Annotated in this window: 72 protein-coding genes, 1 tRNA gene and 2 other annotated features (1 of these 75 cut by a window edge); of the genes, 4 read left to right on the forward strand and 69 right to left on the reverse strand. The window is 43.0% G+C overall.

Annotation, left to right across the window (positions count from 1 at the left end; translation table 11 throughout):
* Positions 1-154: 154 nt before the first annotated feature.
* The 3 genes from rsmA to GT589_RS01545 all read right to left on the reverse strand — a co-directional run bounded on the left by rsmA (position 155) and on the right by GT589_RS01545 (position 2,686).
* Positions 155-1,033 carry a 16S rRNA (adenine(1518)-N(6)/adenine(1519)-N(6))-dimethyltransferase RsmA gene (rsmA, locus tag GT589_RS01535; protein ID WP_293394928.1) on the reverse strand — a complete coding sequence of 293 codons (879 nt, stop codon included), beginning with the start codon at positions 1,031-1,033 and terminating at the stop codon, positions 155-157.
* Between the two features lies 1 nt (position 1,034).
* On the reverse strand, positions 1,035-1,574 hold the full coding sequence (rnmV, locus tag GT589_RS01540) for a ribonuclease M5 (protein ID WP_293394931.1): 540 nt from the start codon (positions 1,572-1,574) through the stop codon (positions 1,035-1,037).
* 98 nt (positions 1,575-1,672) lie between these two features.
* Positions 1,673-2,686 carry a 3D domain-containing protein gene (locus GT589_RS01545; protein WP_293394934.1) on the reverse strand — a complete coding sequence of 338 codons (1,014 nt, stop codon included), beginning with the start codon at positions 2,684-2,686 and terminating at the stop codon, positions 1,673-1,675.
* A gap of 134 nt (positions 2,687-2,820) precedes the next feature.
* Here GT589_RS01545 and GT589_RS01550 point away from each other — a divergent pair, with 134 nt between their 5' ends.
* Both GT589_RS01550 and GT589_RS01555 read left to right on the forward strand, forming a co-directional pair.
* A complete protein-coding gene (locus GT589_RS01550; RefSeq protein WP_293394937.1) occupies positions 2,821-3,291 on the forward strand; it encodes a hypothetical protein in 471 nt (156 codons plus the stop codon).
* A gap of 143 nt (positions 3,292-3,434) precedes the next feature.
* Positions 3,435-3,911, forward strand: coding sequence for a hypothetical protein (locus tag GT589_RS01555; RefSeq protein ID WP_293394940.1), 477 nt, complete (start codon positions 3,435-3,437; stop codon positions 3,909-3,911).
* Between the two features lie 101 nt (positions 3,912-4,012).
* On the opposite strand, the gene GT589_RS01560 is transcribed toward GT589_RS01555, so the two are convergent.
* The 3 genes from GT589_RS01560 to GT589_RS01570 all read right to left on the reverse strand — a co-directional run bounded on the left by GT589_RS01560 (position 4,013) and on the right by GT589_RS01570 (position 7,749).
* Positions 4,013-4,783: a TatD family hydrolase gene (locus tag GT589_RS01560; protein ID WP_293394943.1), complete on the reverse strand. Its 771-nt coding sequence runs from the start codon at positions 4,781-4,783 to the stop codon at positions 4,013-4,015.
* Positions 4,784-6,730 carry a methionine--tRNA ligase gene (metG, locus tag GT589_RS01565; protein ID WP_293394946.1) on the reverse strand — a complete coding sequence of 649 codons (1,947 nt, stop codon included), beginning with the start codon at positions 6,728-6,730 and terminating at the stop codon, positions 4,784-4,786.
* A 104-nt stretch (positions 6,731-6,834) separates the two neighbouring features.
* Positions 6,835-7,053: a binding site (T-box leader), on the reverse strand.
* Between the two features lie 24 nt (positions 7,054-7,077).
* Positions 7,078-7,749, reverse strand: coding sequence for an MtnX-like HAD-IB family phosphatase (locus GT589_RS01570; RefSeq protein ID WP_293394949.1), 672 nt, complete (start codon positions 7,747-7,749; stop codon positions 7,078-7,080).
* Between the two features lie 229 nt (positions 7,750-7,978).
* Here GT589_RS01570 and GT589_RS01575 point away from each other — a divergent pair, with 229 nt between their 5' ends.
* Together GT589_RS01575 and GT589_RS01580 are read left to right on the forward strand one after the other, a co-directional pair.
* A complete protein-coding gene (locus GT589_RS01575; protein ID WP_293394952.1) occupies positions 7,979-9,409 on the forward strand; it encodes a nicotinate phosphoribosyltransferase in 1,431 nt (476 codons plus the stop codon).
* 135 nt (positions 9,410-9,544) lie between these two features.
* Entirely contained in the window at positions 9,545-9,787 is a 243-nt protein-coding gene (locus GT589_RS01580) for an AbrB/MazE/SpoVT family DNA-binding domain-containing protein (RefSeq protein WP_025434576.1), read from the forward strand.
* A gap of 102 nt (positions 9,788-9,889) precedes the next feature.
* Here GT589_RS01580 and rsmI read toward each other — a convergent pair whose 3' ends face one another.
* The 63 genes from rsmI to GT589_RS01895 form a co-directional block, all read right to left on the reverse strand.
* Positions 9,890-10,729 (reverse strand): 16S rRNA (cytidine(1402)-2'-O)-methyltransferase, encoded by an 840-nt coding sequence (gene rsmI, locus GT589_RS01585; protein WP_293394960.1) that lies wholly within the window; start codon positions 10,727-10,729, stop codon positions 9,890-9,892.
* 2 nt (positions 10,730-10,731) lie between these two features.
* Positions 10,732-11,484 carry a tRNA1(Val) (adenine(37)-N6)-methyltransferase gene (locus GT589_RS01590; protein WP_293394963.1) on the reverse strand — a complete coding sequence of 251 codons (753 nt, stop codon included), beginning with the start codon at positions 11,482-11,484 and terminating at the stop codon, positions 10,732-10,734.
* Between the two features lie 127 nt (positions 11,485-11,611).
* Positions 11,612-12,496: a PSP1 domain-containing protein gene (locus GT589_RS01595; RefSeq protein ID WP_293394965.1), complete on the reverse strand. Its 885-nt coding sequence runs from the start codon at positions 12,494-12,496 to the stop codon at positions 11,612-11,614.
* Positions 12,490-13,431 (reverse strand): DNA polymerase III subunit, encoded by a 942-nt coding sequence (locus tag GT589_RS01600; RefSeq protein ID WP_293394968.1) that lies wholly within the window; start codon positions 13,429-13,431, stop codon positions 12,490-12,492. Before GT589_RS01600 ends, GT589_RS01595 begins: the two co-directional genes overlap by 7 nt.
* Positions 13,432-13,518: 87 nt before the next feature.
* Positions 13,519-14,205 carry a dTMP kinase gene (locus GT589_RS01605; protein ID WP_293394971.1) on the reverse strand — a complete coding sequence of 229 codons (687 nt, stop codon included), beginning with the start codon at positions 14,203-14,205 and terminating at the stop codon, positions 13,519-13,521.
* Positions 14,206-14,470: 265 nt separating this feature from the next.
* The gene (rpsI, locus tag GT589_RS01610) at positions 14,471-14,863 is read right to left on the reverse strand and encodes a 30S ribosomal protein S9 (protein ID WP_293394973.1); all 393 of its coding nucleotides are present in this window, start codon (positions 14,861-14,863) and stop codon (positions 14,471-14,473) included.
* Positions 14,864-14,898: 35 nt separating this feature from the next.
* A complete protein-coding gene (gene rplM, locus GT589_RS01615; RefSeq protein WP_293394976.1) occupies positions 14,899-15,327 on the reverse strand; it encodes a 50S ribosomal protein L13 in 429 nt (142 codons plus the stop codon).
* 135 nt (positions 15,328-15,462) lie between these two features.
* Entirely contained in the window at positions 15,463-16,197 is a 735-nt protein-coding gene (gene truA / locus GT589_RS01620) for a tRNA pseudouridine(38-40) synthase TruA (protein ID WP_293394979.1), read from the reverse strand.
* A 6-nt stretch (positions 16,198-16,203) separates the two neighbouring features.
* A complete protein-coding gene (locus tag GT589_RS01625) occupies positions 16,204-17,004 on the reverse strand; it encodes an energy-coupling factor transporter transmembrane component T family protein (protein ID WP_293394982.1) in 801 nt (266 codons plus the stop codon).
* Positions 17,001-17,864: an energy-coupling factor transporter ATPase gene (locus tag GT589_RS01630; RefSeq protein WP_293394985.1), complete on the reverse strand. Its 864-nt coding sequence runs from the start codon at positions 17,862-17,864 to the stop codon at positions 17,001-17,003. The genes GT589_RS01625 and GT589_RS01630 overlap by 4 nt, the downstream gene beginning before the upstream one ends.
* Complete coding sequence (locus GT589_RS01635; protein ID WP_293394988.1) at positions 17,855-18,685, reverse strand: energy-coupling factor transporter ATPase; 831 nt, start codon at positions 18,683-18,685, stop codon at positions 17,855-17,857. The genes GT589_RS01630 and GT589_RS01635 overlap by 10 nt, the downstream gene beginning before the upstream one ends.
* Positions 18,686-18,863: 178 nt before the next feature.
* The gene (rplQ, locus tag GT589_RS01640) at positions 18,864-19,205 is read right to left on the reverse strand and encodes a 50S ribosomal protein L17 (protein WP_025434564.1); all 342 of its coding nucleotides are present in this window, start codon (positions 19,203-19,205) and stop codon (positions 18,864-18,866) included.
* Positions 19,206-19,222: 17 nt separating this feature from the next.
* Positions 19,223-20,170: a DNA-directed RNA polymerase subunit alpha gene (locus GT589_RS01645; RefSeq protein WP_293394993.1), complete on the reverse strand. Its 948-nt coding sequence runs from the start codon at positions 20,168-20,170 to the stop codon at positions 19,223-19,225.
* 57 nt (positions 20,171-20,227) lie between these two features.
* Positions 20,228-20,848, reverse strand: coding sequence for a 30S ribosomal protein S4 (rpsD, locus tag GT589_RS01650; RefSeq protein WP_293394996.1), 621 nt, complete (start codon positions 20,846-20,848; stop codon positions 20,228-20,230).
* Positions 20,849-20,870: 22 nt separating this feature from the next.
* Positions 20,871-21,266 (reverse strand): 30S ribosomal protein S11, encoded by a 396-nt coding sequence (gene rpsK, locus GT589_RS01655; protein WP_293394999.1) that lies wholly within the window; start codon positions 21,264-21,266, stop codon positions 20,871-20,873.
* A 22-nt stretch (positions 21,267-21,288) separates the two neighbouring features.
* Positions 21,289-21,660: a 30S ribosomal protein S13 gene (rpsM, locus tag GT589_RS01660; protein ID WP_293395002.1), complete on the reverse strand. Its 372-nt coding sequence runs from the start codon at positions 21,658-21,660 to the stop codon at positions 21,289-21,291.
* Between the two features lie 125 nt (positions 21,661-21,785).
* Positions 21,786-21,899, reverse strand: coding sequence for a 50S ribosomal protein L36 (rpmJ, locus tag GT589_RS01665; protein ID WP_025434559.1), 114 nt, complete (start codon positions 21,897-21,899; stop codon positions 21,786-21,788).
* Between the two features lie 17 nt (positions 21,900-21,916).
* Positions 21,917-22,135, reverse strand: coding sequence for a translation initiation factor IF-1 (gene infA, locus GT589_RS01670; protein WP_293395044.1), 219 nt, complete (start codon positions 22,133-22,135; stop codon positions 21,917-21,919).
* Between the two features lie 24 nt (positions 22,136-22,159).
* Positions 22,160-22,438, reverse strand: coding sequence for a KOW domain-containing RNA-binding protein (locus GT589_RS01675; protein WP_293395208.1), 279 nt, complete (start codon positions 22,436-22,438; stop codon positions 22,160-22,162).
* Positions 22,439-22,466: 28 nt separating this feature from the next.
* Entirely contained in the window at positions 22,467-23,219 is a 753-nt protein-coding gene (gene map, locus GT589_RS01680) for a type I methionyl aminopeptidase (protein ID WP_293395048.1), read from the reverse strand.
* A complete protein-coding gene (locus GT589_RS01685; protein ID WP_293395050.1) occupies positions 23,219-23,869 on the reverse strand; it encodes an adenylate kinase in 651 nt (216 codons plus the stop codon). The genes map and GT589_RS01685 overlap by 1 nt, the downstream gene beginning before the upstream one ends.
* 117 nt (positions 23,870-23,986) lie before the next feature.
* Positions 23,987-25,255: a preprotein translocase subunit SecY gene (gene secY, locus GT589_RS01690; protein WP_293395052.1), complete on the reverse strand. Its 1,269-nt coding sequence runs from the start codon at positions 25,253-25,255 to the stop codon at positions 23,987-23,989.
* Positions 25,256-25,702 carry a 50S ribosomal protein L15 gene (gene rplO, locus GT589_RS01695; RefSeq protein WP_293395055.1) on the reverse strand — a complete coding sequence of 149 codons (447 nt, stop codon included), beginning with the start codon at positions 25,700-25,702 and terminating at the stop codon, positions 25,256-25,258.
* A gap of 22 nt (positions 25,703-25,724) precedes the next feature.
* A complete protein-coding gene (gene rpmD, locus GT589_RS01700) occupies positions 25,725-25,904 on the reverse strand; it encodes a 50S ribosomal protein L30 (RefSeq protein ID WP_293395058.1) in 180 nt (59 codons plus the stop codon).
* A gap of 11 nt (positions 25,905-25,915) precedes the next feature.
* Entirely contained in the window at positions 25,916-26,422 is a 507-nt protein-coding gene (gene rpsE, locus GT589_RS01705; RefSeq protein WP_293395061.1) for a 30S ribosomal protein S5, read from the reverse strand.
* 18 nt (positions 26,423-26,440) lie between these two features.
* A complete protein-coding gene (gene rplR, locus GT589_RS01710; RefSeq protein ID WP_293395064.1) occupies positions 26,441-26,809 on the reverse strand; it encodes a 50S ribosomal protein L18 in 369 nt (122 codons plus the stop codon).
* An 18-nt stretch (positions 26,810-26,827) separates the two neighbouring features.
* Positions 26,828-27,367: a 50S ribosomal protein L6 gene (gene rplF, locus GT589_RS01715; RefSeq protein ID WP_293395067.1), complete on the reverse strand. Its 540-nt coding sequence runs from the start codon at positions 27,365-27,367 to the stop codon at positions 26,828-26,830.
* Between the two features lie 25 nt (positions 27,368-27,392).
* Positions 27,393-27,791, reverse strand: coding sequence for a 30S ribosomal protein S8 (gene rpsH, locus GT589_RS01720; RefSeq protein ID WP_293395070.1), 399 nt, complete (start codon positions 27,789-27,791; stop codon positions 27,393-27,395).
* 33 nt (positions 27,792-27,824) lie between these two features.
* Positions 27,825-28,010: a type Z 30S ribosomal protein S14 gene (locus GT589_RS01725; protein ID WP_293395073.1), complete on the reverse strand. Its 186-nt coding sequence runs from the start codon at positions 28,008-28,010 to the stop codon at positions 27,825-27,827.
* 19 nt (positions 28,011-28,029) lie between these two features.
* Positions 28,030-28,572: a 50S ribosomal protein L5 gene (rplE, locus tag GT589_RS01730; RefSeq protein ID WP_293395076.1), complete on the reverse strand. Its 543-nt coding sequence runs from the start codon at positions 28,570-28,572 to the stop codon at positions 28,030-28,032.
* Positions 28,573-28,595: 23 nt separating this feature from the next.
* Positions 28,596-28,907, reverse strand: a complete 312-nt coding sequence (gene rplX, locus GT589_RS01735; protein WP_293395079.1) for a 50S ribosomal protein L24 — start codon at positions 28,905-28,907, stop codon at positions 28,596-28,598.
* Positions 28,908-28,921: 14 nt separating this feature from the next.
* Positions 28,922-29,290 carry a 50S ribosomal protein L14 gene (gene rplN, locus GT589_RS01740; RefSeq protein ID WP_293395082.1) on the reverse strand — a complete coding sequence of 123 codons (369 nt, stop codon included), beginning with the start codon at positions 29,288-29,290 and terminating at the stop codon, positions 28,922-28,924.
* 31 nt (positions 29,291-29,321) lie between these two features.
* Positions 29,322-29,576 carry a 30S ribosomal protein S17 gene (rpsQ, locus tag GT589_RS01745; protein ID WP_293395085.1) on the reverse strand — a complete coding sequence of 85 codons (255 nt, stop codon included), beginning with the start codon at positions 29,574-29,576 and terminating at the stop codon, positions 29,322-29,324.
* 23 nt (positions 29,577-29,599) lie between these two features.
* Entirely contained in the window at positions 29,600-29,803 is a 204-nt protein-coding gene (gene rpmC, locus GT589_RS01750) for a 50S ribosomal protein L29 (RefSeq protein ID WP_293395087.1), read from the reverse strand.
* Positions 29,793-30,236, reverse strand: coding sequence for a 50S ribosomal protein L16 (gene rplP / locus GT589_RS01755; protein ID WP_293395090.1), 444 nt, complete (start codon positions 30,234-30,236; stop codon positions 29,793-29,795). The genes rpmC and rplP overlap by 11 nt, the downstream gene beginning before the upstream one ends.
* 32 nt (positions 30,237-30,268) lie before the next feature.
* Positions 30,269-31,036 (reverse strand): 30S ribosomal protein S3, encoded by a 768-nt coding sequence (gene rpsC, locus GT589_RS01760; protein ID WP_293395093.1) that lies wholly within the window; start codon positions 31,034-31,036, stop codon positions 30,269-30,271.
* A 17-nt stretch (positions 31,037-31,053) separates the two neighbouring features.
* On the reverse strand, positions 31,054-31,386 hold the full coding sequence (gene rplV / locus GT589_RS01765; protein WP_293395095.1) for a 50S ribosomal protein L22: 333 nt from the start codon (positions 31,384-31,386) through the stop codon (positions 31,054-31,056).
* A gap of 31 nt (positions 31,387-31,417) precedes the next feature.
* Positions 31,418-31,699, reverse strand: coding sequence for a 30S ribosomal protein S19 (gene rpsS, locus GT589_RS01770; protein WP_025434538.1), 282 nt, complete (start codon positions 31,697-31,699; stop codon positions 31,418-31,420).
* Positions 31,700-31,741: 42 nt separating this feature from the next.
* Positions 31,742-32,572, reverse strand: a complete 831-nt coding sequence (gene rplB / locus GT589_RS01775) for a 50S ribosomal protein L2 (protein ID WP_293395099.1) — start codon at positions 32,570-32,572, stop codon at positions 31,742-31,744.
* Positions 32,573-32,603: 31 nt separating this feature from the next.
* Complete coding sequence (rplW, locus tag GT589_RS01780) at positions 32,604-32,894, reverse strand: 50S ribosomal protein L23 (RefSeq protein WP_330582836.1); 291 nt, start codon at positions 32,892-32,894, stop codon at positions 32,604-32,606.
* Positions 32,894-33,517 carry a 50S ribosomal protein L4 gene (gene rplD / locus GT589_RS01785; protein ID WP_293395101.1) on the reverse strand — a complete coding sequence of 208 codons (624 nt, stop codon included), beginning with the start codon at positions 33,515-33,517 and terminating at the stop codon, positions 32,894-32,896. Before rplD ends, rplW begins: the two co-directional genes overlap by 1 nt.
* A 28-nt stretch (positions 33,518-33,545) precedes the next feature.
* Positions 33,546-34,178: a 50S ribosomal protein L3 gene (rplC, locus tag GT589_RS01790; RefSeq protein WP_293395103.1), complete on the reverse strand. Its 633-nt coding sequence runs from the start codon at positions 34,176-34,178 to the stop codon at positions 33,546-33,548.
* A 97-nt stretch (positions 34,179-34,275) separates the two neighbouring features.
* The gene (gene rpsJ / locus GT589_RS01795; RefSeq protein ID WP_293395105.1) at positions 34,276-34,584 is read right to left on the reverse strand and encodes a 30S ribosomal protein S10; all 309 of its coding nucleotides are present in this window, start codon (positions 34,582-34,584) and stop codon (positions 34,276-34,278) included.
* Positions 34,585-34,965: 381 nt separating this feature from the next.
* Entirely contained in the window at positions 34,966-36,159 is a 1,194-nt protein-coding gene (tuf, locus tag GT589_RS01800; protein ID WP_293395108.1) for an elongation factor Tu, read from the reverse strand.
* A gap of 82 nt (positions 36,160-36,241) precedes the next feature.
* On the reverse strand, positions 36,242-38,311 hold the full coding sequence (gene fusA / locus GT589_RS01805) for an elongation factor G (RefSeq protein WP_293395111.1): 2,070 nt from the start codon (positions 38,309-38,311) through the stop codon (positions 36,242-36,244).
* An 85-nt stretch (positions 38,312-38,396) separates the two neighbouring features.
* The gene (rpsG, locus tag GT589_RS01810) at positions 38,397-38,867 is read right to left on the reverse strand and encodes a 30S ribosomal protein S7 (protein ID WP_293395114.1); all 471 of its coding nucleotides are present in this window, start codon (positions 38,865-38,867) and stop codon (positions 38,397-38,399) included.
* 104 nt (positions 38,868-38,971) lie between these two features.
* Positions 38,972-39,394 (reverse strand): 30S ribosomal protein S12, encoded by a 423-nt coding sequence (rpsL, locus tag GT589_RS01815; RefSeq protein WP_293395116.1) that lies wholly within the window; start codon positions 39,392-39,394, stop codon positions 38,972-38,974.
* A gap of 29 nt (positions 39,395-39,423) precedes the next feature.
* The gene (locus GT589_RS01820; protein ID WP_293395119.1) at positions 39,424-39,669 is read right to left on the reverse strand and encodes a ribosomal L7Ae/L30e/S12e/Gadd45 family protein; all 246 of its coding nucleotides are present in this window, start codon (positions 39,667-39,669) and stop codon (positions 39,424-39,426) included.
* A 141-nt stretch (positions 39,670-39,810) separates the two neighbouring features.
* Positions 39,811-43,299: a DNA-directed RNA polymerase subunit beta' gene (rpoC, locus tag GT589_RS01825; protein ID WP_293395122.1), complete on the reverse strand. Its 3,489-nt coding sequence runs from the start codon at positions 43,297-43,299 to the stop codon at positions 39,811-39,813.
* 79 nt (positions 43,300-43,378) lie between these two features.
* Complete coding sequence (gene rpoB / locus GT589_RS01830; protein WP_293395214.1) at positions 43,379-47,086, reverse strand: DNA-directed RNA polymerase subunit beta; 3,708 nt, start codon at positions 47,084-47,086, stop codon at positions 43,379-43,381.
* A gap of 252 nt (positions 47,087-47,338) precedes the next feature.
* A complete protein-coding gene (gene rplL / locus GT589_RS01835) occupies positions 47,339-47,701 on the reverse strand; it encodes a 50S ribosomal protein L7/L12 (protein ID WP_293395124.1) in 363 nt (120 codons plus the stop codon).
* A gap of 74 nt (positions 47,702-47,775) precedes the next feature.
* Positions 47,776-48,285: a 50S ribosomal protein L10 gene (gene rplJ, locus GT589_RS01840; protein WP_293395126.1), complete on the reverse strand. Its 510-nt coding sequence runs from the start codon at positions 48,283-48,285 to the stop codon at positions 47,776-47,778.
* A 46-nt stretch (positions 48,286-48,331) separates the two neighbouring features.
* Positions 48,332-48,469 (reverse strand) — a sequence feature (ribosomal protein L10 leader region).
* A 57-nt stretch (positions 48,470-48,526) separates the two neighbouring features.
* Positions 48,527-49,225, reverse strand: a complete 699-nt coding sequence (rplA, locus tag GT589_RS01845; protein WP_293395129.1) for a 50S ribosomal protein L1 — start codon at positions 49,223-49,225, stop codon at positions 48,527-48,529.
* Positions 49,226-49,281: 56 nt separating this feature from the next.
* Entirely contained in the window at positions 49,282-49,707 is a 426-nt protein-coding gene (gene rplK, locus GT589_RS01850) for a 50S ribosomal protein L11 (protein ID WP_293395131.1), read from the reverse strand.
* 45 nt (positions 49,708-49,752) lie between these two features.
* Complete coding sequence (nusG, locus tag GT589_RS01855; RefSeq protein ID WP_293395134.1) at positions 49,753-50,280, reverse strand: transcription termination/antitermination protein NusG; 528 nt, start codon at positions 50,278-50,280, stop codon at positions 49,753-49,755.
* A gap of 49 nt (positions 50,281-50,329) precedes the next feature.
* Positions 50,330-50,542 (reverse strand): preprotein translocase subunit SecE, encoded by a 213-nt coding sequence (secE, locus tag GT589_RS01860; RefSeq protein WP_293395137.1) that lies wholly within the window; start codon positions 50,540-50,542, stop codon positions 50,330-50,332.
* A gap of 13 nt (positions 50,543-50,555) precedes the next feature.
* Positions 50,556-50,705, reverse strand: a complete 150-nt coding sequence (rpmG, locus tag GT589_RS01865; RefSeq protein ID WP_025434520.1) for a 50S ribosomal protein L33 — start codon at positions 50,703-50,705, stop codon at positions 50,556-50,558.
* A gap of 266 nt (positions 50,706-50,971) precedes the next feature.
* Positions 50,972-52,165 (reverse strand): elongation factor Tu, encoded by a 1,194-nt coding sequence (gene tuf, locus GT589_RS01870; protein WP_293395108.1) that lies wholly within the window; start codon positions 52,163-52,165, stop codon positions 50,972-50,974.
* A 63-nt stretch (positions 52,166-52,228) separates the two neighbouring features.
* A tRNA-Thr gene (locus tag GT589_RS01875) sits at positions 52,229-52,304 on the reverse strand.
* Positions 52,305-52,357: 53 nt separating this feature from the next.
* Positions 52,358-52,873 carry an NYN domain-containing protein gene (locus GT589_RS01880; RefSeq protein WP_293395140.1) on the reverse strand — a complete coding sequence of 172 codons (516 nt, stop codon included), beginning with the start codon at positions 52,871-52,873 and terminating at the stop codon, positions 52,358-52,360.
* 2 nt (positions 52,874-52,875) lie between these two features.
* A complete protein-coding gene (gene rlmB / locus GT589_RS01885; protein WP_293395143.1) occupies positions 52,876-53,610 on the reverse strand; it encodes a 23S rRNA (guanosine(2251)-2'-O)-methyltransferase RlmB in 735 nt (244 codons plus the stop codon).
* A 41-nt stretch (positions 53,611-53,651) separates the two neighbouring features.
* A complete protein-coding gene (gene thyX / locus GT589_RS01890; protein WP_293395147.1) occupies positions 53,652-54,410 on the reverse strand; it encodes an FAD-dependent thymidylate synthase in 759 nt (252 codons plus the stop codon).
* 92 nt (positions 54,411-54,502) lie between these two features.
* A protein-coding gene (locus GT589_RS01895; protein WP_293395151.1) for a Mini-ribonuclease 3 crosses the window boundary here: on the reverse strand, positions 54,503-54,817 show its 3' portion. The gene runs 102 nt beyond the window's last position; only the last 315 of its 417 coding nucleotides appear in the window; the start codon falls outside the window, past its right edge; it ends in the stop codon at positions 54,503-54,505.

Consider the following 54,817-nt stretch of genomic DNA (forward strand, 5'->3'; position numbering starts at 1 on the left):
CCCAAAATCGGGTGTATAATGCATTTAAGGGACAGATGCTTGTTTTAAGCACCTATCCCTTAACTTATACAATAAAACTGCATCAGTTTTTAGAGTTTACACAAAATCTGAAACATACCCCCGAATTCAGTTTCGGCATTTTTTTTGACTTTTTTTATGGCCTTGCAGACTCCAAAAAATCATATACTGAGTTGGAGAGGGCTGCAAACTCCTGTATTGTAAGAGTCTCACCCCTTCTTTTTTCATCTATTCCTGCACTCTTTATTACCACAGAGGAGTCGTCCTTTGAGATTCCAAGCTCGGAGCTTGAAATGCAGTTGAGCAGCGTCTTCCTCCTCTTCGAGAAAGAGGCCTTGACCACCCTAAAGAACATATCCCTGTCTTTAACGCTGCATGGCGGCTCATCCAGTAGGTCCAGCCTTATTACAGTGGAGTCCACATTCGGCTGGGGCATGAAAACCGTCTTGGGTACGTTTGCCACTATGCTGGTTTCGCAGTAGAACTGTATTGCCACCGAAAGTGCGCCGTAGTCCTTTGTCGAAGGCTGGGCATTCATCCTGTGGGCGACCTCTTTTTGTATCATCACTACTATTGTCTTTACAGGAATATTCTCTTCAAGAAATCTCATTATTATAGGCGTAGTTATATAATAAGGAAGATTCGCAACAACTTTGACCCTTTTGCCCTGGAATTTGTCCTCCATCAGCTTTTTTATGTCCAGCTTGAGTATGTCTTCGTTTATTATCTCTACATTTTCCCTGTCCGAGAGAGTCTCCTGGAGTATTGGGATGAGGTTCTTGTCTATCTCTATAGCTACTACCTTCTCGGCTCTCTTTGAAAGCTCCCTTGTGAGCGTTCCTATTCCAGGGCCTACTTCTATGACGCAGTCGCCTTCTTCTATATTTGCCCCATCTACTATCTTAAGGAGCACATTTGAATCCACCAGGAAATTCTGGCCGAGCGATTTTGAAAACTTGAATCCGTATTTTTGCACTATATCCTTTGTAACTTTGGGCATCGAAAGCCTGTCCATACTACTCCTCCTCGAGCTCACCAAGTGCAAGCTCAAACTCTTCCCTCTTGACTCCATAGCTGTTTAGCCTGTTTAGAAACTGCTTTGCATTGCCGTAACCTATTCCAAGGAGCGCCCCTAGCCTGTCCCGCCTTCTGGCAGCATTGGAATCTCCGTCCAGGCCCTCTCTGAGCAGGTCAATTCTTGAAAATTCGCTGCCTGGAGTTTCAAGTTCGCTTCTGACCTTCGCGAGCGCCCTGAGTATGCTCTGCGGCGATGCGTTTTCTATTCCGATATCGCCGTTGCACATGGCTTCTTCCCTTGGAAGGAAAGCATGCTTGCAGCCTGGCGCTATTTTCGAGACCCTCTTCCTTATCTTTTCACCTGCAAAATCAGGGTCCGTAAACACAATTATACCTCTTCTGCTTGCAGCCGCTCTTATTCTCTCTTCAACTCCGCTTGGAAAGCCGAATCCGCCTGTTGCTATAAGCTCTGCATCCACGGCTCTTCTCACGGCGCATATGTCGGACTTTCCCTCTACAACTATTATTTCCTTTATCAAAAAACCACCTCATAACATAGAAATGGAAAGGCCAGAGCCTTTCCACATCCGTTTCTATAGAGTTAATTATAACATTTTTGGGCCTTGCATCAATATTATTATTTTAGTATATAAACCTTTACATTCCTCTTTCCGAAGCTTCTCGCCTCGCTCAGAGATTCCATATATATGTCAATTCGGTTCCCCTTTATTGCGCTGCCAGTATCCTCTGCAATGCAATAAATTCCAAGGGGCTCTATGTAGAGCTTTGAACCTAGCGGTATTACTCTTGGGTCTACTGATACTACTCCAGGCCTTACTCGTGTTCCACTTCTTGTTACGCCATAATTTCTGTCTCCCGGATTCTTGCCGGTACTTTCATAGCCTGCTGTATATGCGCTGGCTACCATGTTTATTGCGCTTTTAAAGTCCCTTGTTTCTCCCCTTGATGTGAGCACAAAGCTTTTTGTGCCTCGCTTTACAAGCTCCTCCGCAGGCGCTGAAACTAGCTTTTCGTCAACAACTCTCCTGTCTACTTCAACTCCGTCTTCAAGGACTACCTCATAAGTTACGCTTTTTTGGCCGGCCTTGCCCTTTTGCACTACCTTTGTTTTGCCCGCCTCGAGAGAGTCATCTCCCACAACGGTCACCTTGTATGGTATCTCCTTGCTCTCTTGAACCTGCTTCATCTCAATCCTTACTACCTTTACAGATGAGCCCGGCTTCAAGCTGCTCCCAAGCGATGGATCAACCTTGTCCTTTTCTCCAAGTTTTATCTTTTGCTGCCTTATGAACTTTTCTACCGTGTCTGCCGCAGTTAAGACTTCATTTGTTTTACCATCGATACTGAGCGTGACCTTGAACGCTCTGTAAACTTTTACATCCATTCCGTCTGAAAGTTTTTCATCAAGCGACGGTTTTACCATGTCATTTTTTGAAAGCTTTACACCATTTTCCTTCAAAAGACCCGCTACATCCTTTGAGAAAGTTGATGCTTCGATTTTTTTATCGTCGACTATTATTGTAACCTTCTTGTTGCTCAGGTCATATATCCCTATAGAAATCGATAAAAGGAGCACTACTGCCAACACGCATACATGCCATTTTTTCAGCATGTCAAGTCTTGACTTCATATAATCACCTCCTGATATATAGGCCTTGACTCATTTTATTTCATTTTTGATAGCTTGTCAAATCGAAATGTTTTTTTATTTTTCAAAATGTGGGTATAATTATCATACATCAACACTTAAAGGGGGTATGCTCTATGCCACAAATTTTAGCTTTTTTCGACGATTCACAAAAGGCCTACAAATGTCTTGCCGATGTGAAAAAAAATGCTTCTGTAAATACGCTTTCATATACAGTCGCTAAAAATGAGTATTCAAAGGAAGGAGTTGATAACTCTGGAATACCAGACAACCTCGGCTCAGTTCCAAAAATTGGAGTCATAGCAGGCCTTGTGCTTGGACTTGTTGTGGCAATGGGGGTTCCCAGCCAGATTTTTTCATCACTTTCCAGTTTTGCAATGATAATAGTCAAGATAATAGCCTTTGCGGCTACGGGAGGAATTACCGCCTTTCTTGTAATGGTATACCTTCGCCACTTCAAACAAAAGGAGCACTATGACGTGTCCAGGGGAGGCCTTATACTCATAGTCGAGAATCCTGGCGATGATAAGGACAAACTTGCCGACATAATCAAAAAATACGAGCCTGAAAAGCTAGCAGTTTATTAATAAAAGCTATATGATGTAATAAGATTTTATACTGCTGTATCGTTTTATTTTTATAATTTTATAATTCTATTAATGTTTCCATTTTGTCATATAGGGTATATTTTTGAAATGTGGGAGATATAAAAAGATAGGGGGAAAATTATATGGCCAATATGTCGAACATCTTAGCATTCTTTGATGAACCAGAAAAAGCATCAAAGTGCCTGGCAGAAATTAGAAGGATAGCTTCAAAAGGCGTAAAAGCTTACACTGTTGCTCAGCACGAGTACACAAGAGAGAAAGACGAGATTCAGTTCAAGAAGGATGACAGAGTCAGAACAGCCACTAAACTCGGAGCAGTAGCTGGAATCGCTGTAGGCGTGCTTGTGGCACTCGGATTCTCACAGGGACTTTTCAAATCAGTACCCGCTTCCATAATAATACTGCTCATAGCATTTGCAGCCAGCGGAAGCCTTGCAGGATTCCTAGTTGTAAACCACAAGCTAGATGAGAAGGAGAGAATTTCCGAAGAAGGCAAAAGAGGACAGCTCATACTAATAGTTGAATGTCCTGAAGAAGAGATCGAGAAAATAACTGCTGTTATTGAAAATTTCTCGCCTGCAAAGCTTAGCACATATTAGTAGTTTCAATGTGATACTTCATTAAATACCAAAGGGCTGATGCATGCCGACTAGATATGTCGATTTGCAAAAGCCCTTTTTTGTACTTATGCTTTAGATTGTTATTTTTTAATATTAAAGAAATCAAGCGCATTTTCGCTAGTCTGCTGACACACCCGCTCATAAGACAATCCTCTTATCTGGGCTATCATGGCAGCTACATGCTCTACCTTTGTCGGATCGTTGCGCTTTCCCCTGAAAGGAACCGGAGTTAGATATGGAGAGTCAGTCTCTATGAGCATCCGCTCAAGGGGAATCTCCCTGACAACCTCCGCAGTCTTGTTGTTCCCCTTGAACGTAACAGGCCCTGCTATGGAAATGTGACAGCCCAGCCTTACATATTCCATAGCCATTTCCTTGCTTCCCGAGTAGCAGTGCAGCACGCAGCCTGTGCCTGGCGCTTTGTGTTTTTTTATTATTGAAAACGTGTCGGCGTGTGCATCACGGTCATGTACTATTATTGGCAGTCCAGTCTCGTTTGCAAGCTCGATTTGTCTGATGAAGATATCTTTTTGAACATCCTTTGGAGAAAACTCATAATAGTAGTCAAGCCCGATCTCGCCTATTGCAACGACCTTGTCACATTTTGCGAGCTCCCTTAGCCTGCTTATGCTGTCCTCATCTGCGCCAGAGGCTTCATGCGGATGTATTCCTATGGCCGCATATATGAACTTATACCTTTTTGCAAGCTCTATTGCCTCTAAAGACGAAGGTATGTCGACACCGGGGTTGACTATATACTTTACGTCAGATTGACTTATTTTTTCAAGTAATTCAGCCCTGTCCTCATCATATTTATCGTCAGTTATATGTGCGTGAGTATCAAAGAGCAATTAAGACACCTCGCATCCGCTTTCTATTCCTTCTACGGCCGGCAGCACAAGCTTTGTCTCATCGTCGCTTACCGCAGCGAGTATCATGCCCTGAGAATCCACTCCTCTTAGCTTGACTGGCTTGAGGTTGCAAACTACCACAACATGCTTTCCTATAAGCTCCTCTGGCTTGTAGTACTTCGAAATTCCAGAAACTACCTGCCTCTTTTCGCTGCCAAGCTTTATTTGAAGTACAAGCAGCTTGTCGGCCTTTGGATGCTTCTGGGCGTCCATTATCTCACCCACCCTGAGCTCCAGCTTGCCAAAGTCATCTATAGTTATTTCTTCCTTGTGCTCTAGCGGCTTTTGCTCTGCCTTTTGCTCCTTTGGCGCGAAAATCTCTTCAAGCGCCGCTATTTCGCTGTCCACGTCAAGTCTTGGGAACAGTATTTCACCCTTTGAAACGCAAGTGCCGGGAGTTAGCTTGCCGAAGCTTTGCACACTCTCCCATGTCAGAAGCTCCTGTTGAGCGCTGATTCCAAGCTGCTCGAATATCTTCTTTGAAGTGACATGCATAAGCGGGCTTATAAGCACTCCAACTATCCTTATTGCCTCGGCAAGATTGTAGAGCACCGTATCAAGCTCATCCTTCTTGCCCTCATCTTTTGCAAGAGCCCAAGGCATAGTCTCGTCGATATATTTGTTTGTCCTTCTTATGAGCTTCCATATGCTCTCAAGACCTTCACTGAACTGCAACTCGTCCATTTGTCCTTCAAATTCCGAATATGCGCGTATAGCCTCGCTTGCAAGCTCGTCATGCACCCCGCCTTTTACCTTCGGCGATGGGATTGCAGAGTCGCTATACTTTTCTATCATTGTCACCGTTCTGCTTACCAGGTTTCCAAGATCGTTTGCCAGGTCGGAGTTGAGCCTGTTTAGAAAATTTCTGTTTGTGTAGCTGCCGTCCTTGCCGAATGTGAATTCCCTTAACAGGAAGTACTTGAGCGCATCTATTCCGTATCTTTCTATTAGAGGCTCCGGATATACTATGTTGCCCTTTGATTTCGACATTTTGTCGTCCCCGAAGAGTATCCAGCCGTGTCCGAATACCTGCTTTGGAAGCGGAACATCAAGAGCCATGAGTATCGCCGGCCATATTATAGAATGGAATCTTACTATCTCCTTGCCCACAAGCTGCACATTGGCCGGCCAGTATTTCTGGTACTCACTGTCGTCATCAGACATGAATCCAAGGGCGGTTATATAGTTGCAAAGTGCATCAAGCCACACGTATACTACGTGCTTTGAGTCGAATGGAACCTTTATGCCCCAGTCAAAAGTCGTCCTAGATACGCAAAGGTCCTCCAGATTTTCATTCAGGAAGTTGCTGAGCATCTCATTTTTTCTGGCCTCTGGATAGCAGAACTTCGGATTGCTGTTAAAGTGCTCTATCAGTCTGTCCTTATAGTCTGAAAGTCTGAAGAAGTATGCCTCTTCCTTTGCAAGTTGAGCTTCCCTCCCGCAGTCGGGACACTTGTTGCCTTCAAGCAGCTGAGTCTGAGTCCAGAAACTTTCGCAAGGCGTGCAATACCAGCCCTCATACTCGCTCTTGTATATGTCGCCTTTTGCATACAGCTTTTCGAATATCTTCTGCACTGCTGTCTTGTGCCTCTCTTCTGTAGTTCTTATGAAATCGTCGTAAGATATCTCCATCCTGTTCCAGAGTCTCTTGATATCTTCAACCATTCCGTCAAGGTATTCCTGCGGTGCCAGACCCTGCGCTTCTGCAGTCTTTTGTATCTTCTGTCCGTGCTCGTCTGTGCCTGTAAGGAACCTAACGTCATATCCTGTGAATCTTTTGAACCTGGCTATGGCGTCTGCCGCAACCGTTGTATATGTGTGTCCTATGTGAAGTTTGCCGCTCGGATAGTATATGGGCGTGGTTACATAAAATGTATTCTTGTTCATGATTCCCCTCCTATTTAAGTTGACTTAATCACTATTTACCCTAATTCATTCATCGTCAAATTGCATGTTTTCATTTGTTCAATAAAAAACGCCCCTGAACAACGTCCAGGGGCGAATATTCTCGCGGTACCACCCTAATTTGCCGTTTGGGCAATGCCCAAAGACCTCTTGCAGGCTATAACGTGCCTTAATCGCTCCACCCTGAATAATCTCAGGCAGAGGGCTCTGGGGCCATCTTCAGCATATCGTTCCTTGCCGGCTTTCACCATCCCGACTCTCTTATAAAGGTCCTGCCTGCCTACTCTTCCCTTCACAGCCTTTTTATTATTATAGTGCTTTCTAAAATGTTATAGCATTTTCTGACCAATGTCAATAAGCAGCTTTTCATTGTTGGACTTCATATGACTTAGCACATCCGAGAAATTGCCAAATTCCACAAACTCAACTCCCTGCTCCTTAAGCAGCCTTGCCAGTTCGCCTTTGGCGTATATAATATCTGCAATGAGCCCTGCACATCTGTCCGAATGACCATCGCCCACGTATATGACTTTTCTGCCTGTCTTCAGGAGTTTTATTATTTCCAGCTTGCAGCTGCCGCATTTGCTGCATTTGTTGCTGCTGTTTGGGAAATAACCTCGTAGTCCCTCCTCATCGAATTTTATCTGGTTTGAAAAGTATTCTATTCCCGCTAGATTGTTCTGCAAAAGCACCGGCTCAATCAGAAGGTCGTATCCGTCGCTTACAATATACAGCTCCATTCCTGCAGCAGCAAGCTCACGCCTGAACTCCCCGAAGTAGGGATCTATCTGCATGCTTCTCGAAAATCGCTCGAGTTCAGACGGCGTTATTTTTATCATGTCTAGCAGCATCTGACTTATTAGCCTTGCATCATGCATGCCTTCCTGCCAGAGTCTGTCAAGCTCCCTCCATTCAGCTCTTGCATAATTTTTAACAAGCTCGACGCATGTATCCTTCAGTGTTATCGTACCATCAAAATCGCAAACTACAATATATTCCATATGTATCACTCCCGCCGCTGCTTCCTATTGTTTATATTATATCATACACTCTTGGAAATACAATCAGTCTATGACTCGAATGCCTTGCAGCAGGCTGTTTTTGTACCGTTTCAAGCAGTTGGCGTGCCTTCCATATTGCTTTAATCTAATTTCATTTTTTGTGTTATAATAGCTTTGTATGTTTTTTGACAAAAAATAGTTGTCGAACAAATTTATAAAGGTGGTACTCATGAAAAATCTGACGCTTCTTACAGATCTTTACCAGCTTACCATGATGAACGGTTATCTCAACGAAGGCATTCACGATGACATAGTAGTCTTTGACATGTTTTTCAGGCGAAATCCGTCCTCAGGGGGTTATACAATAGTTTGCGGCATCGAGCAGCTTGTGGACTACATAAATGATATTCATTTCAGTTCAGGCGATATAGAATATCTGGAGGGACTTGGGCTTTTCACGCCAGACTTTCTTGAAATGCTTAAAAACTTCAAATTTACAGGGGACATATACGCGGTTGAAGAGGGAACCTTCATGTTCCCGAGCGAACCCATAGTAAGGGTCAAAGCTCCTCTATTCCAGGCCCAGCTTATCGAGACTACCCTTCTGAACATAATCAATTTCCAGTCTCTGATTGCAACAAAGGCCTCCAGGGTGTGCCATGCGGCCCAGGGCGACCCTGTGCTGGAATTTGGACTTAGAAGGGCACAGGGTCCTGATGCCGGGATATACGGCGCCCGCGCTGCAATCATAGGCGGTTGCAGTGGAACCTCCAATGTGCTTGCCGGCAAAATGTTCAATGTGCCTGTAGTCGGAACGCATGCGCACAGCTGGATCCAAAAATTTGACTCCGAGTTCGAGGCCTTTATGGCTTATGCCCGATCATATCCTGACAAAGCCATGCTGCTTGTAGATACCTACGACGTACTCAGCAGCGGCGTCCCTAATGCCATAAAGGTATTCGACCATATAGCAAGACTGGGACACAAGCCAATGGGCATAAGGATAGATTCGGGCGATCTGGCTTATCTTTCGAAGATGTCAAAGCTTATGCTTTCGAAGGCCGGCTACAGCGACATTTCGATAACTGCATCCAACGACCTTGATGAATACAAGGTTCAGGAACTCAAAAATATGGACTGTGACATTAACTCCTGGGGCGTTGGCACAAAGCTTATAACCTCAAGCGATTGTCCTTCGCTCGGAGGAGTATACAAGCTGTGCGCAGCCTCACAGGGCGATACGCTTGTTCCAAAGATAAAAATATCCGAAGACCCTGAAAAGATTACGAATCCTGGTTTCAAAAAGGTTGTTCGGATATTCGCTGACGAAGGCCAGGCTGAAGCTGACCTTATTATGCTTGAGGATGAAAAGATAGATACTCAAAAGCCTCTTACAATATTCCACCCTGTATACAACTGGAAAAAGAAAACCTTCGCCAATTATTCGGTACGCGAACTCCTGAAGCCTCTCTTCATAGGCGGCAAGTGCGTCTATAAAAAGCGCAGCGTAATGCAAATACGCGATTTTGTGAAAAGCGAACTGGGAACCCTGGGTGCACATTACAAACGCATATCTTCACCCGAAACATACAAGGTGGACCTTTCGAACAAGCTGTGGCTGCTTAAAAGGCAGATGCTCCATGATTCAAAGGTAGAATAGCATGTGTTTGTTAATAAATTTTTCAAATAAAATTATGACAATTATAAAATATATGTTGACTTTTATTGCCAATATTGTTATTATTTAATTAGCTTATTTTGTCGAAAAATGCTATATCATGAGGAGGGTTTTAATTTGAAATCTACAGGAGTTGTAAGAAAAGTAGACGAACTGGGAAGAATAGTAATACCAATAGAGCTTAGAAGGAATCTGTCAATTGCGGAAAAAGACGCACTTGAAATTTATGTTGACGGAGAGTCAATCATACTTAAAAAGTACGAGCCTGCCTGCATTTTCTGTGGAAATGCAAAAGACATAAAAGTATACCAGGGCAAGAACATATGTCCTGAATGTCTTAACAACATTTCAAACCTATAGTATAAAATTTAAAAAAAATGTAAAAAGGCAGACTCTGGTCTGCCTTTTTTAATCCCCTTTATTCAAATCAAGATTATAGAATAATTGAATTTTTTCATGAATCTATATATCATGCACTTCCCTGTACACGTCATTTTTGGCAATTCCTCTTTTTTTGGCTACAGTTTTTATGGCTTCTTTTTTGTCCATTCCCTGTGAATCCATCAGATACTCCACGTACTCCCTGTGGCTCATCTCTTCCGTAAAGTCTTCTTCTATCTTTTTTTCCTCTTTCGAGCCGTCAACTATGAGTACGAATTCTCCGCGAGGATGGTTTTTTGTAAAATGCTCTACTGCATTCTGAAGGGTGGACCTTATATGCTCTTCATGCAGTTTCGTAAGCTCCCTTGATATGCATACCTTTCTGTTTCCGAGGCCCTCAAGCATGTCAGAAAGCGTGCTCAAAAGCCTATGCGGAGCCTCATAAAATATTACCGTGGCCTTTTCGTATCTGAGCTCCTCAAGCTGAGCCCGCCTTTCTTTCTTGTCCCTGCTCAAAAAACCAAAAAAGAGGAATCTCCCGGTTGGAAGGCCGGAGCCCACAAGCGCAGTCACGAATGCGGATGGCCCAGGGAGCACCTCTACTTCTATTCCGCTTTCTATGGCAAGTCTCACGGCATCCTCTCCTGGGTCAGATATTCCAGGCATTCCTGCATCCGACACGAGGGCTATGCTCTGCCCTTCTAGAAGCTTTGCCATAATTTCGCCCCCCTTCGAGAGCTTGTTGTGTTCGTGATAGCTCATAAGGGGCTTTGATATTCCGTAGTGGTTGAGCAGCCTTATTGTCCTTCTCGTGTCTTCGGCTGCGATTACGTCTACCTCCTCTAGAACCTTCAGCGTCCTCAGCGTTATGTCCTCGAGGTTTCCAATGGGCGTTGCGCATATATACAGTTTGCCATTCATATCTATATCACCCCTATACTCTTGCTTGAATATATCTCCCTTATCTGGCGGGTGTATTCGCCCGAGGCTCCGTATATATAAAGAGGCTCGAGTATCTTGAGCTCCGGTCTGCCTCCCTTCGTGAACTGGATAAGCATCATGTTGGGACTCTTGCCGGCGCTCGGATGCACAAACCTTATCTGCTTTGGTTCAAGCTTGTGGCTTCTTGCGAGGCATATTATGTCCGCCAGCCTTGTAGGTCTGTGCACCATGAAAAACTTGCCTCCGCTCATAAGCAGCCTCGATGCCGTGCAGATTACGTCCTCAAGTGAACACATTATCTCATGCCTCGATATGGCTTTCTTATCGTTTGGATTCTTGACACCTGCAGGGTGCATGTATGGCGGGTTGGATGTTACTACGTGGAAAGTATTGAGCGGCAGATGCGACGGTATGTCCTTGATGTCCATATTCAATATTTCAACCCGCTCTTGGAGACCGTTGAGCTCCACAGATCGCCTTGCCATATCCGCCACCTCTTCTTGAATCTCCACGCCCAAAACGCTTGCTGCATTGCTTTTGCCTGCTATTAGTATGGGTATTATACCCGTGCCCGTTCCAAGGTCGACAACCCGTTCGCCTGCCTTTGCCCTGGTGAAATTGGCTAGCAGTACGGCGTCAACCCCAAAGCAAAAGCCGTCAGTATCCTGTATTATCCGCAGGCCGTTTATCTGCAGGTCGTCTATTCTCTCGTTATCCTTAAGTTTCAATTCCATGTCCTTATCTACTCCATAATATTGATTGCATATCAGTGGCATAACACCCCTACATGCCTCTCTAAAATTTTAATTCAGTGTACATTCAAATTCAATTAAAAAAAGCGGCATGACCGCTTTTTTTAATTTATTTATCGCTCTCGAGTTGCTTAAGCTCTTTTGCAAGCTCGGCATCAATTGCATCTTGCTTGCCCTTGCTTTTTTTAGGTGCCTCTATAAGCTTAATTTCATGCAGCTCGAATTTCCTGATTTCCTTTGCTTCATCCAAAAATACATCGAGTCTCTCCCTCAGTATATCAACAGATGTCACTACGCCCCTGCCAAAAGGAGTCATCACTATCGAATTTACAGGAGGAGTTTTGCCGAGTGTCGCCTCATATGTCGAATGCTCGTAGTTGAGGCAGCAAAACAGCCTGCCACAGACTCCGGATATCTTTGTGGGATTAAGCGACAGACTCTGATCCTTTGCCATCTTTATAGACACCGGTTGGAAATCTCCAAGCCATGTGGCGCAGCAAAGCGGCCTTCCACAGCAACCCAGACCTCCGAGAGATTTCGCTTCGTCTCTTACTCCAATCTGCCTTAGTTCTATTCTTGTCTTGAAAACTGCTGCAAGGTCTTTGACGAGCTCCCTAAAATCCACCCTACCTTCTGCTGTAAAGTAGAATATGAGCTTGTTCCTGTCAAATGTATATTCAGAATCTATAAGGTACATGTCGAGTTTGTGGCTTTTGACCTTGTCGTTGCAGACCTGGAACGCCAACATGGCATCTTCCTTGTTCTTTTGATTCGCATATATGTCTTCATCTGTAGCTATCCTTATTATCGGCTTGAGAGGAGATATTATTTCCGAATCCTCTACCTCCTTGACACCCACAACTATTTTGCCGAATTCAAGACCCCTTACAGTTTCAACTATGACATTCTGGCCCTGCGCCGGCTCGAATTCATTCGGGTCAAAATAATATATCTTTCCTGCTTTTTTGAATCTTATTCCTACGACTTTTACCATCTTATCACCTCTTGTATATTTAAAAGCATGGCCTGGACGCTGATGGCAAGGTTGCAGTTGCTCCTTAGCCTCCTTTTGCAGTTATCTAATTCTTCTATTATGCGAAGTATCTGACCTGCTGAAAATTTGTCCCCCACGCTGTCGATAAAATCCCGCCTGTCGAGATTTATTGTAAACTCCTTGTCGCAATCCATCTTTATTAGTGCCATATCCCTAAAATAGGTGGTTATTATATCTAGTATTTCACTTACGCTATCCTTATTGCTTTCAAAAAATGATGTGAGCGAAAAAATATTGACCGTATTCCCAGCCAGCACAGTTTCTATGAGCCTCTCTGTCTTCTCCCTGAAATCCGAAAATTCCTGTGACTCTATGAGATTTAGTGCGCGCGAAAGAATTCCGTTTGAAAACGCCGCAATGGCATGAGCCCTCTCGCAGGATAGCTGCTTAATTTCAACAAGATATCCCTGCACCTGCTTTTGCGATAGAGGGAAAAATCTCACGAGCTCGCATCGCGAAGCCACCGTGGGCAGCAGCATAGACGAGTTCTGGCACAGCAGTATTATTACAGCGTATTCAGGAGGCTCTTCCAGAGACTTAAGCAGACTGTTTTGAGCCTGGATTGTCATCTTGTCCGCCTCATCAAGCAAATACACCTTTCTTTTCCCATACGGTCTTACCAGGATGTCCTGGCACATGCTCCTTATCTGAGCAATCTTGAAGGACGTTCCGTCAGGCTCAAGCATGCAAAAATCCGGGCTGTTTCCCGGCTCTTTGCCTTCAAGCAGCAGTCTGGCGTATTGCAGCGCAAACGTCTTCTTCCCTATACCTGATGGGCCTTCAAATAAATATGCATGGCTAATCCTGCCTTTTTCCAGCGAATTTATTATAAATCTCTTGGCAGTCTCCTGGCCCAAAATAGTATCAAAGCTCATTTGAACTGATTCCTCCGACAAATTGCATACATTTACACCTTATTATATCATAAGTTGGCATATAAATATCTGCTTAAAATCCGCATCCTAAGCCCTGTTTATGGCTTCAATTATACGGCTGTATATTTCCTCGTGTATTTCCTCTATACTCCTTAACTTCCCTTCCAGCACACACTCGACAGACGTCCAGCCGTATCTTTCTGCTATCTGGCGGGCGTTTTCATATGTCCTTTTCAGGTAGTCGCTGCTTTTTTCGTGTATGTCCTTCTCGGACTCGCCTGTGAACTTGTTGTTTCTCTCCCTCATAAGCTCAATACTCACATTTGGAGGCATATCCAGAAAAATCACCTCGTCAGGTGCAGGAAGGCCGAATTTTTCAAATTCAAAATCCACAAGCCATTCCAGGTACTTCTCCTTTTCGGCATCATCATCTATCTTGGACGCCTGGTGAACCATATTTGACGTGGTATATCTGTCTGCTATTACTATTCCGCCGGCCTCATAAAATTCCCGCCATTTTTTCTGGAATGAGGCATATCTATCCACAGCATAAAACGCCGAGGCCGCATAGCAGTTTACATCTTCCGGCCTTTCGCCAAACTCCCCTCCAAGATACATCTTGATAAGCGCCGAGGAGTCGCTCCCGTAGTCGGGGTATTCTACCTTCCTTACATTGAAACCCTCTGCCAGGAGCCTTTCAAAGAGCCTGAGCGTCTGGGTGGCCTTGCCACTTGAGTCTGTTCCGCTTTCTATCACAAAGAGTTTTCCCTTCATTTCTACCTCCATAAAATACACTCTTGAATATATGAACATTTCAAAAATATGTCCTTATGTGGAAAACGGTGTGGATAAGTCTGATACTGTTTCTGTTCAGGCATATTCCAAATACTTGTCTTCATGATTGTTATCCACATTGTCCACAGTTTTTTGTGAAGTTTTATCAATACATATGCACTGTGCATCTCTATTATAGTACCTCTATTTGAAAACAAAGGCAATAAAAAAGACCCCAATAAGTATTGGGGTCCGTAAGAGCATATTATCTCTTTGAGAACTGTGGAGCTCTTCTTGCTGCTTTGAGTCCGTATTTCTTTCTTTCCTTCATTCTTGCATCTCTAGTAAGGAATCCAGCCTTCTTAAGTACTGGTCTAAGCTCTGCATCTGCCTTTATAAGAGCTCTAGATAGTCCGTGTCTTACAGCACCTGCTTGTCCTGTAAATCCGCCGCCTTCTACTGTAACAAGAACGTCATATTTTCCTTCAGTTTCAGTTATTACTAGAGGCTGCTTAACTTCAGTCTTAAGAGTTTCGTAATCGAAATACTCGTCCAAATCTCTTTTATTTATTGTTATTTTTCCTTCGCCTGGAATAAGTCTAACTCTTGCCACTGCGTGCTTTCTTCTTCCAGTTCCGTAAAATTGTACGCTTGCCATCTAAAAGTCCTCCCTTCTTCCGCAAAAATCTGCAACTATATGTTTAGTGCTTCTGGCTTTTGAGCTTCGTGATCGTGAACTGAGCCTGTGTAAACTCTAAGTCTTGTCATCATTCTGCTTCTAAGCTTATTCTTTGGAAGCATTCCTTTAACTGCGTGCATTATAACTTCTTCAGGCTTCTCTGCCATAAGTCTTCTGTATGGTATTTCCTGAAGGTTTCCAACATAACCTGTATGGTATCTGTAAAGCTTCTGATCAAGCTTTTTACCAGTAAGCTTAACTTCACCCGCATTTAGAACTATAACAAAGTCTCCTCCATCAACATGCGGAGTGTATGTTGGCTTGTTTTTTCCCATTAGTACCATTGCTATTTGAGAAGTAAGACGTCCAAGAGTCTTTCCCTTAGCGTCAACTACGTACCATTTTCTTTGAACTTCGCTTGGCTTAGCTATATAAGATTTCATACATTTCCCTCCTTACTGACATTCCTGATGATACTCATTTCACCATTATATATAATAGCTTCCGGGGCTGTGTGGTCTATTATAATAACATACCATATAATTTTAATACATACCCTTATTCGTGTCAATAGTAAATTAATAATATACTTCGCTTAAAAAAAGACCTTCTGGCGGAGCTGTCTTTCCTGCCCTTGTCCTGTCACCAGAACTTATTATTTCCGGAATTTCGCAAGCTGCTATCTTGCCAAGCCCCACATAAACAAGCGTTCCGGCGATTATTCTGACCATGTTGTAAAGGAAGCCGTCTCCGCTTATGTGAAGCTCAATAAGGTCTCCCGACTTTATTAGCTCTGCAGCGTATATAGTTCTGACGCTGCTGTTTTCAGATCCGCCTGTCGCCTTGAACGCGCTGAAGTCATGTCTCCCTACAAAATGCCCAGACGCCTCCTTCATTGCCTCAAAATCCAAGCTGCGAGTCACATGCCATGCAAAATCCCTATGTATAGGAGACCGCGAAGCCCTGCTACATATCCTATATATATACTTCTTGCCCTTTGCGCTGAACCTGGCGTGGAAATCCGCTTCAGCCTCCTGCGCACTCACAACGGCAATATCGTCAGGGAGCGCGCTGTTTAAAGCCAGCGGCAGCTTTTCCACCGGTATCCTTGTGCCGGCTCTGAAGCTGACGCACAGGCCAAGGGCATGCACACCAGCATCTGTACGCGAGCTTGCGTATGTCTTGGGCTTCTCCCCCATAATTTTCTCTATCGCCTCGTCAAGTCTTTGCTGCACCGTGACTGCGTTATTTTGCTTTTGCCATCCAGCGTACCTTGTACCCTTGTATTCTAGTATCAGCTTTATGTTCTTCATAATCGCCTACCATATCCATCTGGAAGCTACTATAAAGGCTATATATACGCCCATAAGCGCATACGCCATGTAATCTCGCTTTTCCATCATAAGCTGCTTCATCCTCGTCCTGTTCTCTCCGCCTCTGTAGCACCTTGCCTCCATTGCCATTGCAAGCTCGTCCGCCCTTCGAAAGGCGCTTATGAAGAGAGGCACTAGAAGCGGTATCATGTTCTTTGCCCTGGTCACAAGATTCTTGCCTTCAAAGTCAGCCCCTCTTGCCATCTGTGCCTTCATAATCTTGTCTGTCTCGTCAAGCAGCGTAGGTATGAACCTTAATGCTATAGTCATCATCATGGCGAGCTCATGTGCAGGTATTCCTATCTTTTTGAACGGATTGAGAAGTATCTCAATGCCGTCTGTAAGCTGTATTGGCGAAGTTGCAAGCGTAAGCATTGAGGTTCCCACTATCAGCAGCATAAGCCTTATTACCATGAACACGCCCTGTCTTAAACCCTCTTCGCTGATTTTGAATATCCAAGCATCCCATAGTATCCTTCCCGGAGTCAGAAAGATGTTTATTGCGAGTGTAAGTAGCAGCAGCGGCAGCAGCGGCTTTAAACCCTTGAGTATGTATCCGGGTGGAATTTTGGAAATCCCTATTACAAGCCCCAAAAAAGCAAATACTGCAATATATGGAACGAATGAGTCTATTACAAAAAGTGAGGCCATGAATGCAAATGTGCTTATTATCTTGACCCTCGGATCAAGCCTGTGAAGCAATGATTCGCAAGGGTAGTACTGTCCTATGGTGATATCTTTAATCATAGCTTGCCATGCTCCTTCATGTATTTTACTATCTCGTCCTTGGCCTCCTGCAATGTTATTATGTCGGGCCTAATGTCAAAGCCTCTTTCCCTCAGCCTGTTGACAAGCTCGAGCACGGAAGGGACTCCCAGACCTATTTCCTTGAGCCTGCTCTCATACTTGAATACCTCTCTTGGGGTTCCGGCTATTTCCACATTCCCCTTGTTCATTACTATTATCCGGTCCACAAGCTTGGCCATATCCTCCATGCTGTGAGATACCACTATTATAGTCATCCCATATTTTTTGTGCAACGCTTTTATCTGCGAGAATATCTCGTCCCTGCCCCTTGGATCAAGACCTGCTGTGGGCTCGTCGAGTATAAGCACCTCAGGCTTCATGGCGATGACTCCAGCTATTGCCACTCTTCTTCTTTGGCCTCCTGAGAGCTCAAATGGAGACCTGTCATTTAAAACTTCATAGTCAAGGCCCACTATCTCCATGGCTTCCTTTACACGCTCTCCTATTTCCTCTTCCGACATTCCCAGATTTGCAGGACCAAATGCAATGTCCTTTTGCACAGTCTCTTCAAAAAGCTGGTATTCGGGATACTGGAACACAAGGCCCACCTTTTTTCGCACATTCGTAAGATTCACTCCCGGAGCAGTTATCTCAAGGCCGTTTACCTCTATGCTTCCTGAGGACGGCTTCAAAAGCCCGTTGAGATGCTGTATCAGCGTCGACTTGCCTGAGCCCGTGTGGCCTATGAGGCCTATGAATTCTCCTTTTTCAATCTCAAGACTCACGCCATCTAAGGCCTTGCTTTCAAAAGGGCTTTTGGGATTGTATATGTGGACTAAGTCCTTCACTATTATAGACATAAGCTGTTCACCATCTCATCTACAGTAAGTATGTCACTGTCAATTTTTATTCCGGCCTTGCTCAGTTCGTATGCCAGTTCTGTCATGAAGGGAACGTCAAGCCCAAGGCTCTTAAGCTTATCTACCTGTACAAATATCTCACGCGGCCTTCCCTGCATAACAATGCGGCCTTCCTCCATGACTATAACCCTGTCGGCGTCTACCGCCTCCTCCATGAAGTGGGTTATATGTATTATGGTTATGCCTTCCTGCTTATTGAGCTTTCTTATGGTGCTCATTACCTCTATTCTGCCCGAGGGGTCCAGCATCGCAGTTGACTCGTCAAATATTATGCAGTCGGGCTTCATGGCAATCACGCCTGCTATTGCCACTCTCTGCTTTTGTCCTCCCGAAAGCAGATGCGGCCCTTTTTTCCTGAACTCATACATGTCTACGGCTTCAAGAGCTTCCTTTACACGCACTCTAATCTCGCTGGACTCTACCCCCAAATTCTCAGGACCGAATGCCACATCCTCCTCGACTACTGTGGCAACTATCTGGTTGTCGGGGTTCTGGAATACCATGCCCGCAGCCTGCCTTATGTCCCAAAGTCTCGAATCATCTCTTGTGTCCATATTTTTTACAGTTACAGAGCCCTTTGTCGGCTTTAGTATGGCATTAAGGTGCTTTGCAAGTGTCGACTTACCAGAGCCGTTATGCCCAATTACAGCTATGAATTCGCCCCTGTTTATGCCCATGTCTATGCCATCAAGCGCCTTTAGTGTGCCTTCTTCTTTTGCATACTCAAACTCAACGCCTTCAACGCTTATTATATTATCCATGTATATTCTCTCCAGTACATTATTATAAGCCTCACTTAGTAACATTCAATTCCAATTATATAAAAATAAAAGGCATTTTGAAATAGACCTAATAATAAAAATTCCCACTTTTGTAATGCATGAATTTCTTCATGTATTACAAAAATGGGAATTAAGCCTGCGCCTAATTCCCTGGATGTTATACTAGCTCTATGATGGCCATTTCAGCTGCATCGCCTCTTCTTGGACCAACTTTCATTATTCTTGTATATCCACCGTTTCTTTCAGTGTAATTCTTTGCTATTTCGTCGAAAAGCTTAGTAACAACCGCTCTGTCCAGCACATATGCAAGTGCCTGACGCTTAGCATGCAGGTCTCCCCTTTTGCCAAGAGTGATCATTTTCTCAGCCACTCTACGAACTTCCTTTGCTCTTGTTTCAGTAGTCTGTATTCTTCCACTTCTTAGAAGGTCCGTAACAAGGTTTCTAAGCATGAGATTTCTATGAGCTGTAACACGACCTAGCTTACGCTCTTTAGCCATGACTATACCTCCTTCGCCTAATCTTCACTCGGTTTGAGACCCAGGCCAAGCTCTAAAAGCTTTCTTTCAACCTCTTCAAGCGATTTCTTTCCTAAGTTTCTAACCTTCATCATGTCTTCTTCTGTCTTAGATGTGAGCTCTTCCACAGTATTTATACCAGCCCTCTTGAGGCAGTTGTACGATCTTACTGAAAGGTCGAGCTCTTCTATTGTCATCTCAAGGACTTTTTCTTTCTTGTCCTCTTCTTTTTCTACCATTATTTCAACATTTCCCACATGCTGAGTAAGGTCTATGAACAGGTTGAGGTGTTCAACAAGAATTTTTGCTGCCAGCGAAATCCCTTCCTGAGGGTTTATGCTGCCGTTAGTCCATACCTCGAGTATGAGCTTGTCATAGTCAGTTATCTGGCCTACTCTTGTATTTTCAACCTTGTAGCTTACCTTTTCAACAGGAGTGTATATTGAATCTATAGGTATTACACCTATTGGCATGCTGCTTGTCTTGTTGTTTTCTGCCGATACATATCCTCTGCCCTTGTCTACATTGATTTCCATGTAGAGTTTGGAGCCTTTTTCCATAGTCGCTATGTGCAGGTCAGAGTTGAGTATCTGAACATCCGGCGGACATATTATGTCTCCGGCTGTAATAACCCCTTCTCCCTCAGCATCGATTATGAGCGTCCTTGGTCCGTCTCCGTCAATCTTTGCTGAAAGCTCCTTCAGTGAAAGGATCATCTCTGTTACATCCTCTTTCACTCCGGGTATAGTCGAAAATTCATGCAGAACTCCGTCTATCTTTGCAGATGTAACTGCAACTCCTGGCAGTGAAGAGAGCAGAATCCTTCTTAGGGCATTGCCTATTGTGATTCCATATCCTCTTTCCAAAGGTTCTACTACGAACGTGCCGTACTTTCCGTCTTGGCTGAGCTCGACAATTTCCACTTTGGGTTTTTCTATTTCAATCATCTAATGCCCCTCCTTATTAGGTTTAAATGCTTCGAGGGTAGCCATATTGCCACTTTATTACTTAGAGTATAGCTCTACAATTAGATGCTCTGCTATTTCTAGGTCTATATCTTCTCTAGATGGAAGAGAAACAACTTTTCCTGACATTGCTTCTATGTTAACTTCCAGCCAGTTTGGAACAACTCTTGTAAAGTTTTCAACAAGTGACTTAAGCTTTGCTGATGATCTTGACCTTTCTTTAACAGCTATGACATCGCCTACTTCAACAACCATTGACGGAATGTTAGCCTTGTGTCCGTTAAGTGTGAAGTGTCCGTGTCTAACTAATTGTCTAGCTTCTTTTCTCGAGTTAGCAAGGCCCATTCTGTAAACTACGTTGTCAAGTCTTCTCTCTAGAAGGCTAAGTAGGTTATCACCTGCTATTCCGTTCATCTTCTCAGCTTTTTCGAAAAGGTTTCTGAACTGAGTCTCAAGAACTCCGTATATTCTCTTAACCTTTTGCTTTTCTCTAAGCTGTATACCATACTCAGATGGCTTCTTTCTGCTTTGTCCGTGCTGTCCTGGAGCATAAGCTCTCTTCATTGCACATTTATCTGTATAGCATCTGTCGCCCTTAAGGAAAAGCTTCATTCCCTCTCTACGGCAAAGTCTGCACGATGCTTCCGTATATCTTGCCATTAATTTACACCTCCTATTTCTACTAGACTCTTCTTCTCTTTGGTGGCCTGCATCCATTGTGAGGAATTGGCGTAACGTCTTTTATCATTGTTATCTCAAGTCCAGCTGCCTGAAGAGATCTTATAGCTGCTTCACGTCCAGCGCCTGGTCCTTTAACGAATACTTCGATAGACTTAAGGCCGTGAATCATTGCAGCCTTTGCAGCTTCTTCAGCGCACATTTGAGCAGCAAAAGGAGTCGACTTTCTAGATCCCTTGAATCCAACCTGTCCTGCAGTCGCCCACGATATGACATTTCCCTTTACGTCTGTAAGAGATACTATTGTGTTGTTGAATGTAGATTTTATATGAGCGTGTCCACGTTCGATATTTTTACGTTCTCTTCTCTTTACACGTGAAACCTTTTTTGGCTTAGCCATTACTGTTTTCCCTCCTTACCTACTATTTTTTCTTTTTACGAGAAACAGTTCTCTTAGGTCCTTTTCTAGTCCTTGCATTAGTCTTAGTTTTTTGACCTCTTAAAGGAAGACCCTTAATGTGACGAATTCCTCTGTAACACTTGATATCTTTAAGTCTCTTGATGTTAAGCGCTATTTCTCTTCTAAGATCGCCCTCAACAACATAATCTTCGTCTATTATTCTTCTTAGTGTGTTTACTTCATCTTCGGTAAGATCCTTAACACGAGTATCAGCATTTAATCCAGCAGCTGATATTATCTTGTTTGAAGTATTTCTTCCGATACCGTATATATAAGTTAGACCGATTTCCACTCTTTTATCTCTTGGTAGATCGACTCCAGCGATTCTCGCCATGCTGTTTTACACCTCCTACATAATAACCGTTTTATAGCGTAGGCTTTAATTTATTATAAACTCGTATCATTGCCACAACTTAGTATTATAATACATTAAAACCCAAATTGCTATATTTATATTTACTAACCTTGCTTTTGTTTATGCTTTGGATTTTCGCAGATAACCATTACTCTACCTTTTCTCTTAATTATCTTACATTTTTCACAGATAGGCTTTACAGATGGTCTGACTTTCATCCTTATCCCTCCTTAGACTACTTCTTGCGCCATACTATCCTTCCCCTTGTAAGGTCATAAGGAGACATTTCTATTGTAACTTTATCTCCTGGAAGTATCCTTATAAAGTTCATTCTTAGTTTTCCCGAGATATGTGCAAGAACAACGTGATCGTTCTCAAGTTTCACCTTGAACATTGCGTTTGGCAAAGCCTCGACAACGGTTCCTTCAAGTTCAATTACATCTTTTTTGGCCATTAAGCAACTTACCTCCCGTTTGGATTAGGATCTAAGGCCTAATTTTTCGAGTTCTCTTCGTAAAAATGCGTTATTTATCTTTTCGCCGCTTGACAACCTTTTGGCTAGCTCATCCGAGAAAGTACTCAGCTTCACTATGTGCTTTATCTTCTTGAGCTTCGGATTGTCAATCCTTCTCATGTCTCCATCAGCTACCATGACATAATTTTCGTCAACTACTCTGATTACAAAGAATATGCTGCCTTTATCGCGTCCGGCCTTAGATTTAACTGCCTGTCCCACTCTGAATTCATTGTTTTCCATGTTCACAAAAGTCACCTCTTCGACTGGCCTACTTGCCTATGCAAGTCAAAAGCCTAGGTTCGTCCTTTGTAATTGCGATAGTATGTTCATAATGGGCTGACTTTTTCCCATCAACTGTTACCGCTGTCCAACCGTCGCCTAAGACTCTTACATGATAGCTGCCTGCATTCACCATAGGTTCCAGTGCAAGCACCATGCCTTCCTGAAGTCTTACGCCTTTTCCGGGAGGACCGTAGTTGGGTATTTGCGGATCTTCATGCAGGCTTGCGCCCACTCCGTGTCCTACAAAATCTCTGACAACTGAAAATCCGTTTTCTTCAACATATGCCTGAACTGCATGAGACATGTCCGAAAGTCTGAATCCGACTTTTGCAAATTTCAAGCCTTCGTAAAAGCTTTGTCTTGTGACCTCGATAAGCCTTTTGTCTTCAGCGCTTATATTTCCGACGCCGTGTGTCTTTGCCGCATCGCCATGATAACCCTTGTAGTAAGCTCCTATGTCCAGGCTTATTATATCGCCCTCCTCAAGTGCTCTTGTACTTGGGAAGCCGTGAACCACCTGCTCATTCACAGATGCGCATATGCTAGAGGGAAATCCTCCGTATCCCTTGAAGGAGGGTTCTGCTCCGCAGCCTTTTATATGTCTTTCCGCAATCTCATCAAGTTCAATTGTGGTTATTCCAGGCTTTATGCGTTCTCTCAAAAGCTCGTGCACTTCTGCCACAATCTTGCCTGCATCTGCCATGAGCTCTATTTCATTTGGCGACTTTATTACAATCATTAAGCTTCACTTCCTAAAGCCTTAACTATATCTTCAAGCACCTTGCCTATAGACTGCTGTCCGTCTATATTGACTAGTATTCCCTTTTGAGTATAGTATTCTACAAGAGGCGTGGTCTGATCAAGATAAACCTCTATCCTCTTTGTCACTGTTTCTTCGTTATCGTCATCTCTCTGGTAAAGCTCTCCGCCGCAGTGGTCACACTTGTCGGCTTCTTTTGAAGGATTGAACTCTATGTGGTAAGCCGCTCCGCAATTTCTGCACATTCTTCTTCCCACAGCTCTGCCTATCAATATGCTCTTGTCAACTTCTATGTTGACTACCTTGTCGAGATTCATGTTCATTTCGCCTAGAACCTTGTCCAGCTCGTCGGCCTGGTTTACTGTCCTTGGGAACCCATCAAGCAGGAATCCGGCCTTGCAGTCGTCCTCCATAAGTCTTGACTTCACGATTTCAACTACAAGTTCATCTGGAACCAGAAGTCCCTTGTCCATGTAATCTTTCGCCTGTCTTCCAAGTTCAGTTCCTTCTTTTATATTCTTTCTAAATATATCGCCTGTTGAAATATGAGGAATGTCATATTTTTGAACTATGCTTAAAGCTTGTGTACCCTTACCTGCACCCGGAGGTCCTAGAAGTACCAACCTCATTCCATCATCTCCCTAAGTGTTTTGACTGTAAGGGGATAAAAATCCCCTCCAGCAGTATTGTAATTTCTAGAATGATTTTTATGATTTATCTTGTACGTTTTTTTATTCGATTCTTAATTACTTCAAGAATCCCTGATAGTGTCTCATAAGCATCTGCTGTTCAACCTGCTTCATTGTCTCAAGCGCAACTCCGACTACTATCAGAAGCGATGTTCCTCCGAACCTGAATGGGAGGTTTCCAAACTGTATCATAATCGAAGGCAGAGCCGCAACAAGCGCCAGGAATATCGCACCTGCAAAAGTAAGTCTGCTTGATACATTTTGCAGGAAGTCCGCAGTCGGCTTTCCTGGCCTTATGCCCGGAATGAATCCTCCGTTATTTTTCATGTTATTTGCAACATCTACCGGGTTAAACATTATAGTCGTATAGAAATACGTAAAGAATATTATCAGCAATGCTTCAAATGAAATGTATATCCAAACTCCAGGACTCGCCGCAGGCGAGAACCATTTTGTTATGAATTCCTGGAATCCGCCCTTAACAAACAGGGCTATAGTCTGCGGAAAATAAAGTACAGACACTGCGAATATTACCGGTATAACACCCGCCTGGTTTACCTTTATAGGTATGTGTGTGCTTTGTCCGCCGTACATTTTTCTTCCTACGACTCTTTTTGCATATTGAACAGGAATTCTTCGCTGTCCCTGCTGTATAGCTATTACAGAAACTATAATAGCCAATGCCATAACTGCAAATACTACTAGTTTTATTGGATTGAGCTCTCCGCTTTTAACCAGCTGGAAGCTGTTAAGTATAGCGCCTGGAGCTCTGGAAATTATACCTATGAATATTATCAAAGACATGCCGTTTCCGATTCCATTTTCAGTGACTTTTTCTCCCAGCCACATAAGGAAGGCTGTTCCTGCTGTAAGAGTTATTATTACAACAAGTGTCGAGAAAAAATCCGGGCTTATAAGCGCGTTTCTGAAAAGTCCAATGCTTATGCCTATGGACTGCATTAAGGCAAGCACTATTGTACCGTATCTTGTGAACTGCGCCATCTTTTTTCTGCCTTCTTCGCCTGACTTAGCCATTTCTTCTACGCTAGGAAGGGCGATTGTAAGCAGCTGCATTATGATTGACGCTGTGATGTATGGCGTTACACCGAGTGCGAATATTGTAAAGTTCGAGAATGCTCCACCGGCAACCAGGTCATAGAATGAAAGTATGCCGGCATTTTCAACTACCTGCCTTACATAATCTATGTTTATGCCCGGAACTGGTATTGAAGCTCCTATCCTGAATATTACTATCATCATCAAAGTGTAAAGCAATCTTTTTCTCAAGTCAGGAATCTTCCACGCATTTTTCAAGGTAGAAAGCAATTAGATCACCTCAGCTTTTCCACCAGCCGCTTCTATTTTCTCAACAGCAGACTTAGTGAATTTACTAGCTTTCACGCTTATCTTTTTTTCAAGCTTTCCGTTGCCTAGTATTTTAACACCGTCTTTTTCAAGCTTTCTTATTACTCCGCTCTCTACAAGCAGCGCTGGAGTAACTTCAGTTCCGTCTTCAAATCCGTTTAGTTTATCAACATTAATTATTGAGTATACTTTTTCGAACACGCTGTTGTTGAATCCACGCTTTGGAAGTCTTCTGAAAAGAGGCATCTGACCTCCCTCGAATCCTGGTCTTACTCCTCCGCCTGAACGTGAGTTTTGTCCTTTCTGACCACGAGTAGCTGTCTTACCCATTCCAGAACCAGTACCTCTACCAACTCTTTTCTTGCTCTTTACTGCGCCTTCCGCCGGCTTGAGTTCATGTAGTTTCATAGTTACACCTCCTTACGTTAACTTATGCTTCTGTAACTTCAACTAAATGCTTAACTACGTTTATCATTCCTCTTATTTGTGCGTTATCAGGCTTTACAACAACCTGCTCTCTCTTTTTGAATCCAAGAGCTTCTATTGTTTTTCTCTGATTAGGTTTGCATCCTATTGCACTTTTAACTAGTTTTATATTCAAGTTAGCCATAATCTTCACTCCTATCCTAGAAGATCTTCAACCTTTTTGCCCCTAAGCGTAGCTATCTGCTCAACAGTCTTTAGCTGCTTAAGTCCGTCCATGGTAGCATTTACCATGTTTCTAGAGTTGTTCGATCCAAGTGATTTTGCTCTAACGTCTTTAAGTCCTGCAAGCTCGAGAACCGCACGAACAGGTCCTCCAGATATAACTCCTGTACCTTCTTTAGCTGGCATTATAAGAACCTTTCCTGCGCCGAAGTGACCTACAACATCGTGAGGGATTGTAGTTCCAACTATTGGCACTTCAATAAGGTTTCTCTTAGCATCCTCTATTGCTTTTCTTATTGCTTCAGGCACTTCCATTGCTTTTCCAGTACCCATTCCAACTTTTCCGTTTTCGTCTCCTACTACTACAAGAGCAGCGAATCTAAAGTTTCTACCGCCTTTAACAACTTTAGTAACACGTCTTATTTCGATTACTCTTTCCTTCATGTCAAGCTGTCTTGCATCTATAAAGTTGCGAGCCATTTTTTCCCCTCCTTCTTATTAAAACTTGAGGCCGCCTTCTCTTGCTCCCTCTGCTACTTCCTGAACTCTTCCGTGATATATATATCCGCCGCGGTCAAATACAACTTCTTGTATGCCCTTTTCTAGAGCTTTCTTGGCCGCTAGTTGTCCAACAAGCTTCGCTGCTGCCTTGTTGCCTGTTGACTCAGCGCTGTCTTTGATTTCTTTATCAAGAGAAGAAGCTGATACTAGAGTGTTTCCAGCTACGTCATCTATGATTTGAACATATATGTTATTAAGACTTCTAAATACGCTTAGTCTAGGTCTTTCAGGAGTTCCAGCTACTTTTGCACGAACTCTTTTGTGTCTTTTTAGCCTAGCTTCATTTTTGCTTGCCTTTTTAAACACCTAAACTCCTCCTTTCACCTATTTACCTGTTTTACCTTCTTTACGTCTTACATTCTCGCCTGAGTATCTGATTCCTTTGCCTTTGTATGGCTCCGGTCTTCTCCAGTCTCTTATCTTTGCAGCATAGTTTCCTACAAGCTGCTTGTTTATGCCTCTTACTAGTATCTCTGTTTGAGTTGGAGCTTCTGTTTCAATCCCAGCTGGATCTTCCATTTCAACTGGATGAGAGAAGCCAAGGTTTAGTACAAGTTTATTGCCCTGCTTTTGAACCCTGTAACCAACACCAACTATTTCAAGCTTCTTCTCATATCCTTTAGTAACGCCTTCTACCATGTTTGATATAAGAGTTCTTGAAAGTCCGTGAAGAGATTTGTGCTTCTTGTTTTCAGTAGGTCTTTCAACTGTTAGTGTGTTTTCATTCACAACTATTTTCATTGAGCTGTCGATCGCTTCAGACAGTTGTCCTTTAGGTCCTTTGACAGTTACAACGTTGTTTTCATCGATGTTTATTTCAACGCCTGCTGGCACATCTATTGGTTTGAAACCTATTCTTGACATTTTTGCACCTCCTTATACGCCTTAATTACCAAACGTAGCAGATAACTTCTCCACCAACGCCCTCGTTTCTTGCTTGCTTGTCAGTCAGTATTCCGTTTGATGTGGATATTATAGATATTCCTAGTCCGTTAAGCACCTTTGGAATGTCATATTTTCCAGCATACACTCTCATTCCTGGCTTTGATATTCTCTTTATTCCGCTCATTACTCTGCTTCCGTCCACTGAGTATTTAAGCTGTATTCTTATTATTCCTTGCTTTCCGTCCTCGATTACATCGTAGCCTTTTACAAACCCTTCCTCAAGAAGGATTCTTGCTATTTCTTTCTTTATATTTGAAGCAGGTATGTCAACAGTATCACGCTTTATTGAATTGGCATTTCTCACACGTGTCAGCATATCTGCTATTGGATCTGTCATTGTCATGTGGCGTAAACCTCCTTCCGCTATTTAGCTCTCTTACCAGCTGGCTTTTCTTACACCAGGTATTTGACCTTTGTAAGCCAGTTCTCTAAAACAAATACGGCATATACCAAATTTTTTAAGCACTGAGTGTGGCCTTCCGCATATGCTGCATCTTGTGTACTCTCTGCTGCTATACTTGTGTCCTCTCTGTTGCTTAATTACCATTGATTTTTTAGCCATCTGACCAATCGCCTCCTTTTTACTTTCTAAACGGCATGCCCATAAGCCTTAGCAGTTCACGAGACTCCTCATCAGACTTTGCCGTAGTAACGAATATTATGTCCATTCCTCTTATCTTGTCTATCTTATCGTATTCGATTTCAGGGAATATTAGCTGCTCTTTTACTCCTAGGGCATAGTTGCCTCTTCCGTCGAATGAGTTAGGATTAACTCCAGCGAAATCCCTTACCCTTGGAAGAGATATGTTTACAAGCTTGTCAACAAAGTGATACATTGCATCGCCTCTAAGTGTAACCTTTGCACCTATTGACATGCCTTCTCTTAGCTTGAAGTTAGCAACCGATTTTTTAGCTTTAGTTATTACAGGCTTTTGTCCGGCTATCATAGTAAGTTCTTCAACAGCTTTTTCAAGTCCTTTTGGGTTCTCTCTTGCATCGCCGATACCCATGTTTATTACTACTTTTTCAAGTTTTGGCACTTGCATTATATTCTTATATTCGAACTTTTCTACAAGAGCTTTAACTATTTCACTTTGGTATTTATCTTTTAATCTAGATGCCACTTTGCTCGGCCTCCTTTCTCAAGTTATATTTGTTCGCCTGATTTTTTCGATACTCTTACTTTTTTGCCGTTGTCAAGAGTCTTGAATCCAACTCTTACTCCTTTTCCTGCTTTTGCATCAAACAGCATTACATTTGATATGTGAATAGGAGCTTCCTGGTGGATTATTCCGCCCTGCTGTACTTGAGGAGTTGGTTTCTTGTGCTTAGTAACCATGTTGACACCTTCTACTAGGACTCTGTTCGCCTCAGGCATAACTTGAAGTATCTTTCCTTTTTTGCCTTTATCTTTACCAGTTATAACTACAACCGTGTCTCCTTTTTTAACATGTCTCATTCACTTCCACCTCCTTATAAAACTTCTGGGGCTAGTGAGATAATCTTCATGTACTGCTTATCTCTTAGTTCTCTAGCTACCGGTCCGAATATACGAGTTCCCGTAGGAGTCTTGTCGTCTTTTATTATAACTGCAGCATTTTCATCAAATTTTAGGTAGCTGCCGTCTTTACGTCTGATACCTTGTGTAGTTCTAACTACTACAGCTTTAACAACCTTGCCCTTTTTAACAACGCCTCCTGGTGTTGCGCTTTTAACGCTGGCAATTATTACATCTCCGATATTGGCATACTTTCTTCCGCTGCCGCCTAGAACACGGATGCAAAGCAGTTCTTTAGCACCTGTATTATCTGCAACCTTTAAACGAGTTTCCTGTTGTATCATTTGCAGAACCTCCTTTCAATTCCTTTTAGCTTTACTTAGCCTTCTCTACTATATCCACAAGTCTCCATCTCTTGTCTTTTGACAAAGGTCTGGTTTCCATTATTTTAACTTTATCGCCAATTTTGCACGTATTTTCTTCGTCATGCGCTTTGAATTTTTTAGTTCTCTTAACTGCCTTCCCGTATAGAGGGTGGCGTACGAACTCTTCAACAGCAACAGTTATCGTCTTGTCCATCTTGTCGCTTACTACACGACCTATTCTGACTTTTCTGCTTCCTCTTTCCATTGTGCCTTTGGCCTCCTTTCTCATTAAGCTCTAGCTTCGTTTATTTCTCTTTCCCTAATGACAGTTTGTACTCTCGCTATATCTTTTTTAACAAACTTTATTTTCATAGGGTTTTCAAGCTGTCCAGTAGCTAGTTGAAATCTTATGTTAAATAGCTCACCTTTTAATTCGTTAAGCTTTCCATTAAGTTCTTGGGTTGTCATTTCTTTCAAATCTTTAGCTTTCACTAGCTTCACCACCCTTTACTTCAAAATCCGCTTTCTTTACAAACTTGCACTTTACAGGCAGTTTGTTGGCAGCAAGTCTCATTGCTTCTCTTGCCACTTCTTCGTTAACTCCCGAAAGTTCGAACATTACTCTTCCTGGCTTAACTATTGCTACCCAGTATTCCGGTGAACCTTTTCCGGCTCCCATACGAGTTTCTGCAGGTTTTTGAGTTATTGGCATGTGTGGGAATATTTTTATCCACACTTTACCGCCTCTTCTGATGTATCTGTTTATTGCTATCCTGGCAGCCTCTATTTGATTAGCTGTGATCCTGCTAGGCTCAAGAGCTACTAGACCGTAATCTCCGTAAGTCACAGTGTTTCCTTTTTGAGCTTTGCCTTTAAATCTGCATCTATGAACTCTACGACGTTTAACTCTTTTAGGCATTAACATATCTTATTTCCTCCTTCCCGGTGTGCTGCTTATTAATTTTCGCCTCTATCCGATCTTCTGCTATCTGGTTTTCTATAGCCTTTTTTATTGTCGAATTTTTTGTCTCTTTTTTTGAAATCCTTATTGAAATCTTTCTTTTCTTCTACTACCTCTGCTCCGGCTCTTCTGCTAGTAGGAAGTACTTCGCCATGGTTTACCCATACTTTTATTCCTATCTTGCCGTAAGTAGTGTCAGCTTCAGCAAATCCGAAATTGATGTCAGCTCTTAGAGTTGATAGAGGAACGTTGCCTTCGCTGTAGCCTTCGTCTCTTGCCATCTCCGCGCCACCAAGTCTGCCTGCTGCAAGTACTTTAATACCCTTAACGCCAGACTTCATTGCTCTTTGTATAGCTTGTTTCATAGCTCTTCTGAAAGCTACCCTTCTTTCGATAGCCTGAGCTATGTTCTCAGCTATAAGCTGAGCGTCCTTCTCCGGTCTCTTTACTTCAACTATGTTTATCATAACGCTCTTTTGAGTCATTTTTTCTATTTCAGCTTTTATTTCTTCGATTCCAGCTCCACCTCTACCTATTACTATTCCAGGCTTCGCTGCAAATATGTTAAGCTTTATCTTCTTTGCGGCTCTTTCTATTTCTATCTTAGAAACGCCAGCTATATAAAGCTTTTTCTTAAGATGCTTACGAATTATGAAGTCTTCATGAAGAAGTTCCGAGAAATCCTTTTTGTTGGCATACCATCTTGAATCCCAGTCTTTTATTATACCGACTCTTAGTCCGTGAGGATTAACCTTCTGTCCCATAATGTCCCTCCTTGTTCCTATTTTTCTTTAAGAACAACTCCTATATGGCTTGTTCTTTTTCTTATAGAAGTGGCTCTTCCCATAGCTCTTGGTCTGAACCTTTTTATTGTTGGTCCTTGGTTTGCATATATCTCAGCTACGTATAGCTTCTCTTTGTCCATTTCGTGGTTGTTTTCCGCGTTTGCTATAGCAGACTCTATAACCTTCGCTAGTATGCTAGCAGGCTTTTGAGGAGTATACTTTAGTATTGCCAAAGCCTCATTCACCTTTTTTCCTCTTACAAGACCAGCTACCTGGCCTGCTTTCCTTGGACTTACACGAACAAATTTCGCGATTGCTTTTGCTTGCACTTAAATTACCTCCTTCCGCTTAAAGGACTCTTTATTTTTTCTTAGAAGTTCTATCTTCGCCTTTGTGTCCTTTGAATGTTCTAGTTAGTACGAATTCACCCAGTTTGTGTCCAACCATATCTTCAGTCACATATACAGGCACGTGCTTTCTTCCGTCATGCACAGCTAGCGTATGTCCTATCAATTGAGGGTATATAGTCGATGATCTTGACCAGGTTTTTATAACCTTCTTCTCATTCTTTTCATTCATTGCCTCTATCTTTGAAAGAAGCCCTTTGTGTATAAAAGGTCCTTTTTTAGTTGATCTTGACATTTACTTTCCTCCTTTCGAAAGCTTCTAAATATATATCAACCGTTATTTTTTCCTCTTAGAAACTATCAGCTTGTCAGAAGCCTTGTTTTTCTTACGAGTCTTGTATCCTAGTGCAGGTTTACCCCATGGAGTAACTGGTCCAGATCTACCTATTGGAGCTCTACCTTCTCCTCCACCGTGTGGGTGATCGCATGGGTTCATTACAGATCCTCTTACCGTTGGTCTTATGCCCATGTGTCTCTTTCTTCCGGCCTTACCTATTGTAACGTTGAAATGCTCAAGGTTTCCAACCTGTCCAACCGTAGCCTTGCACTCTATGTTTACGTATCTCATTTCTCCCGATGGAAGTCTAAGAAGCGCATTCTTTCCTTCTTTAGCCATAAGCTGAGCACCAGCGCCTGCCGATCTTACAAGCTGTCCGCCTTTGCCAGTTTTAAGCTCTATGTTGTGTACTGTTGTACCAACTGGCATATCCTTAAGCTTAAGAGCGTTTCCTACTTTAATATCTGCAGTTTCTCCAGACATTATAGCGTCTCCAACCTTTAGTCCAACAGGTGAAAGTATATATCTCTTCTCACCATCCGCATACACAAGAAGTGCTATGTTTGACGTTCTGTTTGGATCGTACTCTATGCCTGCAACCTTTGCTGGTATACCATCCTTGTTTCTCTTGAAGTCGATAAGTCTATATTTTCTTCTTGCCCCGCCGCCTCTGTGACGAATAGTTATTTTACCTTGAGAGTTTCTTCCGGCGTTCTTTTTAAGTGGGACTAGAAGCGATTTTTCAGGCTCATGCTTTGTTATCTCATCAGATACAAGCACTGTTACGTGTCTCATACCAGGAGATGTTGGTTTAAACTTTTTTATAGCCATCTGTTTTCCCTCCTTCTTTATTGCTTTTTAACTATACTCCTGCAAAGAATTCTATTTCCTTGCTGTCCGCAGTAAGTTTCACTATGGCTTTTGAATAGCTTGCTGTCATTCCTTCGTGCTTGCCCATTCTCTTTTTCTTGCCGTCGTAGTTTACAGTGTTTACTTTCTCAACCTTAACTCCGAATATGCTTTCAACGGCCTTTTTTATCTCAGTCTTGTTTGTGTTTTTAGCCACTACAAATGTGTACTTTTTGTCAGACATTTCGCTCATGCTTTTTTCAGTAACTATTGGCTTTATTATTATATCATGTGCATTAGTCATTATTCGTACACCTCCTCTACTTTCTCAACTGCGGCCTTCGTTATTACGAAAGCATTATGATTCAGTATGTCATATACATTAAGAGTGTTAACTAACGCAGTCTTAACTCCTGGTATGTTTCTTGCCGACTTAACAACATTGTCGTTTTTCTCAGCCATTACGAAAAGTGCCTTCTTCTCAAGCTTAAGGTTGCTTACTATAGCCTTGAACTCCTTAGTTTTTGGCATTTCCATTGCAAGGCTGTCTAGCACTATTATTTCTCCGTTTTGAAGCTTTGAAGTAAGAGCGCTCTTCATAGCAAGTCTTTTTACCTTCTTAGGAAGGCTGTAGCTGTAGTCTCTTGGCTTTGGCGCAAATACAACTCCACCGCCTATCCACTGAGGAGATCTTATGCTTCCCTGTCTTGCTCTACCAGTTCCTTTTTGTTTCCAAGGCTTTCTTCCTCCGCCTCTTACTTCGGCTCTTGTCTTTGCAGACTGAGTGCCTTGTCTTCTATTGGCAAGATGATTTTTTACTACTTCGTATAGAACGTGCTCGTTGACTTCCACGCCGAATACGTTATCTGAAAGAGTTATCTCTTCAATCTTTTCACCTTTTATGTTTAAAACGTCTATTTTTGGCATTTAACTTCCTCCTTCCTGATGAAAATCATTATCTAGCAGCCTTTACCGCCGCATTTATTTCAACTAGCCCCTTCTTAGGCCCTGGAACCGCACCTTTTATGAGTAGTATGTTCTTTTCTGTATCTACTTTAACTACCTCAAGGTTCTGTATTGTAACGTTAACGCTACCCATGTGTCCCGGAAGATTCTTGCCTTTGAATACTCTCGAAGGAGACGAACAAGCACCCATAGAACCAGGTCTTCTGTGGTATCTAGAACCGTGAGCCTCAGGCCCTCTGCTCTGTCCGTGTCTTTTAATAACACCTTGGAATCCCTTACCTTTAGATGTTGCAGATACGTCAACCTTTTCTCCTGCAGCAAAGACATCAGCCAGTATTTCTTGTCCCAGCTCAAAGCCTTCAACGCTGTCCACTCTGAATTCAGCTATATGTCTCTTGCAAGAAACGCCAGCTTTTCCAAAATGTCCTTTAAGTGGCTTGTTAACTCTGCTTTCCTTCTTGTCTGCAAATGCAACCTGAAGCGCATTGTAGCCATCTTTTTCAACAGTCTTGATTTGAGTAACGTATACAGGTCCAGCCTGCACTACTGTTACCGGAACAACAGCACCTGTTTCTGTAAACACCTGAGTCATTCCTAGTTTTGTTCCTAGTATTCCTTTCATAACTACACCTCCCATAATCTTACAGCGGATTACAGCTCTCGCCGCAATCATACTAAGATAAGGTACATCTATGTCCCTAGCTTAGCTTTCGAATTTTTTACAGTTTTATTTCTATATCAACACCAGCTGGCAGGTCAAGTCTCATTAGAGAGTCTACTGTTTTTGGTGTTGGGTTTGATATGTCTATAAGTCTCTTGTGAGTTCTTATTTCGAACTGCTCTCTAGAGTCCTTATACTTGTGAACCGCTCTTAGTATAGTTATTATCTGCTTTTCTGTTGGAAGCGGAACCGGACCCGATACTGTGGCGTTAGTTTTCTTCGCAGTTTCAACTATTTTTTGAGCTGATTGATCGAGAATCTTGTGATCGTAAGATTTAAGTCTTATTCTTATTTTTTGATTTGACATGTGTTTTACCTCCTTAATCGCACGTTTTTAGTTTTTCTACGCGCGACTCGACATCGATACACTGCTCCAGGCGTGTTGCGTTTTGCGTCAAGGAAACAGCTTTTTTACGACATCTAGTCGCCCGATTCATAGATCGAGACATACTCAGCCAGAATTACCTGAAAAGCCTTGTGTTTTAAGGCCGCCAGCAACCTCTTGCTTCATCGCATTCAAAAAGCACACTAATATATTTTATAACAATAGTGTCTGTTTTACAAGCTTTTTTATTTATTTTTTTATTAATCTATGAACTTTATAATAGTGACCTTAACACGATACCATTCAAGACTAAAAGAGAAGGAAAAGTATTCCTTCTCTTTTATGCCTTCTTATGAGAATTTATTACTCTATTATAGAAGCAACTACTCCTGCTCCTACTGTTCTTCCGCCTTCTCTTATCGCGAATCTTAGTCCCTCTTCTATTGCTATTGGTGCTATTAGCTCAACTTCCATAGCTATGTTGTCTCCTGGCATTACCATCTCTACGCCTTCTGGTAGTCCGATTGATCCTGTTATGTCTGTTGTTCTGAAGTAGAACTGAGGTCTGTATCCGTTGAAGAATGGAGTGTGTCTTCCGCCCTCTTCCTTCTTAAGTACGTATACCTCTGATGTGAATTTTGTGTGCGGCTTTATTGTGCCTGGCTTAGCTAGTACCTGGCCTCTTTCTATCTCGTCTCTTTGTACTCCTCTTAGAAGCACTCCTATGTTGTCTCCTGCTTGTGCCTCATCAAGAAGCTTTCTGAACATCTCTACGCCTGTTACTATTACTTTTCTTGGCTCTTCTGATAGTCCAACTATTTCTACTTCGTCTTGTACTTTTACTATTCCTCTTTCCACTCTTCCTGTTGCAACTGTTCCTCTTCCTGTTATAGAGAATACGTCCTCTACTGGCATTAGGAATGGCTTATCTATTGCTCTTTCTGGCTGTGGAATGTAGCTGTCTATAGCTTCGAATAGCTCTATTATTGCATCTCCCCACTTGCTGCTTGGATCTTCTAGTGCTCTTAGCGCTGATCCTTTTATTATTGGAGTGTCATCTCCTGGGAAGTCATACTCGCTTAGCAGGTCTCTTATTTCCATCTCTACTAGCTCAAGAAGCTCTTCGTCATCTACCATGTCGCACTTGTTCATGAATACCACGATGTATGGTACTCCAACCTGTCTTGATAGTAGTATGTGCTCTCTTGTTTGTGGCATTGGACCGTCTGCTGCAGATACAACTAGTATCGCTCCGTCCATTTGTGCCGCTCCTGTTATCATGTTCTTAACGTAGTCGGCGTGTCCTGGGCAGTCAACGTGCGCGTAGTGTCTGTTTGGTGTCTCATACTCTACGTGTGATGTTGATATTGTGATTCCTCTTTCTCTTTCCTCTGGTGCCTTGTCTATGTTTGCAAAGTCTACTGCTTCACCTGTTCCGTATCTTGAGTGCAGTGTGTATGTTATTGCTGCTGTTAGTGTTGTCTTACCGTGGTCAACGTGTCCTATTGTTCCGATGTTAACGTGTGGTTTGCTTCTTTCAAATTTAGCTTTTGCCATTTTATTTTTCCTCCTTCACTTATGCTGCAATTTTATTATTTTAGAGGGCAGTCGTGCCGCCCTCTTATATTTACATCAGTTATTATCTGCCTTGCTCCATTATCTTCTTAGCTACGCTTGCAGGAACTTGCTCATAGTGATCGAATATCATAGTGTATGTCGCTCTTCCCTGAGACATAGATCTAAGCTGAGTCGAATAGCCAAACATTTCTGAAAGCGGAACCATAGCTCTTATAGCCTGGGCTCCGTTTTGAGCTTCCATACCCTCTATTCTTCCACGTCTAGAGTTAAGGTCTCCCATAACGTCTCCCATGTAATCCTCTGGAGTTACTACTTCAACCTTGAAGTATGGCTCAAGAAGCACTGCATTTCCTTTTTTCATACCTTCTTTGAAGGCCATAGAAGCTGCAACCTTAAACGCCATTTCCGAAGAGTCTACCTCGTGGTAAGATCCATCGTAAAGTTCTACTATTACGTCAACAACAGGGTATCCTGCAACAATACCTGCTTCCATAGCAGATTGAAGACCTGCATCAACTGGTCCGATGAATTCTCTTGGAATAGATCCTCCGACAGTTTGATTCCTAAACTCATAACCTTTTCCAGGCTCGTTAGGGATCATTCTGATCTTAACGTGACCGTACTGTCCTCTACCACCCGACTGCTTCGCATATTTGTTATCTATGTCTGCGCCTTGTGTTATAGTCTCTCTGTAAGCAACCTGTGGAGCTCCAACGTTAGCTTCTACTTTGAATTCTCTTAGAAGTCTGTCTACTATTATCTCAAGGTGAAGCTCACCCATACCGCCAATTATAGTCTGTCCAGTCTCTTCGTCAGTTCTTACTCTGAATGTAGGATCCTCTTCTGCAAGCTTTTGAAGAGCAACGCCCATTTTTTCCTGGGCAGCCTTTGATTTTGGCTCTATAGCTACGTGTATAACTGGCTCTGGGAATTCCATAGACTCGAGTATTATCGCGTGGTTTGGATCACACAGAGTGTCTCCTGTAGTAGTGTTCTTTAGTCCAACTGCAGCAGCTATATCTCCCGAGTAAACGTGAGATATCTCTTCTCTTGAGTTGGCGTGCATCTGTAGTATACGTCCTATTCTCTCTTTCTTGTCTTTTGTAGAGTTTAGAACGTATGATCCAGACTCAAGCACTCCTGAGTAAACCCTGAAGAAAGCAAGCTTTCCTACGAATGGGTCTGTCATTATCTTGAATGCAAGAGCTGCAAAAGGCTCTTCATCCGAAGAAGGTCTTTGGTCTTCTTCTCCATCCATTGTTACACCCTGTATAGCAGGTACATCAAGTGGAGATGGCATGTATTCAACTACTGCATCAAGAAGTAGAGGTACACCTTTGTTCTTGTAAGCCGAGCCGCAGAAAACAGGGTTTAGCGTACATGCTATAACACCTTTTCTGACTCCTGACTTTATCTCATCGATAGTAATTTCTTCACCTTCGAGATATTTCATAGTGAGCTCTTCGTCAGATTCAACTGCTGCTTCTACAAGCATCTCTCTGCGCTCTTCTGCTAGAGCCATCATATCTTCTGGTATGTCTACTATCTCTGTTTCTTTTCCAAGGTCGTCCATATACATAATGGCTTTCATTTCAAGAAGGTCTATTATACCCTTGAAAGTGTCTTCTGAACCTATTGGAAGCTGCATTGCAACAGCATTAGCAGACAGCCTGTCCTTCATCATGTCAACAACACGAAGGAAGTTGGCTCCTGTTATGTCCATTTTGTTTACAAATGCTATCCTTGGAACGTTGTATTTGTTAGCCTGTCTCCATACGTTTTCAGACTGAGGCTCAACTCCGCCCTTTGCGCAGAATACAGCCACAGCTCCGTCAAGCACACGAAGCGATCTTTCAACTTCAACTGTGAAGTCTACGTGTCCAGGCGTGTCGATTATGTTTATTCTATTGTCGTTCCACTGAGCAGTAGTTGCGGCAGAAGTTATTGTTATACCTCTCTCCTTCTCTTGCTCCATCCAGTCCATCTGAGCTCCACCCTCGTGAGTTTCGCCTATCTTGTGGATACGTCCTGTATAGTATAGTATACGCTCCGTAGTGGTTGTTTTACCGGCATCTATGTGAGCCATTATGCCTATGTTTCTAGTTCTTTCCAATGGAAACTGTCTAGCCACTATTTTGTGCCTCCATTCCAATATTTAATTAATTAATCCTCGCCCCTGCAAAGGGGCGAGGTGGACTATTGTTTCTAATTCAATTTTACCATCTGTAATGTGCGAACGCCTTGTTGGCTTCAGCCATCTTGTGAGTATCTTCTTTCTTCTTGACTGCAGCTCCTGAGCTGTTTGCAGCATCCATTATTTCTTTCGCAAGCTTTTCAGCCATGCCTTTTTCGCCACGGGCTCTAGTATATCCAACAAGCCATCTTAGTCCAAGTGTAACTCTTCTTTCAGGTCTTACTTCAACTGGGACCTGATAGTTAGCTCCACCCACACGTCTTGCCTTTACTTCTAGAACTGGCATTATGTTGTTCATAGCCTTTTCAAATACTTCTATTGGTTCTTCTCCTGTTTTTTCCTTTATCATTTCAAGCGCTCCATATACTATGTTTTGCGCCTTACCTTTCTTGCCATCTACCATTATGCTGTTTATAAGCTTTGATACAAGCTGGCTGTTGTATAAAGGATCCGGAGTTATAATTCTTTTTGGAACATTACCTTTTCTTGGCACTGTGCTTCCCTCCTTATTAAATTGTAACTCATAGGTACTCGACAGACTTCTACTGCCGTGGGTGCCTTTAAAATCTATGTTAAAGGACCGTACACATTAGTATGTTACTTCTTAGCCGCCTTAGGTCTCTTAGTACCGTATTTAGATCTACTTTGAGCTCTCTTTTCAACTCCAGCAGTATCAAGAGTTCCCCTTACTATGTGGTATCTAACTCCCGGAAGGTCTTTAACCCTTCCTCCTCTTATAAGCACAACGCTGTGCTCCTGAAGATTGTGGCCTTCTCCTGGAATATATGATGTAACCTCTATTCCATTAGTAAGTCTTACCCTCGCAACTTTTCTAAGAGCCGAGTTCGGCTTCTTTGGAGTTACAGTCTTAACAGACGTACAAACTCCTCTTTTTTGCGGCGAGCTCATTCCTACTGCCTCTTTTCTAAGAGTGTTGAAGCTTCTTTGCAAAGCTGGAGCAGTAGATTTCTTTTCAATCTTTGCTCTTCCTTTACGCACTAGCTGGTTTATAGTTGGCATAAAGTGCACCTCCTTCCAAATATTTAAACTTATTTTAATATCCCAACTGTAGCGGCTCCCACCTGTATACCACAGGCGATTCCGAGCTGCTGCATGGACTCAACGTAATTTATCTCAACATTTTTCTGCGCAGCAATTTCTTGTGTATTCTTTATTATGTGTTCATCTGCATCTTTTGCAATGAGCACAAGCTTAACCTTGTCTTCTTTGAGCGCTCTTATTGTCTGCTTAGTTCCTATTACTTTGTCGAGATTTTTTATTTCTTCAATTTTCATAAAAGTTTCCTCCCTTTTAAATATCCAACAATTGCCAGATACCAAAAAGTCCACTTTCTATTTTACACACTCAAACATTTTATCACTACACAACATTTAGTGTCAATAGAATTTAGATGTTTAACGTTTTTAAATCAAATTTTAATTATCTTGATCTGGTCTTTGGATTGCCAAATCCTTGTATCTTTTCATGCCCGTACCAGCCGGTATTAGCTTTCCTATTATTACGTTCTCCTTAAGACCTATCAGCTTGTCTTCTTTTCCTTTTATCGCAGCCTCGGTAAGAACTCTTGTCGTTTCCTGGAATGATGCTGCAGAAAGGAATGATTCCGTTGCAAGAGACGCTTTTGTTATTCCAAGCAGCACTCTCTTTGAAGTTGCCATTTCGCCACCTTCAGTTGCAACCCTTTCATTTTCGTCATCAAATTCTAGTATGTCAACAAGTCCTCCTGGAAGGAATTCAGTATCTCCCTCTTCCTCAACTCTTACCTTTGAGAGCATCTGCCTTACTATTATTTCTATGTGCTTGTCGTTTATGTCAACACCCTGCATTCTGTAAACCCTTTGAACTTCTTGTACGATGTAGTTTTGAACTCCGACTACATCCTTGACTCTTAGTATGTCGTGAGGATTTATTGAACCTTCTGTTATTGGATCGCCAGCCTCTACAAACTGTCCTTCCTTCGCCTTTATCCTTGAGCCGTAAGGTATAAGGTATGTCTTGGCTTCGCCCGCTTCATCAGTTATAACGATTTCTCTCTTGTTGCCGCTTTCCTTGATGTGCACAGAGCCGTCCATTTCGCTTATTATCGCAAGACCTTTAGGCTTTCTAGCCTCGAAAAGCTCTTCAACCCTTGGAAGACCCTGTGTTATGTCGCCGCCCGCAACTCCGCCGGTGTGGAATGTACGCATTGTAAGCTGTGTTCCCGGCTCGCCTATAGACTGCGCCGCTATTATGCCGACAGCTTCGCCTACGTTTACATTTTTGCCAGTTGCCAGGTCTCTGCCGTAACACTTGGCGCATACACCATGCTGAGTTCTGCAGCTAAGCGCCGATCTGATATAGACTTTCTTCACTCCTGCTGAGACAATTTCTTCTGCCTTCTCTTCGGTAATTAGGTCGTTTGCAGAAAGTATCAGTTCTCCCGTTTCCGGATGCACTATGTCGCTTGATATATACCTTCCGACTATTCTGTCATAGAGCTCCTCTATGACTTCATTGCCGTCTTTGAATGCTTTTACTTCTATTCCGTCAGTAGTCCCGCAGTCATCTTCCCTTATTATTACGTCCTGAGATACGTCAACAAGTCTTCTTGTAAGGTATCCCGAGTCCGCTGTACGAAGGGCTGTATCTGCAAGACCTTTTCTGGCTCCGTGTGAAGATATGAAGTACTCGAGTACCGAAAGACCTTCACGGAAGTTTGACTTAACTGGAAGTTCTACAGTTTCACCTGTTGCATCCGCCATAAGTCCACGCATTCCCGCAAGCTGTCTTATCTGGTTTTTACTTCCCCTTGCTCCCGAGTGCGCCATTATGAATATGTTGTTCAACCTTCCAAGGTTGCTCATAAGAGCATCTGTAACCTTTTCAGTCGTTTCGGTCCATGTGTCTATAACTCTTTCTTTTCTCTCTTCATTCGAGATAAGACCTCTTCTGAACGCCTTTTCATATTTTGCAACCTTTGCCTCTGCATCAGCTATGAGTTTGTATTTTTCCTGTGGTATTTCCATGTCGGCTATTGAAACTGTTATTGCTCCTCTTGTAGAGAATTTGAATCCCAGCTCCTTGATAGTGTCGAGCATGATGGCTGTTATCGTGTTGCCGTGCTTTCTGAAACACTTGTCTATTATCTGGCCCAGCTTTTTCTTGTCTACAAGGAAATCTACTTCAAGTGAATGTGGGTCTTCCTTTCTATCTACAAATCCCATGTCCTGCGGAAGGTTTTCGTTGAATATGAATCTGCCCACTGTGCTTTCCACAAAAACTATAGCTCCGTCGGATAGCACTTTTTTAACTTTAACCCTTGCATGAAGATCTACGGCCTGGTTTGTATACGCAAGTAGCATTTCATTATAGTCCTTGAATACCATGCCCTCGCCTTTTACACCAGGTATTTCTATTGTAAGATAGTAGCTTCCAAGTACCATGTCCTGGCTAGGCGTTGTTATTGATGAGCCGTCTTTTGGAGCCAGGATGTTGTTTACCGAAAGCATTAGGAATCTGCATTCAGCCTGCGCCTCCACAGAAAGCGGAAGGTGAACAGCCATCTGGTCGCCGTCAAAGTCGGCGTTGTATGCCGTACATACGAGCGGATGCAGCTTTATCGCCTTTCCTTCAACAAGTACCGGTTCGAACGCTTGTATCCCCAGCCTGTGAAGAGTAGGGGCACGGTTTAAGAGTACCGGGTGGCCTTTTATGACGTCTTCAAGCACGTCCCAAACCTCTGGCTTTACTTTTTCGACCATTCTCTTGGCGCTCTTTATGTTGTGCGCATGACCCTTTTCAACAAGAGCATTCATTACAAACGGCTTGAAAAGCTCCAGCGCCATCTTCTTTGGAAGTCCGCACTGGTAGAATTTAAGCTCAGGTCCAACTACTATAACCGAACGTCCAGAGTAGTCAACACGCTTTCCAAGTAGGTTCTGACGGAAACGTCCCTGCTTACCCTTTAGCATGTCTGAAAGCGACTTAAGCGGTCTGTTTCCAGGTCCGGTAACAGGTCTTCCTCTTCTGCCGTTGTCTATTAGGGCGTCGACTGCTTCCTGAAGCATTCTTTTTTCGTTACGAACTATTATGTCAGGCGCTCCAAGCTCAAGCAGCCTTTTTAGCCTGTTGTTTCTGTTTATAACTCTTCTGTAAAGATCGTTAAGGTCTGACGTTGCAAACCTTCCGCCATCAAGCTGAACCATAGGTCTAAGATCCGGCGGTATAACTGGTATAGCATCTAGTATCATCCATTCAGGTCTGTTTCCCGACTTTTTGAACGCCTCGACAACCTCCAGCCTTCTTATCGTCCTGACTCTTTTTTGGCCCGTACTGTCTTTCAGCTTGCCTCTTAGCTCTTTTGAGAGCATCTCCAGGTCTATCTTTTCAAGCAGCGCCATTACAGCCTCTGCTCCCATTCCTGCCTTGAATGTATTTCCATGCTTGTCTACTGCGTCTCTATACTCTTTTTCAGTAAGCAGCTGCTTTTCGCTTAGTGAAGTGCTGCCTGGATCTGTCACTATATACGATGCAAAATACAGAACCTTTTCTAAAGAACGCGGAGACATGTCAAGCAGAAGTCCCATCCTTGACGGTATTCCCTTGAAGTACCATATGTGAGATACTGGCGCCGCAAGTTCTATGTGGCCCATCCTCTCACGCCTTACTTTGGCTTTTGTGACCTCAACGCCGCAGCGGTCACAAACGACTCCTTTATATCTTACTCTCTTGTATTTTCCGCAGTGACACTCCCAGTCCTTTTGCGGTCCGAATATCCTTTCGCAGAAAAGACCGTCCCTTTCAGGCTTGAGAGTCCTGTAGTTTATGGTTTCAGGTTTCTTAACTTCTCCTTTAGACCATTGCCTTATCTTTTCCGGCGAAGCTAAACCTATTTTCATTGACTCGAAATTACCTAATTCAAACAAGGAGTTCTCTCCCTTCTATGATAGATTGACTTGCCCAAGGTGAATCCCAGGGATCTGCATAGCTGCAGATCCTGGCTATTTAAAACTCGTCATCGTCTTCTTCAATGTCATCCTTGAAAAATTCTTGGTCCATGTCATCATCTTCAAATTCGTCAGTTTCTTCTTCTAAGTCTTCGTCCATTTCGCCTTCTTCTATTACCATACCCTCTTCAAGATCAACATCACGCACATATTCAAAATCGCCTTCCATGGTGATTTCTTCGTCGTCTATAGACTCTTTTATTTCTATCTCCTGATCGGCCTCAAGCACCTTTACATCAAGGCACAGACTTTGAAGCTCTTTTATCAGAACCTTGAAGGATTCAGGGATTCCAGGTTCAGGGATGTTCTCCCCTTTGACTATGGATTCATATGTCTTAACACGTCCCACGACGTCGTCCGACTTGACTGTTAGTATTTCCTGAAGAGTGTGGGCAGCTCCATATGCCTCAAGAGCCCAAACCTCCATCTCTCCGAATCTTTGTCCTCCAAACTGAGCCTTTCCGCCAAGCGGCTGCTGGGTTACCAGCGAGTAAGGTCCCGTCGATCTGGCGTGTATCTTGTCGTCTACAAGGTGGTGGAGCTTGAGCATGTACATGTATCCTACCGTTACCCTGTTGTCGAAAGGCTCGCCTGTACGGCCGTCGCGCAGAGTCAGCTTTCCATCCTGCGGATATCCAGCCTGTCCAAGCGCTATTTCTATATCTCTCTCGTTTGCTCCGTCGAATACAGGAGTAGCCACGTGCCATCCTAGTTTCTTGGCCGCAAGCCCGAGGTGGACTTCAAGAACCTGTCCTATATTCATACGCGATGGAACGCCCAGAGGGTTTAGAACTATCTCAACAGGCGTGCCGTCTTCCATGAAAGGCATGTCCTCTTCCGGAAGTATCCTTGAGATTACACCCTTATTTCCGTGACGTCCTGCCATCTTGTCTCCAACGTTTATCTTTCTCTTTGTTGCTATATAAACTCTTACAAGCTCGTTTACTCCCGGAGGAAGCTCGTCGCCATTTTTCCTTGTAAACACTCTTACATCTACTATTATTCCGCTTTCTCCGTGAGGTACCTTGAGGGATGTATCTCTTACCTCTCTTGCTTTTTCGCCGAATATGGCCCTTAACAGCCTCTCCTCAGCTGTGAGTTCAGTCTCTCCCTTCGGAGTTACCTTGCCTACAAGAATATCTCCCGACTGGACCTCTGCTCCAATTCTTATTATTCCTCTGTCATCGAGATTCTTGATTGCATCTTCACCGACATTAGGAATGTCCCTTGTTATTTCTTCGGGCCCTAGCTTCGTATCTCTAGCTTCAGCCTCATATTCTTCTATGTGTATTGTAGAAAGCCTGTCTTCCCTTACAAGTCTTTCATTGAGAAGTATTGCATCCTCATAGTTGTAGCCTTCCCAGGTCATGAATGCAACCCTGCAGTTTCTGCCTAGTGCAAGTTCACCCATGTCTGTGGATGGTCCGTCTGCTATTACATCGCCGGCTTTTATTATGTCACCGCTGTTTATTATAGGAGACTGGTTGACGCAAGTACCCTGGTTTGACCTTTTAAACTTGAGCAGCTTGTATCTGTCTCTTTGGCCGTCTTCTCTTTTAATGACTATTTCATTTGCAGTAACTTTTTCAGCCACTCCTGCATTTCTTGCCATTACGCATACGCCGGAATCTATGGCCGCCTTGCCTTCCATTCCTGTGCCTATAACAGGCGCTTCCCTTCTTATAAGAGGTACCGCCTGACGCTGCATGTTCGATCCCATAAGCGCACGGTTGGCGTCGTCATTCTCAAGGAATGGTATTATAGCCGTAGCTATGGATACAACCTGCTTTGGAGATACGTCCATGTAGTCTACGCTTTCAGGTTTCACAAGCTCCGCTTCACCATTTATAGTTCTTGCAGTTACCCTCTCATTGACGAATCTGCCGTCCTCGTCGAGCGGCTCATTTGCCTGGGCTCTTACATACAGATCTTCTTCGTCTGCTGTGAGATAATCTATTGTGCCTGTAACTACGCCTCTTTGCTTGTCTATCTTCCTGTATGGAGACTCTATGAATCCATACTCGTTTATCTTGGCAAATGTACTCAGCGAGTTTATAAGTCCTATGTTTGGACCCTCAGGAGTCTCTATAGGGCACATTCTGCCGTAGTGTGAGTGGTGAACGTCCCTTACCTCAAAGCCCGCTCTCTCTCTCGAAAGACCGCCTGGTCCAAGAGCTGAAAGTCTTCTTTTGTGTGTAAGCTCCGATAGTGGGTTTGTCTGATCCATGAACTGTGAAAGCTGAGAGCTTCCGAAGAATTCCTTTATGGCGGCAGCCACCGGTCTTATGTTTATCAGAGCCTCAGGAGAAGTGTTTTCAGTGTCCTGAATTGTCATTCTTTCCCTTACTACTCTTTCCATTCTTGAAAGGCCTATTCTGAATTGATTCTGTAAAAGCTCGCCTACAGACCTTACCCTTCTGTTGCCTAGGTGGTCTATGTCGTCTATGTTGCCTATTCCGTGGAATAGGTTGAACTGGTAGCTTACAGAAGCTATGATATCGTCTAGTATTATATGCTTTGGAACGAGCCTTCTCTTGTTTTTCTTGAAAGCATCCGCTATTTCTTCATTGCTTGAACACTCATCTAATATTTCCTTGAGTGTTGGATAGTGAACCTTGACCTTTGGGTTGAAACCTTCTATTTCAAAATCCACAAAAGCCCTCATATCTACAAAGTTGTTGCCTACTACTTTTATTTCTTTGCCCTCTTCACCGTATACCTTCACGACGTTTATTCCGGAATTTTGTATCTCGAATGCCTTTTCAAGCGATATCTTTTCGCCTTTGGCAACAAAAACTTCTCCCGTTTCCGAAGAGACAACATCTTCCGCCGCAACTCTGCCTTTAATCCTATGGGCTACTGAAAGCTTCTTATTGAATTTGTACCTTCCGACCTTTGCCAGATCGTATCTTTTAGGGTCGAAAAACAGTGCATTAATAAGCGATGTTGCACTCTCAACCGTAGGCGGCTCGCCCGGTCTTAGTTTCTTGTATATTTCAAGCAGCGCTTCTTCCCTGTTTTTTGTGTTGTCTTTTTCAAGCGTAGACAGGAGTCTTTCATCTTCTCCTATCAGCTCTATTATCTCTATGTCGCTTGCAAATCCAAACGCCCTAAGCAGAACCGTTATTGGCTGCTTTCTGGTTCTGTCAACTCTTACAGACACTATGTCATTTGAATCCGTTTCATATTCAAGCCATGCTCCTCTGTTTGGAATGACAGTGGATGAAACAAGCTTCTTGCCGGCCTTGTCCCTTTCTTCGCTGTAATATACTCCAGGAGATCTTACAAGCTGGCTGACTATTACCCTTTCTGCGCCGTTTATTATGAAAGTTCCCTTTTCAGTCATCAGAGGGAAATCTCCCATGAATACATCTTTTCCAGGTTCTTTTATTTCACCAGTGTTCTTGTTTTCAAGCCTCACCTTGACCTTCAGCGGTGCTGAAAAAGTAACGTCTCTTTCTTTTGACTCTTCAACATCATATTTTGCTTCACCTATGGAGTAGTCAACAAAATGAAGTGAAAGGTTTCCAGTATAATCTTCAATTGGCGAGACATCCTCGAATACCTCTCTGAGACCTTCCTCCAAAAACCATTTGTAGGAATCAAGCTGGATTTCCACAAGGTTTGGCAGCTCTGCTACCTCTGGTATCCTTGAAAAACTCATCCTAGCTCTTCTTCCATTATTTACAGGATGTGGAAATGGCATCAATTTTTCACCTCTCCTAAGAAAAAAATCTATGTTAATATTTTGCATGCATGTTTTACGACAGAAATATCCATTGTACGCATTAAAACATGTTATCATATCACAGTCAACAAGTCAACACGTTTTAATTATTTTATTTTCCAACAAAATTCAAAATGCGTCTCCATAAAGCATTTGCAATTAGAGACGCACTTTGAATTTTGCTGGAATAAAAAAAGGTGCCTTTACAGTGTTAAGGCACCTTTTTAATTACTACTTAACTTCTACTTTAGCTCCTACTTCTTCAAGCTTAGCTTTCATATCTTCAGCTTCTTCTTTAGAAGCTCCTTCTTTAACTGCCTTTGGAGCTCCGTCTACAAGATCCTTAGCTTCTTTTAGTCCAAGGCCAGTAAGCTCTCTAACAACCTTTATAACTTTAACCTTTTGAGCACCAGCATCAGCAAGTACTACATCAAATTCTGTCTTCTCTTCAGCAGCTTCAGCAGCAACAGCGCCTACAACAGCCACTGGAGCAGCAGCAGATACTCCGAATTTCTCTTCTGCAGCCTTAACTAGCTCGTTAAGCTCAAGTACTTTCATGTTCTCTATAGCTTCTAGTATTTGTTCTATAGTCATTTAAAGACACCTCCGATTTAATTTTCGTTTGATTTTTTTAGTTTTGTAATGCATTTATGAATCTCAAGCGGCGATTATTGCTCGCCTGCTTCCGCCTTTTGCTTTGCAACTGCATCCAGAAGATAAGCAAAGTTTGATAGCGGAGCCTTGAAGCTTCCAAGAAGTTTTGCAATAAGCACTTCTCTTGAAGGTACTTCCGACAGGGCTTTAACTTTTGCCGCATCGTAGAATTCGCCTTCAACTATACCCATCTTAAGCTCTATTGCAGGATGAGTTTTCATGAAGTCACTTAGTATTCTTGCAGGTGCAACTGGATCTGCATAGCCGAAAGCTATAGCATTTGGACCCACTAGATTCACCTCATCAAGTTGGTCATATCCAAGCTCTTTTGCAGCTCTTCTTACAAGAGTATTCTTGTAAACCTTGTAGTCGCATCCAGCTTCCTTGAATTTGGCTCTTAGTTCATTAGCCTCTTCAACCTTAAGACCTCTATAGTCAACTACTACTAGTGAAGATGCGCTTTTGAATTTTTCTGTTATTTCGTTTACTACTTGTTGTTTGATTTCCACTGCTGATTTAGACACTAACCGTCCACCTCCTTTTGGCTACTCCGGCAAAGCTAGCCTTGCCGTTTTAATTATAAAAGCCCTTGCATGCTCACAGACAAACAAGGGCTATAATTTCAATATCTAGTATCAAAACTATTATCCTCGGCAGGCATATTTAAGCATTCGCACCTGCTGTCTGCGGCATTTGTATATATATTTATAATTTTTAACTGTTTAACAAACGAAGTATACTATAGCACTTTCCAGTTGTCAACAATTATTCTGCTATTTTATTTGGATTTATTCTTACTCCAGGTCCCATTGTGCTAGACACAGTAACTGATCTCATGTACTGTCCCTTTGCAGCAGATGGCTTGGCTTTCACAACTGCCTCTGTAAGAACTTCAAAGTTCTCGAACAGTTTTTCCTTGCCGAATGAAATCTTTCCTATTGGAACGTGGATTATGTTAGTCTTATCCAATCTATATTCAACCTTACCAGCCTTGATGTCATTAACCGCAGCTGCAACGTCGAATGTAACTGTGCCTGATTTTGGGTTTGGCATAAGTCCTTTTGGTCCAAGAACTCTACCAAGTCTACCTACAAGACCCATCATGTCAGGAGTTGCAACTACAACATCAAAGTCGAACCAGTTCTCGCCTTGTATCTTGTTTACAAGGTCCATTTCTCCTACATAGTCTGCTCCGGCAGCTTCGGCTTCCTTCGCCTTTTCTCCCTTTGCAAATACAAGCACCTTCTTAACTCTACCTGTTCCGTGAGGAAGCACTACAGCACCTCTAACCTGCTGGTCTGCGTGTCTTGAGTCTACACCAAGCTTAAGGTGAACTTCTACAGTTTCGTCAAATTTAGCGCTAGCGCAGTCAAGCACTACCTGAAGAGCTTCAGAAGCCTCATGGTAAGTGTTTCTGTCAAACTTTTTAAGCGCCTCTACATATTTCTTGCCTTTTTTAGCCATTACATATTCCTCCTTGTGGTTTTAACGGTTTTTTGCCTCCCACATTATAGATACAACTAGTCTATAACTTCAACGCCCATGCTTCTTGCAGTTCCAGCTATCATGCTCATAGCTGCCTCTACGTCTGTAGCATTAAGGTCAGGCATTTTCAGCTCAGCTATTTCTCTTATTTGTGCCTTTGTTATCTTTGCAACCTTTTTCTTGTTAGGCTCACCTGAACCAGACTCTATCTTGCACGCCTTCTTTATAAGTACTGCTGCTGGCGGAGTCTTTGTTATGAAAGTGAATGATCTGTCCTGATAAACTGATATTACAACCGGAATTATAAGACCAGCCTGATCTGCAGTCTTGGCATTGAACTCTTTTGTGAACTGCATTATGTTAACACCATGCTGTCCTAGAGCTGGACCAACTGGTGGTGCTGGAGTCGCTTTGCCTGCAGGTATTTGCAATTTTATCTGACCAATAACTTTTTTAGCCATTTAGTACACCTCCCTGTATCAAATTATTAATTATTTAATTATTGCCTACATTTTTTCTATTTGGTCAAACCCCAGTTCTACCGGAGTTTCTCTTCCAAACATTGAGATAAGGACTTTAACTGCATGCTTTTCAAGATTTATCTCTTGAATATTGCCCATAAAGCCTTCAAAAGGTCCGCTTTTGACGGATATGACATCTCCCACTTCAACATCTATCTTTGGCACAATTTTTTCCACACCCATAGCCGCCACTTCTTCATCAGAAAGAGGCACAGGCTTGGATCCAGGGCCGACAAAACCCGTCACGCCCTTTGTGTTTCTTACTATATACCAAGATTCGTCAGTGATAAGCATCTTGACCATCACATATCCAGGAAATTTCTTCTTGGACTTGACCTTCTTTTTGCCATCCTTTATCTCTACAACCTCTTCAGTAGGTACGACCACATCGTGTATGTAGTCCTCCATACCTCTGGTCCTTACTGTTTTTTCTATGGTTGCCTTTACCTTGTTTTCATGCCCAGAATATGTGTGCACGACATACCATTTAGCTTTTTCCTCATTATTAGGCATAATACTAGTCATCCTTTCTCCTAAAAGGCGACTTCTTTCCTTTTAGTTACTATTGCTTCACTATGAATTTCAATAAAAAGCCCAATCCCGAGTCGAGCAACCAAACGACAAGGCTTATGAATGTACTTACTAGTAATACTATAGTAGTATACCTGGTAAGTTCCCTTTTATTTGGCCAGTGAACTCTACTCAGCTCGGCTCTTACTTCCTTCAAAAATCCAGCTCCGGACTCATTGTTGCCAGCTTTAACCTGGGCTGCCATATTGTTCACATCCTTATTTTGTTTCTTTGTGAAGAGTATGCTTCCTGCAGAATTTGCAGTACTTGCTCATTTCCATTCTGTCTGGATTGTTCTTTTTGTTCTTTGTAGTGTTATAGTTTCTCTGCTTGCACTCAGTACAAGCTAAAGTTATTTTAACTCTCATGTAAAGCACCTCCTAACTTTCTGCCGCTAAAACCTATTTTGGTTTGTCTAGTATCTATTTTTTTCTGACCACTATATATGCCATTATAAAACGCTACCCATAAAATCTACCATATTTTTAACCTTGTGTCAATCTTTAGCTCTGATTATTTTTGGCATTCAAATCTCAAAGTGCCTATTTCTTTGATATTTCGTTTGATTTTTTTATAAGTTAAAAAAGAGAAGGAAAAGTATTCCTTCTCTTTCATGCCTTCTTATGAGAATTTATTACTCTATTATAGAAGCAACTACTCCTGCTCCTACTGTTCTTCCGCCTTCTCTTATCGCGAATCTTAGTCCCTCTTCTATTGCTATTGGTGCTATTAGCTCAACTTCCATAGCTATGTTGTCTCCTGGCATTACCATCTCTACGCCTTCTGGTAGTCCGATTGATCCTGTTATGTCTGTTGTTCTGAAGTAGAACTGAGGTCTGTATCCGTTGAAGAATGGAGTGTGTCTTCCGCCCTCTTCCTTCTTAAGTACGTATACCTCTGATGTGAATTTTGTGTGCGGCTTTATTGTGCCTGGCTTAGCTAGTACCTGGCCTCTTTCTATCTCGTCTCTTTGTACTCCTCTTAGAAGCACTCCTATGTTGTCTCCTGCTTGTGCCTCATCAAGAAGCTTTCTGAACATCTCTACGCCTGTTACTATTACTTTTCTTGGCTCTTCTGATAGTCCAACTATTTCTACTTCGTCTTGTACTTTTACTATTCCTCTTTCCACTCTTCCTGTTGCAACTGTTCCTCTTCCTGTTATAGAGAATACGTCCTCTACTGGCATTAGGAATGGCTTATCTATTGCTCTTTCTGGCTGTGGAATGTAGCTGTCTATAGCTTCGAATAGCTCTATTATTGCATCTCCCCACTTGCTGCTTGGATCTTCTAGTGCTCTTAGCGCTGATCCTTTTATTATTGGAGTGTCATCTCCTGGGAAGTCATACTCGCTTAGCAGGTCTCTTATTTCCATCTCTACTAGCTCAAGAAGCTCTTCGTCATCTACCATGTCGCACTTGTTCATGAATACCACGATGTATGGTACTCCAACCTGTCTTGATAGTAGTATGTGCTCTCTTGTTTGTGGCATTGGACCGTCTGCTGCAGATACAACTAGTATCGCTCCGTCCATTTGTGCCGCTCCTGTTATCATGTTCTTAACGTAGTCGGCGTGTCCTGGGCAGTCAACGTGCGCGTAGTGTCTGTTTGGTGTCTCATACTCTACGTGTGATGTTGATATTGTGATTCCTCTTTCTCTTTCCTCTGGTGCCTTGTCTATGTTTGCAAAGTCTACTGCTTCACCTGTTCCGTATCTTGAGTGCAGTGTGTATGTTATTGCTGCTGTTAGTGTTGTCTTACCGTGGTCAACGTGTCCTATTGTTCCGATGTTAACGTGTGGTTTGCTTCTTTCAAATTTAGCTTTTGCCATTTTATTTTTCCTCCTTCTTATTAAAACCGCGTCATGCGCTCAATATTTTATGACTTTCTTTTTTGGAGCCCACGAGCGGACTCGAACCGCCGACCTCCGCCTTACCAAGGCGACGCTCTACCGACTGAGCCACGTGGGCGCACTATCTCTAATATTTTACTATTGGCTCATTATAAAGTCAATACTTTGAAGTCATCCTTTTTTTCTCATGCTCTCGAGCTTGATGAACGCTTCCTCGTCAAAGTCTTTCAAGCGATCTGCAAGCGTCATCTTTGTCACTGGATCCTTAGTTCTTTTTTTTATGTTGCCCTTGGAGTTTTGTATGTGCATTTCGAGCTCGCGGGCTGTAAGCCTGGCACTGCCTCTGCCAAGCACTATCTGCTGCTGTGCGCCGTCGTTAGTTGCTACACGTATAAGCGAATATCTGCCTAATTCTCCTATAACTTTCTCAATATACGAATCGGCAGTCTGATTCTCCCTTGTGTATATGACCGTGACCTTGGGATGCTTTATCTCAACTTCGCTGCCGCCCTTTACTCTGTAGGCATCGAATACTATTATGACTTCGACACCGCTGAAAGCGGAGTATTCGAGCATTATTTCAACCAGCCTGTCCCGCGCCGCCTCAAGGTCTGTCCTGGATATGGCCTTAAGCTCCTGCCATGCATTTATTATGTTATAGCCATCTATGACAAGATACTCCTTCAACTTTATCCCTCGCTATCGCCTCTTTGTCTTAAAACCTCATACATGACAACGCCAGCAGCCACAGAAGCATTCAAAGATGACACCCTTCCCTTCATGGGTATGCTCACCGTAAAATCACAGTTCTCCTTGACAAGCCTGGATACACCCTCTCCTTCGCTCCCTACAACAAGCGCTATAGAACCTTTCAGGTTAGACTTATGGAGCTGCTGTCCTCCCATATCTAAAGCCGCAACCCAAACGCCCTCTTCCTTTAGCATTTTTATGGTGCTAACCAGATTCGTAACGCGGCATACCGGCACATATTCCACCGCACCGGCCGAGGACTTAACCACAGTCGATGTTATTCCAACGCTTCTTCTCTTTGGTATTACTATGGCGTCTGCTCCGGATGCATCTGCAGTCCGTATTATTGCGCCCAGGTTGTGAGGGTCTGTTATGCCGTCAAGTATTATTATGAACGGTGATCTGCCTTCCTTTTCAACCTTCGAAAGCACGTCTTCAAGCTCGCTGTAGCCGTATTCCGATACGAACGCAACTACACCTTGATGATTTTCTCCAGGCGCAAGCTCATCCAGCTTTTTCTTGTCGACGTACTTGACTAATATACCCTTTTCCTTTGCCATCGCAACAATCTTTTTGACAGAGCCCTGCGCACCGTTGGCTATAACTATGCTGTCAATTTCATGTTCCGCCCTTATGGCCTCTATTACAGGATTCCTACCTTCTATTTTACCCAAAGCTTTTCTCCTTCCACGCCATAATAGCCGGCGCGCACTGATTATAAATTTCTATACTTTTCTCTCATGAGCGCAGTCTTGCCGCAGCTCATTGCGCCTTCCGGGCATGGTCCATATACGCAGCCCGGCCCCGCATTCTTGAATATGAAAGGAGCCACCTTCTTGGCCTCTGCAAGCATGAGATCCGCCATGTTCCTTATCTCCCACTGCGCTCTTTCGCAGCACCTCTTGTTGAAAAAATGAAGCAGCGTCCTCGCGTTCATTGTGAGTACAACCTTTGTTTCACACGCATTCGGGAATACATACCTGGCATCCTCTATCGCCTTTTTTTCTGCCGCGCTTTTCGCCTTTTTATCGTCCATTCTGCCGGATACCATCTCATCATAGTGCTTTTGAAATAGTATGTCTGCTATCTCATTGTATGTGCGCTGGTCAGCTTCCATGGCCTCCTTGAATTTTTTCTCCGCCTCGGGAACTGCACTTATATTCGGAGGCACTATATATTCAAACTGCTCAAGCTTTACATATCTTTGGCTCTGCTGTGAGTAGCTCGCTATCCTATGCCTTACCAGCTGATGTGTGCAGGCCCTTGATATGCCCTCAGCCGCAAACGTAAAGCTTACATGCTCGAGCGGCGATTCATGCCTCATGTCCACAAGCATCTGTACAAATTTTTCAGTTTCCTCGTCGCTGAGCTTTTTTTCTATATCGTCGACACCCACTCTCGAGTAGCACAGCTTTGCAGCTACAGCCACCACCTTGTCGGGATTTGGCGTATGTTCAATGAGCCTTACGTTCATATTTCCACATTCCTTTCTATACTGCGTAATACAGCTTTCCACCCTTACAATTCAATTCTAAGCGGCCATCTGGCGCCTTCAGCGATGCCCAGCTATGAAATTTGCATTTCAATAAGCTCTATGCTCTTTTTAATTACTTCCTCAAGCTTTTCCGTAAACCCATTAAGATACAGATATCCAATAAGAGCCTCAAAGCCCGTTGCGTATCTGTACTCTGTGGCATCAGCATTCTTGGGCATTGTAGCGCTCTTTTGGTTTCTGCCTCTTTTGACTATGCCCCACTCCTGGTCGCTTAGCTGATCTTTTAAGGCCAGCACCGCCATAGCCTGAGCTTTTGCCCTTACAAAACCAGTGGCCTTCTTGTGTATGTCGTTCACTTTTATGTCCCCATACTTGTCTATGAGGTA

The sequence above is a fragment of the Peptoclostridium sp. genome, assembly GCF_009881055.1.
GTDB lineage: Bacteria > Bacillota > Clostridia > Peptostreptococcales > Peptostreptococcaceae > Peptoclostridium_A.

Excerpts from the sequence above, each read along its gene's own strand:
- rsmA (WP_293394928.1), bottom strand. The coding sequence starts at position 1,033 with ATGGACAGGCTTTCGATGCCCAAAGTTACAAAGGATATAGTGCAAAAA.
- GT589_RS01545 (WP_293394934.1), bottom strand. The coding sequence starts at position 2,686 with ATGAAGTCAAGACTTGACATGCTGAAAAAATGGCATGTATGCGTGTTG.
- GT589_RS01550 (WP_293394937.1), top strand. The coding sequence starts at position 2,821 with ATGCCACAAATTTTAGCTTTTTTCGACGATTCACAAAAGGCCTACAAA.
- GT589_RS01555 (WP_293394940.1), top strand. The coding sequence starts at position 3,435 with ATGGCCAATATGTCGAACATCTTAGCATTCTTTGATGAACCAGAAAAA.
- metG (WP_293394946.1), bottom strand. The coding sequence starts at position 6,730 with ATGAACAAGAATACATTTTATGTAACCACGCCCATATACTATCCGAGC.
- GT589_RS01570 (WP_293394949.1), bottom strand. The coding sequence starts at position 7,749 with ATGGAATATATTGTAGTTTGCGATTTTGATGGTACGATAACACTGAAG.
- GT589_RS01575 (WP_293394952.1), top strand. The coding sequence starts at position 7,979 with ATGAAAAATCTGACGCTTCTTACAGATCTTTACCAGCTTACCATGATG.
- rsmI (WP_293394960.1), bottom strand. The coding sequence starts at position 10,729 with ATGAATGGCAAACTGTATATATGCGCAACGCCCATTGGAAACCTCGAG.
- GT589_RS01590 (WP_293394963.1), bottom strand. The coding sequence starts at position 11,484 with ATGGAATTGAAACTTAAGGATAACGAGAGAATAGACGACCTGCAGATA.
- GT589_RS01595 (WP_293394965.1), bottom strand. The coding sequence starts at position 12,496 with ATGGTAAAAGTCGTAGGAATAAGATTCAAAAAAGCAGGAAAGATATAT.
- GT589_RS01600 (WP_293394968.1), bottom strand. The coding sequence starts at position 13,431 with ATGAGCTTTGATACTATTTTGGGCCAGGAGACTGCCAAGAGATTTATA.
- GT589_RS01605 (WP_293394971.1), bottom strand. The coding sequence starts at position 14,205 with ATGAAGGGAAAACTCTTTGTGATAGAAAGCGGAACAGACTCAAGTGGC.
- rpsI (WP_293394973.1), bottom strand. The coding sequence starts at position 14,863 with ATGGCAAGCGTACAATTTTACGGAACTGGAAGAAGAAAGCACGCAGTG.
- rplM (WP_293394976.1), bottom strand. The coding sequence starts at position 15,327 with ATGAAATCTTATATAGCTAAGCCAAGCGAAGTTCAAAGAAAATGGTAC.
- truA (WP_293394979.1), bottom strand. The coding sequence starts at position 16,197 with ATGAAGAACATAAAGCTGATACTAGAATACAAGGGTACAAGGTACGCT.
- GT589_RS01625 (WP_293394982.1), bottom strand. The coding sequence starts at position 17,004 with ATGATTAAAGATATCACCATAGGACAGTACTACCCTTGCGAATCATTG.
- GT589_RS01630 (WP_293394985.1), bottom strand. The coding sequence starts at position 17,864 with ATGTCTATAATAGTGAAGGACTTAGTCCACATATACAATCCCAAAAGC.
- GT589_RS01635 (WP_293394988.1), bottom strand. The coding sequence starts at position 18,685 with ATGGATAATATAATAAGCGTTGAAGGCGTTGAGTTTGAGTATGCAAAA.
- rplQ (WP_025434564.1), bottom strand. The coding sequence starts at position 19,205 with ATGGCTAAAGAGCGTAAGCTAGGTCGTGTTACAGCTCATAGAAATCTC.
- GT589_RS01645 (WP_293394993.1), bottom strand. The coding sequence starts at position 20,170 with ATGATTGAAATAGAAAAACCCAAAGTGGAAATTGTCGAGCTCAGCCAA.
- rpsD (WP_293394996.1), bottom strand. The coding sequence starts at position 20,848 with ATGGCAAGATATACGGAAGCATCGTGCAGACTTTGCCGTAGAGAGGGA.
- rpsK (WP_293394999.1), bottom strand. The coding sequence starts at position 21,266 with ATGGCTAAGCCAAAAAAGGTTTCACGTGTAAAGAGAAGAGAACGTAAA.
- rpsM (WP_293395002.1), bottom strand. The coding sequence starts at position 21,660 with ATGGCGAGAATCGCTGGAGTCGATCTACCAAGAGATAAAAGAGTGGAA.
- rpmJ (WP_025434559.1), bottom strand. The coding sequence starts at position 21,899 with ATGAAAGTCAGACCATCTGTAAAGCCTATCTGTGAAAAATGTAAGATA.
- infA (WP_293395044.1), bottom strand. The coding sequence starts at position 22,135 with ATGGCCAAAAAAGATGTAATTGAACTTGAAGGAACCGTTGTCGAGGCT.
- GT589_RS01675 (WP_293395208.1), bottom strand. The coding sequence starts at position 22,438 with ATGGAAAACAATGAATTCAGAGTGGGACAGGCAGTTAAATCTAAGGCC.
- map (WP_293395048.1), bottom strand. The coding sequence starts at position 23,219 with ATGATTGTAATAAAGTCGCCAAATGAAATAGAGCTCATGGCAGATGCA.
- GT589_RS01685 (WP_293395050.1), bottom strand. The coding sequence starts at position 23,869 with ATGAGGTTGGTACTTCTAGGACCTCCGGGTGCAGGTAAGGGTACACAA.
- rplO (WP_293395055.1), bottom strand. The coding sequence starts at position 25,702 with ATGAAACTACATGAACTCAAGCCGGCGGAAGGCGCAGTAAAGAGCAAG.
- rpmD (WP_293395058.1), bottom strand. The coding sequence starts at position 25,904 with ATGGCTAACTTGAATATAAAACTAGTTAAAAGTGCAATAGGATGCAAA.
- rpsE (WP_293395061.1), bottom strand. The coding sequence starts at position 26,422 with ATGGCTCGCAACTTTATAGATGCAAGACAGCTTGACATGAAGGAAAGA.
- rplF (WP_293395067.1), bottom strand. The coding sequence starts at position 27,367 with ATGTCAAGAATAGGTTTCAAACCAATAGATGTGCCAGCAGGCGTTGAA.
- rpsH (WP_293395070.1), bottom strand. The coding sequence starts at position 27,791 with ATGACAATGACAGATCCAATAGCAGATATGCTGACACGTGTGAGAAAT.
- GT589_RS01725 (WP_293395073.1), bottom strand. The coding sequence starts at position 28,010 with ATGGCTAAAAAATCAATGGTAATTAAGCAACAGAGAGGACACAAGTAT.
- rplX (WP_293395079.1), bottom strand. The coding sequence starts at position 28,907 with ATGAGACATGTTAAAAAAGGAGACACGGTTGTAGTTATAACTGGTAAA.
- rplN (WP_293395082.1), bottom strand. The coding sequence starts at position 29,290 with ATGATACAACAGGAAACTCGTTTAAAGGTTGCAGATAATACAGGTGCT.
- rpsQ (WP_293395085.1), bottom strand. The coding sequence starts at position 29,576 with ATGGAAAGAGGAAGCAGAAAAGTCAGAATAGGTCGTGTAGTAAGCGAC.
- rplP (WP_293395090.1), bottom strand. The coding sequence starts at position 30,236 with ATGTTAATGCCTAAAAGAGTTAAACGTCGTAGAGTTCATAGATGCAGA.
- rpsC (WP_293395093.1), bottom strand. The coding sequence starts at position 31,036 with ATGGGACAGAAGGTTAATCCTCACGGACTAAGAGTCGGTATAATAAAA.
- rpsS (WP_025434538.1), bottom strand. The coding sequence starts at position 31,699 with ATGTCAAGATCAACTAAAAAAGGACCTTTTATACACAAAGGGCTTCTT.
- rplB (WP_293395099.1), bottom strand. The coding sequence starts at position 32,572 with ATGGCTATAAAAAAGTTTAAACCAACATCTCCTGGTATGAGACACGTA.
- rplW (WP_330582836.1), bottom strand. The coding sequence starts at position 32,894 with ATGACTAATGCACATGATATAATAATAAAGCCAATAGTTACTGAAAAA.
- rplD (WP_293395101.1), bottom strand. The coding sequence starts at position 33,517 with ATGCCAAAAATAGACGTTTTAAACATAAAAGGTGAAAAGATTGAAGAG.
- rplC (WP_293395103.1), bottom strand. The coding sequence starts at position 34,178 with ATGAAAGGAATACTAGGAACAAAACTAGGAATGACTCAGGTGTTTACA.
- rpsJ (WP_293395105.1), bottom strand. The coding sequence starts at position 34,584 with ATGTCAAATCAAAAAATAAGAATAAGACTTAAATCTTACGATCACAAG.
- tuf (WP_293395108.1), bottom strand. The coding sequence starts at position 36,159 with ATGGCAAAAGCTAAATTTGAAAGAAGCAAACCACACGTTAACATCGGA.
- rpsL (WP_293395116.1), bottom strand. The coding sequence starts at position 39,394 with ATGCCAACTATAAACCAGCTAGTGCGTAAAGGAAGAGCAAAGATTGAA.
- GT589_RS01820 (WP_293395119.1), bottom strand. The coding sequence starts at position 39,669 with ATGAAAATTGAAGAAATAAAAAATCTCGACAAAGTAATAGGAACTAAG.
- rpoB (WP_293395214.1), bottom strand. The coding sequence starts at position 47,086 with ATGCCATTTCCACATCCTGTAAATAATGGAAGAAGAGCTAGGATGAGT.
- rplL (WP_293395124.1), bottom strand. The coding sequence starts at position 47,701 with ATGACTATAGAACAAATACTAGAAGCTATAGAGAACATGAAAGTACTT.
- rplA (WP_293395129.1), bottom strand. The coding sequence starts at position 49,225 with ATGGCTAAAAAAGGCAAGAAATATGTAGAGGCGCTTAAAAAGTTTGAC.
- rplK (WP_293395131.1), bottom strand. The coding sequence starts at position 49,707 with ATGGCTAAAAAAGTTATTGGTCAGATAAAATTGCAAATACCTGCAGGC.
- nusG (WP_293395134.1), bottom strand. The coding sequence starts at position 50,280 with ATGCCTAATAATGAGGAAAAAGCTAAATGGTATGTCGTGCACACATAT.
- secE (WP_293395137.1), bottom strand. The coding sequence starts at position 50,542 with ATGGCAGCCCAGGTTAAAGCTGGCAACAATGAGTCCGGAGCTGGATTT.
- rpmG (WP_025434520.1), bottom strand. The coding sequence starts at position 50,705 with ATGAGAGTTAAAATAACTTTAGCTTGTACTGAGTGCAAGCAGAGAAAC.
- tuf (WP_293395108.1), bottom strand. The coding sequence starts at position 52,165 with ATGGCAAAAGCTAAATTTGAAAGAAGCAAACCACACGTTAACATCGGA.
- thyX (WP_293395147.1), bottom strand. The coding sequence starts at position 54,410 with ATGAACGTAAGGCTCATTGAACATACGCCAAATCCCGACAAGGTGGTG.